We start from the raw sequence: 55,308 nt of genomic DNA, 5'->3' as shown, positions 1-55,308 counted from the left end.
GCCGCCGCGGCGCCTTCGAGGAGGCGCATCCGCTCCTCGAACATGAAGACGGTCGGATTGGAGAAGCGCGAATAGATGAAGCCGGGGGATTCACCCTTGAACCGCGCCTCGGCCGCCTCGGCGTCGTCATAGGCGAAGCCCTGCGTCAGGAACATCGCCTCCGACATCTCGCCGAACTGCGAGCGGAGCGTTCCGCCATGCACGAGTTCGGTGGCGGGGCGGCGGCGGGGCTTGGGCGTGTCCGACATGAGAAGATCCCGATACGATAAACCCGACCTCACGGCCGGGCGCAAAAGATCGGGTGCGGGGGCGACCCGCGTCCGACCTTTTAGCGACCTTGTTTAACGTGGCGGCAAGCCGGTCGGCTCAAAGGACCACGTGGATGAGCCTTGATAGAACCCGCCGGGCGGCCCGTCAATGGAACTTGGCGCGCGGCGGCTCGTCCGCTAAGGAACGGGCAGCGCCCGCTTGGGCCGCAGGCGGGACGGGCATGACGGTGGACATCGAACGCGGCATCCTTTCGGACAGGCAGATCCGCGCCGCCTATGACGGCGGCTGGATCCGCGCGGAGACGCCCTTCGATCACGACCAGGTCCAGCCGGCGAGCCTCGACCTGCGCCTCGGCACCGTCGCCTACCGCGTCCGCGCCAGCTTCCTGCCGGGTCCCGCCACCACCGTTGCCGAGCGCATCGGCGCGCTGCGGCTGCACGAGATCGACCTCACCCAGGGCGCGGTGCTGGAGACGGGCTGCGTCTATATCGTGCCGCTGCTCGAAGCCCTCGATCTGCCGCCGACCATCGAGGCCTCGGCCAATCCGAAATCCTCGACCGGCCGGCTCGACATCTTCACCCGCCTCATCACCGACCGGGCGCGCGCCTTCGACACCATCCCGGCCGGCTATCGCGGACCGCTCTACCTCGAAGTCTCGCCGCGCACCTTCCCGATCCTCGCCCGCACCGGCTCGCGCCTGTCGCAGATCCGCTTCCGTCGTGGCGACACGCGGCTGTCCGACGAGCTCCTGCGCGAGCTTCATCGCAGCGCGCCGCTCGCCGACGACGAGGCGGCGATCGCCAACGGCCTGCTGCTGTCGATCGATCTCGAAGGCCGCGACGCCATCGTCGGCTACCGTGCGAAGCGCCATACCGACGTCATCGATGTCGACCAGCGCGCAGCGCTCGACGTGCTCGATTTCTGGGAGCCGATCGCCCGGCGCGGCCGTGCCGAGCTGATCCTCGACCCGGACCAGTTCTACATCCTCGTCTCGCGCGAGGCGGTGCATGTGCCGCCGGATCACGCCGCCGAGATGGTCGCCTTCGATCCGCTCGTCGGCGAATTCCGCGTCCACTATGCCGGCTTCTTCGATCCCGGTTTCGGCCACTCGGCCGCCGGCGGCGCCGGCAGCCGCGCGGTGCTCGAGGTGCGCAGCCACGAGGTTCCCTTCATCCTCGAGCATGGCCAGACCGTTGGCCGTCTCGTCTACGAGACGATGTCGGAGCGCCCGGCAGTGCTCTACGGCGCCGGCCTCGGCTCCAACTACCAGGCGCAGGGCCTGAAGCTCTCCAAGCATTTCCGCGCGCCCTGAGGCCTCAAGCCTCCACCCGCAAGGTCACTTCGCCCAATCCCTCGATGGCGATCCGCGCGTGGTCACCGGCTTTCAGCCAGCGCGTCTCGACAAGGCTTCCGGTGAGCACGGTCTCGCCGGCCTCGAGCCGGCGGTCCAGCGTCGCGAGATGGCTCGCCAGCCAGCGGACGGCTTCGAAGGGGTGGCCAAGGACGTCGGCGCCGCTGCCGCGGCCGACCTCGCCGCCGTTGACGAACGTGACGCCGGTGCTCGCGGCGAGGTCTCCGAGTTCGGCCGCCGCGACCTCGGGGCCAATCACATGGCCGGCGGCAAAGAAATCGTCGGCGACCAGCGTCGGCGCGCCAAGGCTGCGCCAGTCGTCATAGCGGTCGTCGACGATCTCGATCGCCGCCGCCGCTCCTCCCACGGCCGCAGCGACGTCGTCCCGCGAGAGCGGAGCGCCGCGCGCATCGAGCGGCGCCGCGAGGCGGATCGCGATCTCGCATTCGACGCCGATGCGGCGGAAGTCGCCCGCGCGCAGCACCGCCGGCGACCGGTGGCGCGTCCCCTCGAAAAGACCGGCGGCGCAGGGTTCGCCGATACCGAGATAGGCCTGCATCACTGCCGTGGTGCAGCCGATCTTCCAGCCGACACGGCGGCCGAAGCGCGAGGAGGCGAGCAGCCCGTGGACGCTGTCGCGGATCGCCGCCGCGTCGGCGGTGTCCCGGGGGCGCAAGGCTGCCGGCAGCGCAGTCACGACCGCGCCGGCGATCCGACGATCCGCGAGAACAGCGGCCGCCCGCTCCCGATCCATGGCCGCGCGCCCTTTCCCTTTCCGGCTCCGCCGGCTTGCTCTTGCCGGATCGCGTGGTCCATGCTCCTAAGGCGGACGAAGCGATCCGGGGAGGGTGATCTTCATGTATGTCGGCGTCGAGGGGAAGGTGCTGCTGGTGACGGGCGGCACGCAGGGCGTCGGTCGCGCGATCGCGATGGAAGCGGCGCGATCCGGCGCGGAAGGCGTCATGATCACCGGCCGCAATATCAGGCGCGGCGCGGAGGCCGCGGAAGAACTTGAGGCGCTCGGCGTCGAGGCCGGTTTCGTCGACGCGGCGCTCGACGATCCGGATGCGCCCGCCTCGATCGTCCAGGCGACGCTCGATCGCTTCGGCCGGCTCGATTCGCTGGTCAACGCCGCAGCGCTCACCGATCGCGGCTCCGTCGCCGAGGCGGATATCGATTTCTTCGACCGCATGTTCGCGGTGAACACGCGCGCGCCGGCGATGCTGATGCAGGAGCTGATCCGGCATCTCAAGGGCCGCCGCGCCCATGGCTCGATCGTGAACATCCTCTCGGTCAATGTGCATGGCGGCACGCCGGATCTCGGGATCTATGCCGCCAGCAAGTCGGCGCTGGCGACGCTGACCAAGAACGCCGCCTATACTCATCGCTTCGACCGGGTGCGGATCAACGGCATCCTGCTCGGCTGGGCCGATACGCCCGGCGAGCGCGAGATGCAGGCGGTCCGGCTCGGCAAGGGCGAAGGCTGGCTCGCCGAGGCCGAGGCAGGGCAGCCCTGGGGCCGCCTCATCAAGCCGGAGGATGTCGCCCGCCTGGCGCTGTTCCTCTTGAGCGACATGTCGATCCCCATGACCGGATCGCTGATCGACCAGGAACAGAGCTACGTGCTCGGCGTCCGCGACTGAGCCCTTCCGCCATGCCGCATCATTCCGAACTCGACGATCACGGCGTCCTCGCCGCGCTGTTCAATGCCGCGCTCGGCGCGGCGCTGCCGGACGGCCGCTTCGACGCCCACCTGCCGGAGCCGCCGAAGGGCAGGACCATCGTGCTCGGCGGCGGCAAGGGCGCGGCGCGCATGGCCGCCGCCTTCGAGCGTGCCTGGATCGCGGCGGGCCATGCCCCTCCGGAAGGGCTCGTCGTCACGCGCTACGGCCACCTGGAGCCGACCCGCTTCGTCGAGGTCGTCGAGGCGTCGCATCCGGTGCCGGACGCGGCCGGTGTCGTGGCTTCGGAGCGGATCCTCGCAATGGCCCGCGAGGCGGGCCCGGACGATCTCGTCGTGTTCCTGATGTCTGGCGGCGCCTCGGCGTTGATGGCGTTGCCGGCTGCCGGGGTCACGCTGGCCGACAAGCAGGCGATCAACCGCGCGCTGTTGAAGAGCGGCGCGCCGATCGGCGCCATGAACCGCGTGCGCAAGTCGCTCTCCGCCATCAAGGGCGGCCGCCTTGCGGCCGCGGCGGCGCCGGCGCGCACGATCACTTTTCTCATCTCCGACGTGCCGGGCGACGATCCGGGCGCCATCGGCTCCGGGCCGACCATTCCCGAGACCTCCGACGCCGAGGGCGCGCTGGCGATCCTCGCCGAATACGGGATCGCGATCGAGCCGCGCATCGCCGACGCCATCCGGGCGAACCAGGTTTCGGCAGGCGCCGGCGGACCGGTCGTCATGCTTGCGACGCCGAAAATGGCGCTGGATGCGGCGGCCGACGCGGCACGCGGCATGGGCCTCGTGCCGCTGGTGCTCGGCGACGCGATCGAGGGCGAGGCGCGCGAGGTGGCGCGGGTGCTCGGCGCCATGGCGCTCTATGCGGCGGCGCATGGCGAGCCCGTGGCGCGGCCGGGCGTGATCCTTTCCGGCGGCGAGACCACGGTGACGGTGCGCGGCAAGGGTCGTGGCGGCCGCAATGCCGAGTTCCTGCTGGCGCTGGCGACGGTGATCGGCGGGGTGGCGGGCGTTGCCGCCATCGCCTGCGACACGGACGGCATCGACGGCTCGGAGGACAATGCAGGGGCGTGGTTCTCGTCTTCCATTATCGCCGAGGCGCGGGCCGCCGGCCTCGATCCGGCCGCTCATCTCGCCGACAATGACGGCTATGGGTTCTTCTCGCGCCTCGGCAGCCTCGTGGTGACCGGCCCGACGCGGACGAATGTCAACGATTTCCGGGCTATCTTGGTCCGCTGACGCCAATCCCGGCGACAGGCCTTGCTGCTGAAAGACTTGGCGATCCGCGCCGCGGGTCGTATGACAGGGAAAGTTTCCCGGACTTCCGGTCCATGACCGAACTTCTCACCCATCGCGACGGCCGCCGCTTCGGCCGAAGCTACCGCCATGCAGTGCGCCGGATCGTCGCCGCCGAACGCGACGGCACGACCGATGCGCAGCTCGGCCTCGTGCTGACCTTCGTCGCCGGAGCGGTGAACGCGGGCGGTTTCTTCTATGTCGGGCAGTACACGTCGCACATGTCGGGCATCGTCGCGGCGATCGCCGATCACGTCGTGCTCGGCCTCGGCTCCCTCGTGATGATCGGCATCGGCGCGCTCGCCGCCTTCACCTTCGGCGCCGCGGTTTCGGCGATCCTGATCAACTGGGGGCGCCGCCATTACGTCAGCACGCAATATGTGCTGCCGATCGCGCTCGAGTCCGCTCTGCTGCTGGTGTTCGGCGTGCTGGTGGGGCCGACACTGCCGACGGCACTGATCCAGCCGCTCGCCATCCCTCTGCTCTGCTTCATCATGGGCCTGCAGAACGCGACGGTGACCAAGATCTCCGGCGCGCGCATCCGCACCACGCATGTCACGGGCATGGTCACCGATTTCGGCATCGAGATCGGCAAGTTCGCCTATGAGCTGGTGCTGCGCTTCCGGCCCGCTTCCGATGGGCCTGCCATAGCAGCCGATCGCCCGAAGCTCGCGCTGCTCGGCTCGCTGCTCGGCGCTTTCGTCGCCGGCGGCATCACGGGAGCGCTCGGCTTCAGCCGCATCGGCCCCGTTTTCGCCGTCGTCATGGCGCTGGTGCTGGCGGCGCTCGTTGCGCCGTCGCTCGGCGATATCATGCGCCACCGCCGGCTGCTCGCCCGCAGGCGGCAGCGGCGGCTGCACCGCGATTGAACGTTCGTCAGCGCTCGTCCTCGTCTTCGTCGTCGTCCATGCCCTCGCGCTCGATGACGGGCCTCGCCTCGCTCATCGGGCGTCCGTCGGTGTCGACCAGCGAATCGAGGAATTTCGCATTAGCGCGTTCGTCGACCGGCGGCACGACAGGATAGCGCGGCGGCTCGCCAGCCTGCTTTTCGGTGACATCGTAGCGGGCGGCGTTCATCAGCGGCCCCTTCGCGGGGATGGTGTCGTCTCGAGCCATGCTGGCCTCCTTGGCTGGAATCGGTACTCCGCCTGAAAACGCACCGCGCCGGGAGCCGTTCCCGCCCGATTGACGCCGCGCCCGCGCGGCGCTCTCATCGGCCGATCCTCGGGGGGACGCGACATGACCATCGGCCGAACCATCCTCGCCCTCGCGGCGGCTGCGCTGAGCGCCTTGCCCGGCCTCGCCGCGGCGGAGCCGTTCGACAAGACGCTGCTCGGCGCGCCGCAGAGCGCGTCCAAGGGCGACATCACGGTCAGCGTCGCCGTTCCCGGCGCGAAGGAAGTGGAAGGCATCTTCGGCCTGCCGATGATCGAGAAGGGTATCCAGCCCGTCCATATCGAGATCGCCAACAAGGGGTCGACGCCGCTCTGGTACATGCCCATCACCACCGACGAGACCTACTTCTCGCCGGCCGAGGTCGCCTATCGCTTCCATGACCGGCTCGAGCCCGACAGGAGCGTCGAGAACGCCAAGCGGGTCGAGGACATGGCGATCCGCATGAGCGTCGCGCCCGGGGCAACGGTGTCGGGCTTCGTCTTCACCCATCTCGAGACCGGGCTGAAATTCGTCACGGTCGGCATGCTGAACGGGGGCAACGAGGTCGACTTCCGCTTCATCGTGCCGGTACCCGGCCCCGCCTATGCGGCGCCGCCGCTCGATACGGTCGGCTTCCTCGCGCGGCAGACGCCCGAGGAGGTCGATCTGCCCACCCTCAGGGCGCGGATCGAGGCGCTGCCCTGCTGCACCACCGACGCTTCCGGCAGCCGCAACGGCGATCCGCTCAACCTCGTCGTCATCGGTCCCGGCATCGACACGATCTTTCCATTTGTCGATCGCGGCTGGCACCTGACCGAGCCGCTCGACATCCACAGCGCCGTCGACACCGCCAAGTCGTTCCTCGTCGGCACGCAGTACGAAACCTCGCCGGTGAGCCCGCTCTATCTGTTCGGCCGCCAGCAGGACATCGCGCTCCAGAAGGCGCGCGGTTCGATCAACGAGCGCAACCATATGCGCTTCTGGCTGACGCCGCTCACCTATCAGGGGCTCAAGGTCTGGGTGGGCCAGATCAGCCGCGACATCGGCGTCGAGCTCACCGACAAGTCCTGGTACCTCACGACCCACAAGATCGGGCCCGAGGTCGATTTCGACCGCGACTATGTGCTCCAGGACATGCTGAAGGCCGGCGCGGTCGCGCATTTCGGCTATGCGAAGGGCGTCGGCGTCTCGACCGACGCTGATCCGCGCGTCAATCTCACCAACGATCCCTATGTCACCGACGGCCTCAGGCTGGTGCTGATGCTGACCGACGATGGCGGCCTCGTCACCGGGGCGGATTCCCTCGAATGGGAGAAGCTGCCGCTGCCGGCCGAGTGAGGCGAGAGCCTAGAGGATGTCGTCTTCGACGGGGTCCTTCTGCTGCGTGATGAGCCGGGCGCCACGCTGGTTGCGAAGATAGATCCACAGCCAGCTGAGCGCGACCATCACGCGGTTGCGGACGCCGATCAGGAAATAGACATGCGCGAGGCCCCAGATCCACCAGGCCAGCGCACCCTTCAGCGCGATCCAGCCGAAATCGACCACCGCGAGCCGCTTGCCGATCGTCGCGAGGCTGCCGTCATGGCGGTAGCGGAAGGGCGGCGGCGCCGCTCGCCCCTTGAGGCGGGCCCGGATGACCGAGGCGACATAGCGCCCCTGTTGCTTCGCCGCCGGCGCGATACCGGGGACCGGCGACCCGTCCGGTCCGGCGATCGTCACCGTGTCGCCGATCGCGAAGATGTTGGCGTGGCCCGGCACCGTCAGGTCGGGTTCGACACGGACCCGGCCCGCCTTGTCGGCCGGCGCGCCCAGCCATGATGCGGCGGGCGAGGCCTGAACGCCGGCCGCCCAGATGATATTGCCCGCAGCGAGCCGCTCGCCGCCATAGACGACGCCGTCGGAATCGCACAGCGTCACCGCCTCGCCGAGGACGAGCTCGACGCCGAGCTTCTCGAGGGCCGCGCGCGCATAGTCGGAGAGCGCAGGACGAAACGCGGGGAGGAGGCGCGGCCCTGCCTCGATGAGGACGATCCGCGTCTCGGTGGTGTCGATATGACGGAAGTCGTGCTTGAGCGTGTCCCGCGCCAACTCGGCGACCGCGCCGGCGATCTCCACGCCCGTCGGACCGCCGCCGACGATGGCGAAGGTGAGCAGCGCCCGCTGGCGGATCGGATCGGGCTCGGCCTCGGCGCGCTCGAAGGCGGTGAGGATGCGTCGACGGAGCGTTGTGGCGTCCTCGAGCGTCTTCAGCGCCGGCGCATAGGGCTCCCATTCGTCATGGCCGAAATAGGAGTGCCGTGCTCCGGTCGCGACGACCAGGATGTCATAGGGCACCGGCTCGCAGTCCTCGGCGATGACGCAGCGCCGCTCGGTGTCGATGCCGGTGACGCGGCCCATCAGCACCGTGACCTCGGGGCGACGTCGGAAGAGGTAGCGGATCGGCCAGGCGATGTCGGACGTCGTGAGCGAAGCGGTCGCCACCTGGTAGAGCAGGGGCTGGAAGAGATGATGGTTGCGCGTGTCGATGATCGTGATGTCGACGCCGTCCTGAGGCAGCGAGCGGACCACTTCCAGCCCGCCGAAGCCGCCACCGGTCACGACGATGCGCGTCCGTCCTTCCCCCACCATCCAGTTCGTCCCTTCGTCCTACGGCGCGCCGCCCGCTTGCAGCATCGCATGTCGCCAAAGACAATGGGGGCATTTCCATGTTCCGCGAAAGCGGATTTGCGGAACAAACATCCTCGCGGCGACGCGGCGTCTGGCTTATTGAGAATTGTATCCCCGCATGGACGGCCTGCCCGTCCGAGAGAGACGCCGCCGTGCCTCCCGCAGCGAACCCCGCCGTCGCCCTCGACGCCGTGAGCAAGAGCTATGACGGACGTCGTGTCGTCTCGGATGTCTCCCTATCCGTCGCGCGCGGCGATTTCCTCGCCATTCTCGGGCCATCCGGCAGCGGCAAGACGACGGTGATGCGCCTCATCGGCGGTTTCGAGACGCCGGACTCGGGGCGCATCCTCATTGACGGCGAGGACGTGACCTCGCTGCCGCCGGAGCGTCGGCGGGTCAACACCGTGTTCCAGAGCTATGCGCTGTTCCCGCATCTCTCCGTGCTCGACAATGTCGCGTATGGCCCGCGCATGCAGGGCCTCTCGCGCGCTGAGCGGCGCAACAAGGCTGGCGCCATGCTCGATCTCGTGCGCCTTTCCGATGCCGCGGCGCTGAAGCCGCACCAGCTTTCGGGCGGCATGCAGCAGCGCGTCGCGCTCGCCCGCGCGCTCGCCGCCGATCCGGCGGTGCTGCTGCTCGACGAGCCGCTCGCCGCGCTCGACCGCAAGCTTCGCGACGAGATGCAGCGCGAGCTCCGCCGCGTGCAGAGCGAGCTTGGCGCCACCTTCATCTATGTAACGCATGACCAGGAGGAGGCCTTCGGCATGGCCGATCGCCTCGCGGTCATGCGCGAGGGGCGCTTCGTGCAGGAAGGGCCGCCCGCCGAGGTCTATGACCGGCCGGCCGATGCCTGGGTGGCGCTCTTCGTCGGCAGCGCCAATACGGTCCCGGCGCGCTTCGTCCGGTCCGGGCAGCCGGGTGCCTTCGACTCGGCGCATGGTCCGATCGCCGCCGGCTTCGCCGATGCCGCGCTGAAGCCGGGCGATGCGGCTCTCGTCGTCGTGCGGCCGGAGGCGACACGCTTCCTGCCGGCAGGCGAGGGCGCAGCCGGGCCGAACCGCATCGCGGCGCGTCTCGTCGACAGCGTCGCCATCGGCCCGTCGCTGCGCCTGCGCGCCGTCGCCGAGGGCGGCGGCGATTTTGAATCGATCATCGCGCGGTCGACCGCCGCGACGCCGGCCCTGGTGCCGGGCGATCCCGTTCTCGTGACCTTCGATGCCGAAGCCGCCCGTGCCTATCGGGACGAAAACCGGGTGTCGAGACCCATGGCTGAACCAGACGTGAAAGGACTGAGAGGATGACAGTCGATCCGAAGTTCCGCGGCCGTCCAAGCCGGCGCTCCGTTCTCGCGCTGCTCGGCGCGGCGCCGGCAGGGCTCGCCCTCGCCACGACCCTGCCGGGCGGCAGCGCCCGTGCGGCCGGCGGCGAGCTCAACATCTATTCCTGGCCCGACTATTTCTCGACAGCCAATCTCGAGGGCTATGCCAGGAAGTCGGGCGTCACGCCGAACATCGCCACCTACGATTCCAACGAGACGATGTTCGCGAAGCTGAACAGCCCGGCCGGGGCCGGCTTCGACCTCGTGATCCCCTCGTCGAGCTGGATCAGGCAACTGGCCGACAAGGGGCTGTTGCAGGAGCTCGACCATTCGAAGCTGAACCTTGCCTCGCTCGACCAGGACCTGCTGAACCGCGACTACGACCCCGGCAACAAATACTCCATTCCGAAGGACTGGGGCCTGCTCGGCGTCGTCTACGACCCGGAGGCGGTCGGCGGCGAGATCGTCACCTGGGACGATTTCTTCAAGGCCTTCGACAAGCCCGGCGTTACCGGCAAGATCCGCCTCTCCGATACCGGCTGGGAGACGATCGGCCCGCAGCTCTGGCTGGAAGGCAAGGACTGGAACACGGCGACCAATGACGAGATTCGCGCCGCCGGCGAGAAGGTCAAGGCGCTGGCGAAGCATGTGAAGTCGTTCTCCGGCCTCGACCCGAACGCGGTTGCGAATGGCGCAATCACGCTGGCGCAGACCAACAACGGCACCGCGCGCGCCATCATCGGGCTCAATCCGAAGCTGAAATGGGTGGTGCCGGGTCCGTTCAGCGAGCTCTGGGTCGACAACTACGCGATCCCCAAGGACGCGCCGAACCTCGATCAGGCCTATGACTTCCTCGCCTATCAGCTTCAGCCGGAAGTCCAGCTCGCCGAGACGCAATATGTCGGCTTCCCGGCGGCGCTGGCCGGCCTCAAGGAGAAGCTCCCCGCCGACACCAAGAACATCGACCTGATCTTCGGCGGCAAGGACCTCGACTTCAAGAAGCTGACCTCGTTCGTCGTCAATCCGGAGACGATCGGCACCTATCTCCAGGTGCAGACCGAGATCCAGGCGGCGGCCGGCGGCTGAGCGTGGCGACGCGTGCACCAGAGCACTCGGGATCTCCCGGCGGCCGCGCCGCCGGGGGGCTGCCGGCATCCGCCGCCGACCACGTGCTGGCGGCGGTGCCGACCCTCTGGCTCGCGGTGTTCTTCCTCGCGCCGCTCGGCTTCACCGTCGTCTTCTCGTTCGGCCGCTCGACCTTCGGCGGTGTCGAACTCGCGTTCACGCTCGACAACTACCGCACGGCGCTCAGCGGATTCTACGGCGCCACATTCCTGCGCACGGTTGTCTTCGCCGTGACGGCCTCTGCGCTCTGCCTCGCCGCGGCCTATCCGGTCGCCTATTTCATCGCGCGGCATACGGCGAAGCGGCGCCTGCTCGCCGTGCTGCTCATCCTCATTCCCTATTTCTCGAGCTTCCTCATCCGCGTGATGGCGCTGCACATGCTGATGTCGCGCGGGGGCGCGACGGAGATCGTGCTCAACGCGCTGCATCTGCATGAAGGGCCGCTCGACCTTCTCGATACGCAGACCGCCGTCTTCATCGGCATGGTCTATGCCTATCTGCCCATCGCCATCGTGCCGCTCTTCGTCGTGCTCGACCGCATCCCGCGACCGCTGATCGAGGCGAGCCGCGATCTCGGCGCCTCGCGCTTCTCGACCTTCCTCCATGTGACGCTGCCGCTCTCGCGCCCCGGCATCGCCACGGCGGTGCTGCTGACGGCGGTGCCGATGCTGGGCGAGATGGTGATTCCCAGGCTGCTCGGCGGCAGCCGCGGCGTCCTGATGGGGCAGGCGATCTCCTCGCAATATCTGCAATCGCAGAACTATCCGCTCGGATCGGCCATGGCGGTGCTGGTGCTTGTCGCGGTGGCGATCATGGTCGTGGCGCTCGCCCGCCTCACCAAGGGCTTCGACGAGGTCGGCGTATGAGCGCCGCCCTGCGCCGGCGCCTGCCGGAGACAGCGCTCGCCGCGTGGTATGTCGTGGCCGTGATCTTCCTGTTCGCGCCGATCCTCGCCGCGCTGGTCTATTCCTTCAATGTCGGCGTCGTGAACAAGCAGACGGCCACCTGGACCGGCTTCACGCTCGACTGGTTTCCGGCCGCCTGGAACGATCGCTCGCTGCGCCGCGCGGTCGGGCAGAGCTTCGTCGTCGCCTTCTGGACCGCGCTCGTCTCGGTCGGCGTCGGCGGCGCGCTCGGCTATGCGATGGTGCGCCATCCCGCGCGCGGTGTCCGCCGGCTTCTCGCCGGCGTCACCTATGTGCTGCTGATCGTGCCGGAATCGGTGATCGGCGTTTCGCTGCTGCTCTTCTATGCCGTGACGCGCATCCCGCTCTCGACCGCGACGCTCGTCGCTGGCATCACGCCGCTGACGATCGCCGTCGTCGCGCTCATTATCCGCGCCCGCGTGCTGACGCTCGACCGCCGGGTGGAGGAGGCGGCCGCCGATCTCGGTTCCTCGCGCTGGCAGACGCTTCGCTTCGTGATCCTGCCTCAGGTCGCCCCCGCGCTCGCTGCAGGCGCGGTGATGGCCTACACCTTCGCCTTCGACAATCTCGTCGTCTCAGCCTTCCTGACGACGCCGCGCGTCAACACGCTGCCGGTCTATCTCTATGGCAGCCTGCAATACGGCCCCTCGCCGGCGGTCTATGCTGCGGCTTCGGTCGTCTTCGTCTTCACGCTCCTGATGCTCGGCATCGCCGGGCTGATTGTCCGCTCCAGCCGGCGGCCTCCCCGCGCCGGCGCGCGATGAGGTTCGCCGCACGTGACCAATCCCTCCGCCAGCCACGACATCTTCGATCCGCTGCTCGACGTTCCGCCCGTCGCCGCGAACGCCTATGGGCGGCTCGCCGACTGCGTGAAGCGCCTGTTCGATACGACGTCCGACATCCTCTTCGTGCAGGCCGAGGCGCTGCTTGCACTGGAGGCGGCGGCGGCGAGCCTCGCGCGGCCCGGCCTCGCGGCGGTCAATGTCGTCACCAGCCCCTATGGCGCCTATTTCGGCGCCTGGCTGAGGCGCGGGGGCGCGGCGGTCACCGATGTCGTCGCGGAGCCGGGCCAGCCGGCCGAGGCTGCGGCCGTCGCGGCCGCGATCACTGAGCTGGGCAAGGTCGACCTCGTCGCTGTCGTCCATGCCGAGGCCGCGAACGGGTCTCTCAATCCTCTGGACGAGGTGGCATCGCTTGCCCGCGAGGCCGGCGCCCTGCTGGTGGTCGATGCGGTCGCCTCGGCGGGCGGCCATCCGCTCGATATCGACGCGCTCGGCATCGATCTCTGCGTGCTGGGGCCGCAAAAGGCGCTTGGCGGTCCGACGGGCCTGTCGATGGTCGCCGTCAGCCAGCGCGCCTTCTCGGCGATGGCGGATGCGGCGAGGCCGGCGCCCTCGCTGCTGTCGCTGCTCGATATCAAGGAAGCCTGGCTCGATCGCGGGCGCGGCGCACTGCCCGGCACGCCGCCGCCGCTCGAGTTCCGTGCACTCGGCGCGGCGCTCGACCGTCTCGAGGCGGAGGGCCTGCCGGCCCGCATCGCCCGGCACCAGAGGGCGGCGCGCGCCAGCCGCGCCGGCCTGAGGGCCCTCGGCGTCGCGCCCTGGATCGCCGACGACGGGCGCGCCTCGGCCCTCGTCACCGCTGCCCCGGTCCCGGAGGGCATCGCCGCCGACGACCTCATCGACGCCGCCGCGCGGTTTGGCGTTTCGCTCGGCCGCGGCTTCGGCGATATCGAGCATCGGCTGGTGCGCTTCGACCATACCGGCGTCCGCGCCGCCTTCCCGCCGGTGCTCGCCAATGTCGTCGCCTATGGCGCGGCGCTCGAAGAGCTCGGGCAAAGGGTCGATCTCGGCGCGGCCGCAGCTGCCGTCACGGCTGCCTGGCAGAAGGAGGGCTGACGCGATGTTCTCACTCGCCGAAGCGCAGCGCTTCATGGCCGCCGAGGGCATCGACGGCTGGCTGATGCATGACTATCGCGGCTCTAACCTCTTCTTCTGGCAGGTGCTGGGCGTCTCGCGCACGCCAACGCGCCGCGCGATGCTGGTGGTGCCGCGCTCCGGCGCGCCGGTGCTGCTGATCCACACCGTCGACCAGTTCTTCTTCCACGATGTCGCGATCGAGAAGCGGATCTATCGCGGCTGGGAGGAGATGCGGGCGCTGCTCCGCCAACTGCTCGTCGGGGCGAAGCGGCTCGCGACCGAGTATTCGGACGAGGGCGCCGTGCCGAACGCCGCCTTCGTCGATGCCGGCACGATCGAGCTGCTGCGGAGCTGGGGCCACGTGATCGTAACCTCGGCCGATCTCTTCCAGGTCTCGGCAGCGGCCTGGGACGATCATGCGATCGCGAGCCACAAGGACGCCTGCCTGCTGGTCTCCGGCATCAAGGACGCGGCCTTCGACCAGGTGCGCAGCGCCGTCCGCGCCGGACGAACGATCAGCGAATATGCGTTGCAGCGCTTCATCCTTTCCGAGTTCGAACGGCTCGGGCTCGAGACCGAAGGGCAGCCGGTTGTCCAGGCCAACGCACATTCGGGCATCGTCAGCTACGAGCCGAAGGCGGAAGGATCAGCCGCGATCGGGGCCGGCGACTGGCTGCTGATCGATTTCTGGGCGCGCCATCCCGGCGAGCCCAACGTCTATGCCGACATCGCCTGGGGCGGCTTCGCGGGGAGCGTGGTGCCACAGAAGCTGCAGGATGTGTTCGATCTCGTCCGCCGCGCCCGCGACGCGGCGCTGGACGCCATCCGCCTCGCCTTCGAGCGCGGCGAGACATTGATGGGCTACGAGGTCGACGACATAGCGCGCGGCATCATCGCCGCAGCCGGCCATCGCGACGCATTCCATCACCGTACCGGCCACAGCATGGGCCCGGGCAAGAGGCTGCATGCGCTCGGCGTCAATCTCGACAATCTGGAAACGCACGACACGCGCCGCATCCTGCCGCGCACCGGCTTCTCGATCGAGCCGGGCGTCTACCTGCCGGAATTCGGGGTGAGGCTGGAGATCAACGTCTTCGTCCATCCAACCGACGGACCAACCGTGACGACCCCGATTCAGGACCAGATCGTCGATCTTTCTTAACACTCCGTTCACCATCCCATGGTGAATCTGTCCGTGACGCGAGAGGGCACGGACGCATCCCATGCTTCGGAAGATCTATCTCACATCGGCGCTCGAACAACTGATGGCGCTCGGCGCCGTGCAGCGGCCGTCGCGGGCCCATTCGGTCCTGCGCGTGGTGATCAGCGACGGTGCAGCGGCACTGTCGGACGCCGACCGTCGCTTCTACGATCTCGAACTGGTGCCGCTCATCGAGCGAGCGACCGCGGCTTACTGACCGGGTTCGATCGTCGCCTTTCGCCCGCCTGCTCCGGCCATGCCGCGAGTGAGCGATGGTCCAGCTGCACTTCCCTCAGGCGTTCAGCTCGTCCGCGGCGGCAATCACTTCGACAATGATCTCGTCGACGTCCTCTCGCGTCGTCCGATGATTGACGAAGCAGGCGCGCAACGCGAAGCGGCCATTGATTGTGGCGTTGGAGAGATAGACCCGACCCCGAGCAATGACGCGCCTTAGGATCGCCTCGTTGTCCCTTGCGCGATGGCGGAAGCACACCGCGCTGAGCGGCACCGGCGCAAGCAACTCAAGCGCTGGATGCGACTGGACAGCTCTGGCGAGCAGCTGTGCATGCTGGAGGTCACGCGTGATCGCCTCCCGAAATGCATCGCGGCCGTGATACTGCAGCGACATCCAGAGCTTCAACGCTCGGAAGCGCCGCGTGAGCTCGATCGATTCATCGAAGAAGGCGAAGGACTCTTCCGGATCCTGATTGAGAATCCTGACGTAGTCGCCGCTGTACGAAAAGGCCTTCCGAGCAGCAGTACGCTCCCGGTGGAGCAGGCAACTGCAATCGATCGGCTGATAGAGCCACTTGTGCGCGTCGAGCGAGATCGAGTCGGCCAATGAAAGCCCCTCGAACTTCTCCGGCGCTGCAAGCGCGGCCAACACCCCGAACGCACCGTCGACATGCAGCCAGATTCCTTCCGCCCTGGCAATCTCGGCGAGATGCGGCAGTGGGTCGATCGCACCGGTGGCAACCGTTCCCACGCTCGCAACGATCGCCAGCGGCGTCCTCCCTTGGCGGCGGTCGAGAGCAATCGCATCCCGCAGCGCGTCGGTGCGCAATCGGAAATCTTCATCGACGGGAAGGAGCCGAAGGTTGTTTCGGCCCAGGCCCAGCAGCGAGACGGCCTTTGCGATCGACATGTGCGCCTGTTCGGACGCATAGACGACGCCGGGTCGTGCGCCGTCGTCATTGGCGGGCAACAGGCTCTCTCGCGCCATCGCGAGTCCCATCAGGTTGGCCGTGGAGCCGCCACCGCAGAGACTTCCCGCAAAGCCAGCGCATCCGACCGCCTCCGCGAGCCAGCCGACCACGACCCGCTCGATAGTGGCCGCGGCCGGTGCGGAACGCCATGACGTGCAGTTTTGGTTGAGGACGGAGGCGAGAAGATCGCCGATGGCGCCGACGGGCTCGCCGGACCCCGCAACATAGCCGAAGAAGCGGCCCGTGCACGGCCGGACATGCTCCGCTATGGCCGCGAACTCGTCCAGTATCGCAGGGCCCCTTCCTGCGCGCGCCCAAGGTCGATCGAAGAGGCGCGACGTTTGCGTGCCGCTTGTCGCTGGATAGGCCGGACGCCCATCCAACGAGGACCAATAGTTGGCGGCGAGCTTGGCCGCCTCGATCGCCAGCTTGGACAGGTCGCGATCAGAGATTTCCAGCGCGCGCATGTCGTCGCTCCACAGAGGCCCGGGAGTGAGCTTGTCGAGACAAGATAACGCAACGACGCGATCAGATCATCCGACGAGCTATGGCCCGTCACGCATCGTGATCAGCGAATGCGCAGCAGAGCTGACCGGCGCCGACTGTCGCTTCTACGATCTCGAGCTGGTGCCGCTCATCGAGAGAGCGACCGCGGCCTACTGACCCTTTTCCAGCCGGTCGCGCTTCTCGGTGAGGCGCTTCAGCTGCGCTTCCTGCTCGGCGATCCGGCGCGAGGAAAGGTCGTCGTCGGCCGCGCCGGAATAGGCCGCGGCCTGTTCCGTCAGTTCGATGATGTTGGCGCGGACATCGGCGATCTCGCGCTCGAGCGCCGCGATGTCGTCCGCGTTCGGGTTGGTCGTCTCTCGCTTGGGCGCCATGCGATCCTCCATGCCTCTGTTGCCGCGATGAGAGCACGGCAGGGCCTCCCCGTCCATCATACGGAAGTCAGTGTGAATTTCGGGCAGGCCGCGAAAGTTTGGGGCATCCGGATGGGCGCGGAATGAGGCTAGTCTTCCGCGTCCCGAAGCGGAGCCGCCGATGCCGTTCGATCTCATACTCGCCAATGCCCTCCTGCCCGATCTCGGCGACAAGCCGCTCGCCATCGCTGTTGCCGACGGACGCATCGCGGCGATCGGGCGCGAGGTGCCTGTCGCGGCGGTGGTCGAGGACGCCGGAGGGCGGCTCGTCCTCCCAGGCTTCGTAGAGAGCCACATCCATCTCGACAAGGCCTGTATCCTGGAGCGTTGCCGGGCCGAGGGCTCGCTCGCCGAGGCGATCGCGGAAGTCTCGCGGCTGAAGCACGATTTCAGCCAGGCCGACATCGCGGCGCGGGCCGAGCGGGTGCTGAGGATGGCGATCATGCAGGGCACCACGCGCATGCGCACCCACGCCGAAATCGACACGCGCATCGGGCTGCGCGGCTTCCATGCCTTGCAGCGACTGAAGCGCGACTATGCCTTTGCGATCGATCTCGAAATCTGTGTCTTCCCTCAGGAAGGGCTTACCAACGATCCCGGCGCCGAGGACCTTCTCGTCGCCGCCTGCGAGGCCGGCGCCGACCTCGTCGGCGGCTGTCCCTATACGGACAAGGACCCCGACGAGCAGATCGCGCGCATCTTCGCCATCGCCCGGCGCTTCGATCTCGATGTCGATTTCCATCTCGATTTCGACCTCGATCCCGGCTGGACGCATCTCGATGCCGTCATTGCCGCAACCGAGGCGAATGGCTGGCAGGGACGGGTTGCCGTCGGCCATGTGACGAAGCTCTCAGCCATGCCGCGCGAGCGCGTGATGGACTATGCGGCGAAGATGGCACGGGCCGGCGTCGCGCTCACCGTGCTGCCGGCGACCGATCTCTTCCTCATGGGGCGCGGGCAGGACCATCTGGTTCCGCGCGGCGTGGCGCCGGCCCATGTCCTCGCCGGCGCGGGCGTGACCTGCTCGCTCGCCACCAACAACGTCATGAACCCGTTCACGCCTTTCGGCGACGCCTCGCTGATGCGCATGGCCAATCTCTACGCCAATGCCGCGCAACTCGGCCGCCGCGCCGAACTCGCGCTCTGCCTCGACATGGTGACGTCGCAGCCGGCCCGGCTGATGCGGTGCGAGGGCTACGGCATCGCCGTCGGCAACGAGGCCGATCTCATCGTCGTCGATGCGCACGACCCGGCCGGCGCCGTGTCGGGGATCGCGCCGGTCGTGATGGGTTTCAAGCGCGGCGTGAAGACCTTCGAGCGCCCGCTGCCGAGGCTGCTGACGCCGGCGATCTGACCCCCGGCCTTCGTTGACAAGCGGCTTCGCCTCCTGTCCGATCCCCGGCATGCCGGTGGAGAGAACAGCTGACGGGACGGACGGGCGAGGCGGCAACGCGGGCGTCGTCGTGCTGGCGGTCGTCCTCGCCGCGGCCGGGATCGTCGCGGCGATCGACCGTTTCGGGACGCCGCTGCCACTTCCGGCCATTCTCGCCGCAGTTCCCGTGGTGGCGGGTGTCGTCGCGGCGCTCGGGGCCGCAACGCTGTCGCCGCGGCCGGTGCTGTCGCCGCCGGGCGACCCGGTGGCCGGCCTGCTGCTGAGCCCGCTCCTCCTCGTTGCCGCGCCGCTCGGCATCGCGCTCGGCGGCCTCTCGGGCCTCGCACTCGTCGCCGCGGCGATCGCGGGCGGCGTTCTCGCCCGCCGCGTGGTTGCGCCGGCGCTCGGCCGGACGGGCGCGCCGACCCTGCCGGGCGCCGTCCGCGAACATTTCGGCGCCGCGGCGGGCCTCCCCGCCGCAGTCGCCGCCGCTGCCGCGCTGCTGCTGCTCGTGGCGGCGGAGGCGCGTTTCCTCGCGGAGATCATCCGCCAGACGGTCGGGCTCGCGCCCGGAACCTCGGCGGCGATGGTGCTCGCGCTCGTCGCGATCACGGTGCTTTCGGGCGGTGGCCGCGCGGTCGCCTTGCTCGTGGTGGCGCTCGTCCCGACCATCGCGCTCGGTTATCTCATCGGGCCGGCTGCCGCGGCATGGCAGGCCGGCGCGCTGCCGCTGCCATGGCTGCCGCTTTTCGGCAGCGATGCCTTTGCCGGGCCGTCCCGCATGGCGGCGCCCGCCACGATCGTGCTGGCCGTGCTGCTCGTGGCGGGCCTCGCCGCCCTGCCGAGCCTCGCCGCTCCCAGCGCGTCCTCCGGCACCACCCGTGCGCGCCGCTGGATCGTGCTCGTCGCTGCGGTGCTGCTCGTCGCGCCGGCCTATGCCCTTTATGGCCGGGCAGCGGGCATCGATCCCGCCGCGTCGCCCGCGGCGTTGGTCCTGAACTTCGCGGCCTATGCCGGTCTCGGCGCGGTGCCCGCCCTGCTGCTCGCAGGCGCTCTCGTCGCTGCCTCGGCGCTTGCTCTCGCGCTCGCCCTCGCGGCGCTCGGCAGCATCGTCGCCGAGGACTTCTATGCACGACTCATCGAGAGGCAGGCGCCGCTCGGCCGCCGCGCCGTTGTCGGCCGGGCCGCCATGCTGCTCGCGGCAATCCTCGCGGTTGCCGTTCCGGGAGATCCCGCCTTGCTCGCGGCGCTCGGCCTCTCGGTCGCGGCGGCGACGGCGCCCGTCGTGGTCGTCGGCTGGGCGGCCGGGATCGGGCGACGGGCCGCGACGGCCGGTCTTCTCGCCGGGACGCTGGTTGTCGCGCTCGACGCGGGCATCGCGCTCGGCGCACCCGGCCTCGGCACGATGCTCGGCATGACGCTTCAGCCGACCGTGCTCGGGCCGACCGGCTGGATGGGCCTTCCCGTCGGCGCCAGCGGCGCCCCGGCCGTCCTCGTCGCGCTGCTCGCCATGGGCGCCATGACGCTTCACGAGCGCCGGCCGAGGCGGTCTTCGCCGGCCGCCGCCACGCCTTCACCCGATCCCTCCTGACCATCACCGGAGCCTGACCTTGCCCACCGACGCCGCCGCGCGCGCGACCCTTTTTCCGCCGATCGAACCCTTCGCCGTCCATCGGCTGAAGGTTTCCGACCTTCACGAGATCTATGTCGAGGAGTGCGGCAACCCGGCCGGCAAGCCCGTGCTGATGATCCATGGCGGGCCCGGCGCCGGCTGCGGCCCCAACATGCGCCGCTACCACGACCCGGCGGCCTATCGCATCATCCTGTTCGACCAGCGCGGCTGCGGCCGTTCGACCCCGCACGCTGAGCTCCGGGAGAACACCACCTGGGATCTCGTGGCCGACATGGAGCGCATCCGTACGCATCTCGGCATCGATCGCTGGCAGCTCTTCGGCGGGTCCTGGGGCTCGTGCCTGGCGCTTGCCTATGCCGAGACCCATCCGAAGCGGGTGAGCGAGATGCTGCTGCGCGGCATCTTCATGCTGCGGCGGGCCGAACTGCTCTGGTTCTATCAGGATGGCGCATCCTGGCTGCTGCCCGAGGCCTTCGCGAGCTTCCGCGACGAGATACCCGAGGCGGAGCGGGGCGACATGATCGCCGCCTATTACCGCCGCCTCACCGGCGATGATCCGGCCGCGCAGCTCTCCGCCGCGCGGGCCTGGAGCATGTGGGAGGGCGGGGCGCTGTCGCTGCTCCCCGATCCCGGCCGGGTCGCCGCCTTCGGCACGCCGCATTATGCCATCGCCTTCGCGCGCATCGAGGCGCATTACTTCGTCAATGCCGGCTTTTTAGAGCGCGACGACCAGCTCCTCGCCAATGCCGGGCGGCTGAAGGGCATTCCCGGCGTGATCGTGCACGGCCGCTACGATCTCTGCACACCCGCGGCCAACGCGATCGACCTCCATCGCGTCTGGCCGGAGGCGGATCTCCAGATCATCCCCGACGCCGGCCATGCGATGTCGGAGCCGGGCATCCTCGATGCTCTGGTCAGGGCCGGCGAGCGCTTCAAGGCATAGGAGGCGTCTCGGCGGGCGGCGCGCCTTTCCAGCGGCGGACGAGGCTGAACAGTCTTTCGATCGCTTCGCCGCCGACGTTGCGCGCGGCGGCCGTCTCACCGTTCGTGGCCTGGTCGGTCGTCGCCTGCGGCGGATGCAGCAGTCTGGCGAGAGCCTCCACCTCGGAGGCGAGACGGGCCACCTCGGCCTCGAGCGCGTCCAGCCGCTCGGCGAAGGGGCTGGGTGGCGCGGCCGCGCCCGAGTCCGGCGTCGAGACGGGAAGGCAGCGCCAGGCCGAGGCGTCGGCATCCCCCTCGCGCAGGCATTGCGTCACGAGGCCCGTCTCGGTGTCGAGCCTGACGAAACCACCCTCCGAGGGCAGCATGGTGTAGCGGCCGGCGCGCGGCGGCGCTTCGGCGGCGAGCCCCGGATGGGCGACGCCGACGGCGAGGATCAGCGCTGGAACCAGCCGTCGCCTCATTCAAGCCTCCACGGACCCCGGCGCGGGCCGATCATCGGGCGGTCCTTGCGTCCGCCCCTGGCGCGCCGCCTCAGCCGCTCGCCTCCTTCTGCCGGATCAGGCCGTTGACGACGCTGACCGTGCGGCGGAGCTCCTCCAGCGCCTGCTCGATGTCGATCTTCTGGCGCTCGAGGATCTCGATCTGCTCGTTGAACTTGGAGAGCGCGAGCCGCATCTGCCCGACCTGACCGTCCTTCAGGTCGTAGAGGTCGAGCATCGCCTTGATCTCGGTGAGCGAGAAGCCGACCTTCTTGCCCATCAGCACCAGCTTGAGCCGGCCGCGGTCGCGCCGCGAATAGATGCGGTTCGGCCCGTCGCGGCGCGGGCTGAGCAGGCCCTTGTCCTCGTAGAAGCGCAGCGTCCTCAGCGTCACGTCGAACTCGCGCGCGAGATCGCCGATGGTGAAGCTGGTCTGCCGGTTGTTGTCGGGCAGGCCGGATCCGTCCACATCGTCCCGCGAGAGGTCGGCGACCCGCGTCACGCTCATCGATTCGTCGTTCCCTGTTGAAGTTCGGCGCATGCGGCGCAGTCCCAATCTCGTCATCCGTGGCCATCGTGGCAAGTGGAGGCCGGCAACCGCGGCGAGCGGCCGTCCGCCATGCCGGCTCCGGCGGGCCGCGCCACGGGATTGTTACCCGCTTCCGACGGCGCAAAGGGCAGGTTAACTCGGTGTTTACCATGATTTGCCAAAGCTCGGGGAGGCGAGCCGCAGCACCACGCTGCAGACGACGCAACGGGCGAGGGGAGCCTGTCAGCGGCGGAAGGGCAGTGCCGATGAAGGGGTCGGGGATCGAGCGGCGATGATCACGGGAACGAAGACCGATTTCGGTGCGGCGCGTCCGTCGGCGGGGCAGGCCGCCTATCCGCCGGCTGATCCCGCCGTGACCCGCCGTCCCCCCGGAGCCGATCGGATCGCCGCCCTTTCGGCGCTGGTCGAGAGCATTACCGAACAGATCGACGCCATCGAAGGCGCCCGGCGCGGCGCGGCGCAGCGCTCGCCGCAGGCGCAGCCGGCCGCTCCGCAGGCCGCTTTCGCGAGCCAGCCGGCCTACGCCGCCCGCCCCGAGCCGCAGCGCCCCCTGGAGAATGATCGCCTTGGCGAGATCGAGGCCCGCCTCGCCGCCATCGCAGGCCAGATGGCCGCGCGGGAGGCTACGCCGCGCACGGCCGTTCCCGCTCCCGCTCCCGCTGAGCCGGCGCCCGCTCCCCGCATGGAACAGCCGGCGCGGCTGCAATCGGCGATCGCCGAGATCGCCGCGCGGCAGCAGGCGATCGACAACGAGGCGGGTCGCCTCGCCGCTGTCGATTCGATCGCCATCGAGGATGCGATCACCGCGCTCAGGAGCGACATCGCGACGCTCGGCCGCCGCATCGGCAGCGAGGCACGGCGCAGCGAGGACATGGACAAGGCGCTGCGGGCCGATATCGCCGCCCGCCTCGACCAAGGCCCGCGCGACGATGGCGGCCGCTTCGACGAGCTGCGCCACCATCTCGACGAGATCCGTCAGGCGATCGCCGCCTCGGCCCGGGAGACGACGCTCGCCTCCATCGAGGCGGGCTACAGCCATGTGATCGAGCGGCTGGACGATATCGTCCGCCGCGTTCCCGAGCGCGCCCGCGTCGAGACCCTGGCCGACGAGGTCGGACGCCTCGGTTCGCTCATCGATCGCGCGCAGCCCTTCCGCTCCATGGAGGGCGAGCTCGAGGATATCCGCAACGCCATCGCCTCGCTGGCGGCGACCCGCATCGATACCGGCATCGAGCGGCAGATCGCCGAGCTGCGGCAGGTGGTCGAGCATTTCGTCGCCACGCCGCGCGAGCGCGTCGATCTCGGCCCGCTGCAGAGCGAGCTCGCCGCGATCCGCCGCGAGGTCGACGGCTTCGCCAAGGGTACCGACCCGGTCCTGATGCTGCGGCTCGAGCAGCAGGTCGCCGCCGTGCATGCCATGCTGGAGCAGATCGCGACGCGCGGCTCGACCGCCGGCGAAGCGGCGATCAGCCGGCTCGAAGAGCGGATCGACGCCCTCTCCGGCCGCTTCGACGCGATCGTCGATCTGCCGGCGCTGCAGGGCGGTGCGTCTGCGTCCTTCCCTGATCTCGAAGGGCTTCGCGGCGACATCTCCGATATCCGCCGCCATGTCGTCGAGCGCGAGCCGGCCCGTTTCGACTCGATCGACCGCCAGATGCAGGCGCTGATGGAGCGGCTCGACGCCGCGACCCAGCGCGACGACAACCAGACGCTTGCCCAGCTCGAGGCGCAGGTGGCGAGCCTCGCCGACCGCTTCGCCGAGGCCTCGCCCGGCACCGATGCGCTGACCAAGGTCGAAGAGAATATCGGCAAGCTGCAGGAGCTCATCGGCGACAGCCGCCGAGAGACGATCGAGGCGGCGCGCGACGCCGCCCGCTCGACGCTCAGCGAATTCGCTGGCCAGATTCCTGCCTATCCCGACGAGGCGCTGATCCGCGCGCTGCGCGAGGACCTGCGCACGCTCCAGACCGCGGCGCTCACCTCCGATCGTCACAATCACGAGACGCTTGAGGCCGTGCACGACACGCTGGCCAAAGTGGTCGATCGCATCGCGCAGCTCGAGGCCGGCGACCGCGACTGGTCGCAGCCGCTTGCCGCCGGGCCGCTCGAACTGCCGCAGCGCCGCCAGAGCGATATTCCCGAAGACCACCGCCCGCTGGCGCCCGGATCGGGCAAGCCCGACCTGTCGCTCAGGAGCGAGTTCTTCCCGGCCGAGGAGCGCGACGGCGAGGCGCAGCAGCGCACCGGCGACCGCAAGGCCGATTTCATCGCCGCCGCCCGCCGCGCCGCGCAGGCCGCCCAGGCCGAAACCGCCCGCGCCGTGAAGGCGGAGCGCAAGGCGGCCGCCGCCGCGCCGTCGACGGACGAGGGCGAGGGCGAAGACGCCGAGGAGCGTCCCGGCGCGCTCGCCCGGCTCGGCAACGTCTTCCGCCGGCGCCGTCGTCCTCTGTTGCTCGCCATCGCCGCCGTCGTCCTCGCGATCGGCGCCGCCAAATACGGCCCGGCCATCGGCCAGCGTGTCATGACGCTCTCCGGCGCCGGATCGGAATACGACATCTCGGCCACGGCGTCGGTACCGGCCAGGAAGACGCCGTCGATGGCTTCGTCGCAGCCGGCGGCGCCCGCCATGCCCGCGCCTGCCAAGGCTGCCTCGGCGCCGCAGGCGGAGGCCGCGCCCGTCCGCCAGGCCACGCCGTCGGCGTTGCCGCCGGTCGCCGCCGAGGCCGCGACACCGGCCATGGTGGCCCCGTCCGCCGACGCGGCGCTCGCCTTCGAGCCGGCCAGCGCGCTCGCGAGCCCAATGACCGCCATGCCCGCCGCGGCCGTCATGACGGCGCCGGCCACTCCGTCCGAGCCCGCGCTCGACGTCGCCCTCGTCAAGCGCGACGCGGCGAAGGGCGACCTCGTCGCCGCCTTCGCGCTCGGCAAACAGTATGCCGAGGGGATCGGCGTCCGTCCCGACCTGCAGCTGGCCGCCGAATGGTACCAGCGCGCCGCCAAGGGTGGGCTGGCGATCGCGCAGTATCGCATCGGCAGCCTCTATGAGCGCGGCGAGGGCGTGAAGCGCGACCCGGCCGCCGCAGAATCGTGGTATCGCAAGGCGAGCGCGGCCGGAAACGCCCGCGCGACCCACAACCTCGCCGTCATGGTCAGCGAAGGCGCCAATGGCGATGCCGACTATGTCGCCGCGGCGCATCTCTTCATCGAGGCGGCGGATATGGGCGTCGCGGACAGCCAGTACAATCTTGGCGTCCTCTATGCCCGCGGTCTCGGCATGAAGGTCGACCTGATCCAGTCCTACAAGTGGTTTGCGCTCGCCGCGCAGCAGGGCGACGCCGATGCCGGCAACCGCCGCGACGAGGTCGCCAAGGTGCTGAGCCCGGCGGAGCTCGCCAGCGCGCGCGCCGCGGTGCAGGCCTTTGCGCCCAAGCCGCTCGACCCTGCCGTCAACCAGGAGCCCGCGCCCAAGGCCGAGTGGATGGTGACGGCGAGCCGTTCCCCGCTGGCGGGCGCCAGCCTCGACGCGAAGGGCTGAGCGGGCAGGAGAAACGGCTCGTCGGGGCGGATCGGCGATCCCGCACCCGGAGCCCGGCACGACCGCCGGGGATCGCCAGCGGTCGTGCGTCGTGCTGATCTATCTTCCCATCGCCGAACTGCCGGTGAACATGTTCCTCATCTTCGGGATGGGGGCAGCCGTCGGCTTTCTTTCGGGACTGTTCGGCGTCGGCGGCGGGTTCCTGCTGACACCGCTGCTGATCTTCTCCGGCATTCCGCCCGCCGTCGCCGTGGCGAGCACGACGGCGCAGGTCGTCGCCTCGTCCTTCTCGGCGGCGCTGACCTACTGGCGGCGCCGGCTGATCGATTTCAAGCTGGCCGGCATGCTGGTGGTCGCCGGCGTGATCGGCTCCTCGATCGGCGTCACGATCTTCACGCTGCTGCGCCGCTCCGGCCAGCTCGATCTCATCATCTCGGTCTGCTACGTCACCTTTCTCGGGCTGGTCGGCGGGCTGATGCTGACCGAATCGCTCCGGGCCATCATCGATGCGCGCCGCGGCCGCCCGGCGCCGCTGCGGCGGCCCGGCCAACATGGCTGGATGCACCGGCTCCCCTTCAAGATGCGCTTCAAGCGCTCGCGACTCTATGTCAGCGTCGTGCCGATCCTGGTGATCGGCATCGGCATCGGCATTCTCGGCTCGCTGCTCGGCATCGGCGGCGGCTTCATCCTCGTGCCGGCGCTGATCTACATCCTGCGCGTCCCGACCAGCGTGGTGGTGGGCACCTCGCTGATCCAGATGATCGGCACCATGGCGGTCGCGACGGTGCTCCAGGCCGCGAACAACCACTCGGTCGACGGCGTTCTCGCGCTGATCCTGATGGTCGGCGGCGTCATCGGCGCGCAGTTCGGCGCGCGGCTCGGGGCGAGACTCGGTGGCGAGCAGCTGCGCGCCATGCTGGCGCTGCTGGTGCTCGCGGTCGGCATCCGCTTCCTCGTCAATCTGGTGACGACGCCGGACGAGCTCTTTTCGCTTGCGACGCTGGCGGGAGACGCCAGGTGAGGCCGTTCACCCGCCACGCCGTCGCCGCAGCCGTCCTGCTGGCGGCCTTGCTCGCCCTCCCGGCCCGGGCGGAGCGGCTGGTCGTCGCCGCCTCCACCGACCATGTCCGCATCTCGTCGAGCTTCACGGGCACCAGCCTCGCCGTCTTCGGCGCTATCGAAGCCGAAGAGGGAAGCGCCGAGCGGGCTCCCTACGAGGTGGTTGTCGTCGTGCGCGGCCCGGACGAGACGCTGGTGACGCGGCGCAAGGACCGCGTCGCCGGCATCTGGCTCAACCGGGCGTCGCGCGTCTTCGCCGACATGCCGTCCTTCTATGCCGTCAGCGCCTCGCGGCCACTCGACGAGATCGCCGACACGGCAACGCTCCGCCGCTACGAGATCGGGCTCGATCATCTCGATTTCGGCCCCGCCGATCGCGGCGACGACAGCCCCGAAGAGGCGGCGTTCCGCGCGGCCTTCGTGCGGCTCAAGGAGGATGCCGGCCTCTATCGCCAGACGCCGTTCGGTGTCACCTTCCCGGGAGTCGCCGTCTTCCAGTCGAGTATCGAGCTTCCCGCCAATGTGCCGGTCGGCACCTACCGGGTCTCGGTCTTCCTCTTCCGCGACGGCGCCATGCTGACCACGAACGGCGCCGATTTCTCGATCGCGAAATCCGGCTTCGAGCAGTTCACCTTCACGCTGGCGAACACCAACGGCCTCGTCTACGGCCTCATCTGCGTGATGCTCGCGCTTCTGACAGGGTGGCTCGCCGGCGTTCTCTTCCGCCGCGACTGATGGTCGGTCAGCTCCTGCCGCGGCCGATATTGAGCAGGCGGATCACCAGCCAGACGGGCACCACGATCACTGCGCCGAGCAGGAAATAGTTCCAGATCGAGCCGATCGCCCCGAAGCCCATCGCTGAGATGCGCCGCACGAAGCCGACGGCGCGATCCACGATATCCGCCGGCGAGACGCCGAGCGCGGAAAGAACGATGCCGACGACGAAGGAGAGGACGACGAGGCGCAGCAGCACCTGTGCCGGCGATCCGCCCATGAAGCGCTGCAAACCGTTCATCCTGCCGTTCCCCGTCCGAATCTGAACGCCGCCATCATAGCTGAAGTCGGTAGAACTTCGTGTCCACCGCCATGCGCGGGAACGACGCGGGCAGCTCTTCGGTAGCGATCTCGACGAAGCCGTTCTTCTCGTAGAAGCGATGCGCCGCCAGGAAGCGGGCGGTGGTGCCGAGGAGCACGGTGCGGAGGCCGGCTGCTTTGGCATGGGCGACGAGCGTGTCGAGCAGGCGGCGCGCGGTGCCGTCGCCGCGGTGCCCGGATGCGACGAACATCTTGCGCAGCGCCGCCATGCCCCCGCCGATGTCCCTCAGCCCGATCGTGCCGACGATGCTGCCATCCGCCGCCTCCGCCACCCAGAAGCCGCCGGCGCCCGACTGGTAGAAGTCGGGAATGGCGAGAAGGTCCGGCTGGTCCTCGTAGCGGATCGGGATGCCGAATTCCGACTGCTGGATCGGCACGATGACGGCTGCGACGCCTTCGGTATCGGCGGGACGGAACGGGCGGACGATGGGCGGGGCGGAGGGGTCCATGCCGCCCTCCTGCGCCCGAGCGGCGTTCCTTGTCAATCGCCGGAGGCGAGCAGCGCCTCCAGCGTCTCGATCCTGTCGGCCTCGCGCGGCGGCTTGTCCCAGCGGAGGCGCGAGACACGCGGAAAGCGCATTGCGACGCCGCTCTTGTGCCGCGTCGAACGCTGCAAGCCCTCGAAGGCGACCTCGAGCACAAGTCCCTTCTCCGCCTCGTGCACCACCTCGCGCACCGGTCCGAAACGGTTGACGGTGTTGCGGCGCACGAAGCGGTCGATCTGCGCCAGTTCCTCGTCGGTGAAGCCGAAATAGGCCTTGCCCACCGGCACCAGTTCCGCGCCGCCCTCCGTCTCTTTCCAGACGCCGAAGGTGTAGTCCGAATAGAAGGACGAGCGCTTGCCGTGGCCGCGCTGGGCATACATGAGCACGGCGTCGACCGTGTGCGGATCGCGCTTCCACTTGAACCACGGCCCCTTGGGTCGGCCCGGCTCATAGACCGAGTCCCAGCGCTTCAGCATCAGCCCCTCGATGATCGGCGCCGGCGGCATGCCGCGCTTCCCGGCGAGCTCGTCGAGGCTGTCGTAAGGGACGAGCGGCGAGAGGTCGATGCGCTTTGCCAGCGAGGTCGCGACAAGGTCCTCCAGACGCCTGCGCCGCTCGCGAAAGGGCAGGGTGCGAAGATCCTCGCCGCGATCGACGAGACAGTCATAGGCGCGGATGAAGGCAGGATGGCTGGCGATCAGCTTGCCCGACACGGCCTTGCGGTTCAGCCGCTGCTGAAGCTCGGAAAAGCTCCCGGGCGCGATCGCCTCGCCCTCGCGTCGCCCGACGAGCAGCTCGCCATCGATCGCGCCCTCGATGTCGAGCGCCTCGATCATGTCGGGAAAGGCGTCGCCGATATCCTCGCCGGTGCGGGTGTACAGCCGCCGCACCCCGCCCTCCGAAACCGCCTGGACGCGGATGCCGTCCCATTTCCATTCGGCGGCATAGGCGTCCTGCGTGATACGCGCGAGATCATTCTCCTCGAGTGGCTGCGCCAGCATCATGGGCCGGAACGGCGCCAGCGCGGCGGAGGAGGGTTTCTCGCCCCGCCCCTCCAGCCAGGCGAAGAGATCGGCATAGGGCGGCACCAGTCCATGCCACAGCTCCTCGATCTCGTTGACTTCCTTGCCGCCGATATCGGCGAGCGCCTGCTTGGTGAGACGCGCCGAGACGCCGATCCTGAGCCCGCCGGTGACGAGCTTCAGCAGCGCCCACCGTCCGGTCGCGTCGAGCGCATCGAGGAATTCCGCCACGCAGCGCGGCCCTTCGCTGCGCGAGGAGGCCGCGATCGTCTCCACGACGGCGGAGAGGGAAGGGGTGTTGTGGCGCAGTGGGGTGGGGGGAGCGCCGGCGGTTCCGCCCCGCTCGTGCCACACCAGGGCGATCGTCTCCGCGAGGTCGCCGACATAGTCGTAGGAATAGGCGAACAGGACCTCGTCCATCTGCTCGGCGACGAGCGCGCGCAGCATGGCCGGTTTCACGGCCGGCAGATCGAGATCGCCGGTCAGCGCCGCCAGCGCCCAGCCGCGATCGGGATCCGGCGTCGTGCGGAAATAGTTCGCGAGCAGCGTCAGCTTGGCGTTGCGCGATGGCGTCAGGATCAGGCGGTCGAGGAGATCGGCGAAGCGTTCCATGCTTCATAGGTATAGCTTTGCGCCGCCGAGTGAAGACGGCGAACGGCATCGCTTGCCGGCGCCGCCCGCGCAGCTTACGTAAGGGGAGCCCGATCTTCGTCGGGCCTCGTTCTCAGGGCGGGGTGAAACTCCCCACCGGCGGTAGGCAGGTTTCCTGCAAGCCCGCGAGCGCCTTGCGGCTCACGCCGGAAGGGTCAGCAGATTCGGTCGAAATCCGAAGCCGACGGTCACAGTCCGGATGGAAGAGAACAGCATGAAGGATCGCCTCGCGCCCATGGCGCGGCGCGGTCCGTCGTCGCTATTGCCCTGATTTCGTGTTGTCCAACTTCGAGGGACCAACATGAGTCAGACCTTGACCTCCCCCATGCCCGCGGCGCGGGCGCCTCTGTCCGGCGCGGTCTTCATGATCCTCGCCGGCGTCGCCTTTGCCGGCGTCAACACGCTGGAACAGGTGGCGACGACCCGGCTCGGCATGCCGGCGCCCACCGCCGCCTTCCTGCAATACTCCGTCGCGCTCCTCGCCGTGCTGCCATGGGCGCTGAGGCGAGGCTTGCCCTCGCTCAGGACGCGCCGGCCATGGCTGCAGGCGGCGCGCGTGTTTCTGGCCGCGCTCGGCGTTCAGGCCTGGGTCGCAGGCCTCGCCCATGGCGTGCCGATCGGCCAGGCCGTGGCGCTGGTCATGACCTCGCCCTTCGTGGTGACGATCGGCGCCGGCCTCTTCCTCGGCGAGCGCGTCTCGGCCGAACGCTGGCTGGCGGTCACCGTCGGCTTCGCCGGCGGCCTCGTCATCCTCGACCCGTTCTCGGAGAGCTTCAGCGCCGCCAGCCTCTACCCGCTCGCCGCCGCGATCCTCTGGGCCGGCGTGTCGCTGATCCAGAAGCGGCTGCTGGCCGAGGACCGGCCGGAAGCCGTCGCCGCATGGCTGCTGCTCATGCTGGCGCCGGTCAATTTCGTGATGGCGCTGCCGGCCGGCATCGTGCTGCCGGACGTGCATGGCTGGCTGGTGATCGTCGCGGTCGGCGTGCTCACGGCGCTCGCACAGGGCTTCCTGACGCTTGCCTATGCCCGGGCCGACGCAGCCTATGTCCAGCCCTTCGACCATGTGAAGCTGCCGCTCAACGTGCTGGCCGGCTGGCTGGTCTTCGGCTGGCTGCCGCCGAGCGGTCTCTGGCTCGGCGCGGCGCTCATCGTCGGCGCCTCGATGTTCCTGCTCTGGCGCGAGAGCCGGCCGGCGGCGGCATGAGGGCTCAGTCGCCCTCGTCCTCGTAGCCGACGAGATGCAGCGGCCGCGCGCGGATGCCTGACAGCGCACACCAGCGCACCAGCGCCTCCTCGCGGCCATGCGTCACCCAGACCTCGCCGGGCGAAAGCTCGGCGATGGTCGCGGTCAGCTCGTCCCAGTCGCAATGGTCGGAGATGACCAGCGGCAGCTCGACGCCGCGCTGCTTGGCGCGCTGGCGGATCATCATCCAGCCCGAGGCGAAGGCTGGCACCGGATCGGGGAAGCGCCGCGCCCAGCGATCGGCAAAGGCCGAGGGCGGTCCCACGACGACGGCGCCGGCAAAGGCGGCTGCCTCGCCGCGGCGGCCGTTGCCCAGCGTCGCCGGCGCCAGCGGGCCGAGCGTGATGCCCTCGGCCTCGTAGAGTGCACAGAGCCGCTCCAGCGCGCCGTGGATGTAGATCGTCTCGTCATAGCCTGCCTCGCGCAGCCGCTTGATGACCCGCTGCGCCTTGCCGAGCGCATAGGCGCCGACGAGATGGGCGCGTTCGGGAAAGGCGGCGAGCGAGGTGAGCAGCTTGGCGATCTCGTCGCCATCGTCGGGATGGCGGAAGACGGGCAGGCCGAAGGTCGCCTCGGTGATGAAGACGTCGCAGGGCACCGGCTCGAAGGGCAGGCAGGTCGGGTCGCGGCGCCGCTTGTAGTCGCCGGAAACAACGATGCGGCAGCCGCCGCCCTCGACTGCGATCTGCGCCGAGCCGAGCACATGGCCGGCCGGATGGAACGAGACGGAGACGTCGCCGATGCGCATGACGTCGCCGAGCGTCGCCGCCTGCGTCGTTCCAGCGAAGTCCTCGCCATAGCGCACGGCCATGATGGCGAGCGTCTCGGCGGTCGCGAGCACCGCGCCATGGCCCGAACGGGCATGGTCGGCATGGCCATGGGTGATGAGCGCGCGCTCCACGGGCCGCACCGGATCGATATGGAAGCCGCCGAGCGGGCAATAGAGCCCGTTCTCATCGGGCGCGAGCAGGGCTTCGGGTCGGATCATGGAGGAAAGATAGGGCGCCGGCGGAAGATCGGAAGCGGAAACCGTCCGCTCCAAAGGCCCACCTCTCCAACTCTTCCCCGCTTCGCGGGAGAGAGGGCCAGATCCCTTCTTCATCAGCGCTGAAGCGAACTCGGCAGCGGGACTCCCTCTCCCGCGAAGCGGGGGAGGGGTCGAGAGGGGTCTTTGCGGGCGGCTGAGCCAGGAAGCGGCCACCCTCGACTTGGCCGCAGCTGCGTCCTACTTCTGTTCTCGTGTCCGACCCGACCGCCGCATCCCCTGCCGAACTCCTTCCCGCGCCGTTTCGCGACTGGTTCGCGCGACGGGGCTGGGCGCCGCGCGCCCATCAGCTCGAACTGCTGCAACGGGCGGAGGAGGGGCGCTCGGTGCTGCTCATCGCGCCGACCGGCGCCGGCAAGACGCTGGCCGGCTTCCTGCCAAGCCTCGTGGCGCTGGCAGGTCGGCCGAGGCGGTCCCGCCGGCCCGGCATCCACACGCTCTACATCTCGCCGCTGAAGGCCCTCGCTGTCGACATCGCCCGCAATCTCGAGGAGCCGCTCGACGGCATGGCACTCGACATCACGGTCGAAACGCGCACCGGCGACACCCCGGCGCACAAGCGGCAGCGGCAGAAGCACGCCCCGCCCGATATCCTGCTGACGACGCCCGAGCAGCTCGCGCTGCTGCTCTCGGCCCCGGATGCCGAGCGCTTCTTCGACAGCCTCGAGACGGTGGTGCTCGACGAACTGCACTCGCTCGTCACGGCGAAGCGCGGCGATCTGCTGGCGCTCGGCCTGGCGAGGCTCCGCAAGCTGCGGCCTCGTCTTCGTGCCGTCGGGCTTTCGGCCACCGTCGCCGAGCCCGACGATCTGCGCCGCTGGCTGATGCCGCAGTCCGCTGGTGAGCCGGCAAACCTTGCCGATCTCGTGACGGTGAAGGGCGGCGCGGCGCCGCAGGTGACCATCCTGCCCGCCGAAACCCGCATCCCGTGGGCCGGGCATTCGGCCGTGCATGCGATGGAAGCGATCTACGCCCAGATCCGTGCCAGCCGCATGGTGCTCGTCTTCGTCAACACCCGAAGCCAGGCCGAGCGCATCTTTCAGGAACTCTGGCGCGTCAACGAGGACGGGCTTCCGATCGCGCTGCATCACGGCTCGCTCGATGTCGGACAGCGCCGGCGCGTCGAGGCGGCGATGGCGGCCTCGGAGCTGCGCTGCGTCGTCTGCACCTCGACGCTCGATCTCGGCATCGACTGGGGCGATGTCGACCTCGTCATCAATGTCGGCGCACCGAAGGGGGCGAGCCGGCTCGCCCAGCGCATCGGCCGTGCCAATCACCGCATGGACGAGCCCTCGCGTGCGCTCCTTGTGCCGGCCAATCGCTTCGAGGTCATGGAATGCACGGTCGCGCTGGAGGCGAGCCTCGCAGGCGCGCAGGATACGCCGCGCGTCAGGGCCGGCGCGCTCGACGTGCTCGCCCAGCATGTGCTCGGCATGGCCTGCTCGGCGCCGTTCGACGCCGACGCGCTCCATGCCGAGGTCGCGTCCGCGGCTCCCTATCGCGATCTTGATACCGAGACCTTTGCGCGCGTGGTCGATTTCGTGGCGACCGGCGGCTATGCGCTGCGGGCCTATGAGCGGTTTGCCAAGATCAGGCGCGGCGAGGACGGCCTCTGGCGCATCACGCATCCCGCCGTGGCGCAGCAATACCGCCTGAATGTCGGCACGATCATCGAGGCGCCGCTGCTGAAAGTGCGCCTCGCCTCGCGCAGGACCGGCGGTCCGGTGGGAATGGGCGGCCGCGTTCTCGGCGAGATCGAGGAGTTCTTCGTCGAGCAGCTGGCGCCCGGCGACAGCTTTCTCTTCGCCGGCCTCGTCGTGAAGCTCGAAGGCATTCGCGACAATGTCGCCGTCGTCTCGCGCACCCATGACGAGGCGCCGAAGGTGCCGATGTATGCCGGCGGCAAGTTTCCGCTCTCGACCTATCTCGCCGACGGCGTGCGCGGGCTGCTCGCCGACGAGAGCGCCTGGTCGCGGCTGCCGGATCAGGTTGCCGACTGGCTGCGCATCCAGAAGGAGGTTTCCGTGCTGCCGCGCCGCGACCAGCTTCTGGTCGAGACCTTTCCGCGCGGCGGCCGCTTCTACATGGTCGCCTACCCTTTCGAGGGCCGGCTGGCGCACCAGACGCTCGGCATGCTGCTGACGCGGCGGCTGGAGCGGGCGAAGCTGCGCCCGCTCGGCTTCGTCGCCTCCGACTATTCGCTCGCCGTCTGGGGCCTCGGCGACATGGGCGCGGCTTTTGCCAAGGGCAAGCCCGAGCTCGGCGATCTCTTCGCGCCGGACATGCTCGGCGACGATCTCGATGCCTGGCTCGCGGAGAGCTATCTCCTGAAACGCAGCTTCCGCACCTGCGCGCTCATCTCCGGCCTGATCGAGCGCCGCCATCCCGGCAAGGAGAAGACCGGCCGTCAGGTGACGATGTCGACCGATCTCATCTACGACGTGCTGCGCAGCCACGAGCCCGACCATATCCTGCTGCGCGCCACCTGGGCCGACGCCGCGACCGGCCTCCTCGATGTTGCGCGGCTGTCCGACATGCTGATGCGTGTCGAGGGCGCGATCCTGCACCAGCCGCTTGAGCGCATCTCGCCGCTCGCCGTGCCGGTGATGCTCGATATCGGAAAGGAAACGGTCGCCGGCGCGGCTGCCGAGGACATCCTCCGCGAGAATGTCGACGATCTCGTCCGCGAGGCGATGGGCGAGGCGTTCCTCGAGGCGGAGCACGGCGCCGGCTTGCCGGCAGGACTCGTCGTCTCCTAAGGTGGGGCGAGAACGAAACGCGAATCGACGCATGAACCCGCCCGCGACAGCCCAGCCCGCCCCCCGTCCCGAGCCATCCTCGACACAGTGCATGATCGCCGATGTCGCGGTTGCACTGACCGTGGAAGGCGCGCTGCATATCGCGGAGGAAGCGACGCTCGTCGTGGCTGACCTGCATCTCGAAAAGGGCTCGGCCTTCGCGGCGCGCGGCCAGATGCTGCCGCCCTACGACACCGTAGCGACGCTGCGCCGCCTAGCGGCCCTCGTCGGACGGCTCGCTCCCCGCCGCGTCGTCGCGCTCGGCGACAGCTTCCACGACAGGCGCGCCGCGGAGCGGCTCGGCGAGGCCGACCGCGCCTTGCTCGGCCAACTCGTGGCCGGTTGCGAGTGGATATGGATCGCCGGCAACCATGATCCGCTGCCGCCCGCCGCGCTCGGCGGGCATGCGGAGCGCGAACTCGTCGTCGGGTCGCTGACGTTCCGCCACGAGCCGCGCGCCGGCCGGGCGCCGGGTGAGGTGGCGGGTCATCTCCATCCGTCCGCGCGCGTCGTCGGTCGCGGCGGCTCGGTGCGCCGCCGCTGCTTCATCGCCAATCGCGAGCGTCTCGTCATGCCAGCCTTCGGCGCGCTCGCCGGCGGCCTCGACGTGCTCGATGACGCCTTCCGCCCGCTGTTCCACGGTGCGCCGTTTCACGCCTTCATGCTGGGCGAGGCGGTGCACAAGGTGGCGGGCCATCGTCTCGCCGGCGAGGCGCGCGGCGGCTATCTGCAGGTCGCGCGACGGGTCGTCAGACGTCCAGCAGCACGCTGAATCCGCCGAAGATCATCCGCTTCCCGTCGGCCGGCATCTCCTCCATCATCGCCTTGATGCGCTCGTCGGCCATCACCTTGGCGTTGACGGCGTCGCGATGGGCCCGGTCGCGATACTTGATCCAGGAGAAGATCACGACCTCGTCGTCCTTCAACTGGACGGAACGGGGAAACGAGGTCAGTTCGCCATAAGGGACATCGTCGCCGACATATTCGGCATAGGAGAGGGCGCCATGCTCGCGCCAGACCTCCGACGCCGTCGTCGCGATCCGGCGATAGTCGTCGAGGCGGGCCTTCGGCACCGGCAATATGAATCCGTCGACATAGGACATCGCTGCTTCCTCCTTGCGGTCTGTTGCGCTCAAAGGACGAGTGGCCAGGCTCTCAGCCGACAGGCTGGGCCAGTTTTTCGGTCGCCTCGGCGCGCTGGACGGCAGGCTGCACCCGGCGCCCCACATGTCGGGTCTTCGACCAGTGGTGCGGGGCGATGATCAGTTCGCCGATGGCGCGATAGCAAGCGATCGACAGCAGCAGCCAGTAGGCCGGCAGGTAGACGAGCGCGGAGGCGGGCCAGGGCAGGTGGCGCAGGTGGAAGGTCTCTCGCGACAGCAGCACGAAGACGCCATAGGCGGAGACGAGGTTGAAGAGGCTCAGCATGGTCATCGCCGCGAAGAGCGGGCTGTCGGCCCGCCAGAGCCGCGCGGGGTCGAAGATGAGCGCCAGCGCCGTCGCCAGATAGACGGGATGGATGGCTGCGGCGACCAGCGAGCCGAAGAGCACGAGCAGGCAATAGGCGAAGCGCCGCGGTCCAATCTCCCTGAGCAGCCGGCGTGGCGACCGCAGATGGACCAGCAGCGTCTGCATCCATCCTTTCAGCCAGCGCGTCCTCTGGCCGAGCCAGACGCTCACCGTGCGCGGCGCCTCTTCCAGCGTGGGCCGCTCTATGACCCCGGTCCGGTATCCGAAGCGGGCGAGGCGGAGACCGAGATCGGCGTCCTCGGTGACATTGTAGGGATCCCAGCCGCCGACATCCTCCAGAACGGCGCGGCGGAAATGGTTGGACGTCCCGCCGAGCGGCAGCGGCAGGTCGAGATCGGCGAGAAGCGGCAGCACGCCGTCGAACTGAACCGAGTATTCGAGAGCGAACAGCGCGGTCAGCCCGTTTGTTGCCGTGTTGTCGACGAGAAGCGGCGCCTGCACGCAGGCGAGGTCGGGCCCGCCGCGCTGGAAGGCGAGATAGGCCTCGATGAGCTGCAGCGGATCGGGCCGGTCCTCGGCATCGAAGACCGTCACGAGTTCGCCCCGCGCCAGAGGCAGCGCGAAGGCCAGTGCCTTGGGCTTGGTGCGTGGACCGAAGGCCGGGACGGCAAGGACCTCGAAGGGCGCTTGCAGCCTGAGCACCCTGGCGGCCGCGAGCGTCGCCTTGTCGTCGGCCTCGACGATGAGCTTGATGTCGAGCTTCTCGCGCGGCCACACCAGCCGCTCCATGCAGCCGACGAGTTCGGCGAGCATATGTGGTTCGCGATAGACCGGCAGCAGGATGCTGTAGACGGGAAGGCTTTCCGGCTCGACCTGCGGCAGCTCGGTCCGGCGGTGGCGACGCCTGTGCGTCACGACGCTGATCGCCTGCATGCGCAGGAGGATCGTGGCGAGAAAGACGAGGCCGGCAAGGATCTCGATGGCAGCGATGGCCGGCGCTCCCAGAAGGAAGATTGCCGCTGCGATGCCGAAAAGCACGGTGGCGAGGACGGCTCCCTCGGCCCGGGTCACGAGACGCCGCGCCGAAAGGTCCGGCCGCCGCGTCGCGAGCCGCTCCGTCGCGTCGCGGACGAGTGCCATGCGGTATCGCGCGAGCAGAAGGCGCCGGACAGCGGCAGGGGTCGTGACCATGACGAGCCCGGCGATCGCCGGATCGGCCCGGACCCGTGCCGACAGCGAGCGAAGGTCACCCCTTTCAGGTGCGATGAATATCGCTCTCTCGCCGTCGCGTTCGGCGGCCGCCAGCGAGCCCCTCCGGATGGTGGCCGCGATCGCGGCGACATCGTCTGCCATGTCCGGCCGGGCGCGATATCCCTCGCCGGTCGGGCTTGCGATGAAGCGAAGCCCGAGTTCGGCCGCGCGCGTCCGGTAGGCGCCCGGCACATCGGTACCGGGGCCGTCGGCGCCTGGCACCGATGACCATTCCCTGCGGCTGTCCACGTCCGCCCCCGTTCGACGTTCCGCAACCGGCGGGCCATCGCTATGCTTGCCGCAGACGCTCCGGTGCCCCACCGGCGGCTGCAACCATAAGTGAGACAGATGACGCGCCGCTTGGCAATTCCCTTGCGCGGCCTGATGGTGGCAATCGCGATTGTGCTCGCCGCGGTGGCGTCGGCCGATGAGGTCGTGATCCCGAATTTCTTCGATCCGGGCCGGCGCATCGACCTGCCGCCCGCCGCCGCGCTGACGCCGCTCCGCTTCGCGACGGTCGGCGATTTCCCGCCCTTCAGCTTCACCGGGAGCGACGGAACGCTGACCGGCTTCAATGTTGAGCTGGCGCGGGCGATCTGCCGCGAACTCGCCGTCGCCTGCACGATGCAGACGAGGCCTTTCGACAGCCTCGGTCCATCCATTGTCGAAGGGCGTATCGACGCCGCGATCGCCGGCATCGCGATCACCGCGACCGCGCGGGAGTCGCTCGGCTTCTCGGACGTCTATCTGAGGCCGGCCGCCCGCTTCATCGGGCCGGTCGACGAGCGGTCGACCGATATCGGTGCCGCCGCCCTGAGGGGGCGGACCGTCGCTGTCGCCGCCGGCAGCGCGCACGAGGCCTATCTCGCGAGCTTCTTTCCGGAGGCGCGTCGACTGGCGGTGTCGACACCGGTCGCCGCGGCGGAGGCGGTCAGGGAGGGCGAGGCGGATTTCGCCTTCGGGGACGGAACTGCGCTCGCCTTCTGGCAGCAATCGCCGGCGGCGCGGGACTGCTGCGCATTCGTCGGCGGCCCCTATCTCGAGAGCCGCTTCTTCGGCGAAGGTTATGCCGTCGCCTTGCCGAAGGACCGGCCCGAGCTACGTCAGGCGGTCAACTGGGCGCTGGACAGCCTCTACGACAAGGGCGTCTTCGCCGAGCTCTATCTCCGCTATTTCCCGGTCAGCTACTTCTAGGACGAACCGCCGCGACCGGATGTCAAAGCGGCGTGTAGTGGGGATCGCTGGCGCGGATGTCGTCGATCCAGGCGCGGTCTGTCTCGCCGAGCAGGTTGATCCCGATGCCGAGATCGACGGCGTCGCGATAGTCGAGCCAATTGACGCTCTTCGGATCGGCCGAAGTGATGAAGATGATCGACCTGCGCGGCAGTCCCATGGTCGTCAGGTAGGATCCGATCAGCGCATTGCCGACGCCGGTTTCCCGAGCGACGTCGCCGTCCATCACATAGGCGGCGTGAAAGCCGATCCGCGAGGACGGAAAGATGTTGCGCTTGACGCCCCCGAGCCAGATGAGCGCACAGGCCGACGCGCAGCGCGCATCATAGGCGACGGCCGTTTCCAGCCCCCGTTGCCGGATCAGTTCTCCGATGTGCAAGGCCGGCTCGACCAGCCCGCCATTGCTTTCGAGAAGAACGCCGCCGCTGGTGCAGTCCGCGGTAACGGCCTCGAAGAAATTCGCATTCGCCAGCGTGATGGAGCCGGTCAGCGAAACGATGCAGCTGTTGTTCTCGCCATAGCGGATATGGACCCAGCCAGCCCGTGCCTCGCCTGCGAGCATCGCCGCGATGACGAGCGACACAAGGAAGACGGCGAGGCGCATCGGCATCAAGGGTGAATGGGGGGCGCTCAGAGCGTCCGGTAACGGGCCCGGGCGCCGCGCTCGATGGCCGCGGCGGTCAGCGTGTCGACATCGAGAACGTCGCGGAGCAGTTCGAGGAAGCGCAGTTCCTCCTGCTCGACATGGAGGTCGGCCGCGGCGACCTCGACGGCGAGGGCATAGGCCGTCTCGTGCAGTTTCTTCGGCAGAGCCGTCGCGATCACGGCCAGCACCTCGTGCAGCCCGTCGGCCTCGCGGGTGATGGCGGCGCAGTCTTCCGCCACCTGGACGAGACGATCGGTGTCGAAGCCGCCGAAGATCGGCAGCGTGTTCACGATGTCACCGATCTTGCGCATCTCGCGATCGGTCATCTCGCGGTCGACGGCCGACAGCGTCACCATGACATAGATGAGCGCCTCCTGCGGGGATACGGCACTCTTCGTGGCGGCGGCCTTGTCCATCGTCTGAAACTCCGTCGTCTCTCCGCCCGGGCGGCGGCGCGCACGAAACTAGGATGTCGGCCTCGCTTGTTCAACGCCTCCCGCGCGTGATGCCTCGGGGCTTCGCCATTGACGCCGCCGCGCGCGCTCCCTATGGCTCTCGCGCCCGCGCGGCGGGTTTGCCCGCGGAATGATCCTCCCGAGGTTTCCGATGTCGTCAGCCAGGCCACCCGTCCTCGATCTTTCGCCCGCCCTCGTCGCAGCGGCGAAAGAGTCGAAAGCCTGGCCCTTCGAGGAGGCGCGGCGCATCATCGCCCGGCTCGAGACGCACGGGCCGAAGTCGCCGGTGCTGTTCGAGACCGGCTACGGGCCGTCGGGGCTTCCCCATATCGGCACCTTCGGCGAAGTGGCGCGCACGACGATGGTCCGCACGGCCTTCCGCCTCTTGACCGAGGATCGCATCGAGACGCGCCTCCTCTCCTTCTCCGACGACATGGATGGCCTCAGGAAGGTGCCGTCCAACGTTCCGAACCAGGAGATGATGGCCGCGCATCTCGGCATGCCGCTGACGCGGGTGCCGGATCCGTTCTCGAACGAGTATCCTTCCTTCGGCGCGGCCAACAACGCCCGGCTGCGCGCCTTCCTCGATTCCTTCGGCTTCGCCTACGAATTCGCGAGCGCGACGGACTATTACGCCTCGGGCCGTTTCGACGGCGCGCTGCGGCGGATGCTCGAGGTCTATGACGAGGTAATGGAGATCATCCTGCCGACGCTCGGCGCCGAGCGGCAGGCGACCTATTCGCCCTTCCTGCCGATCTCGAGGAAGACCGGCCGGGTGCTCCAGGTGCCGATGATCGACCGCGACGTCGCGGCCGGCACGATCACCTATGTCGATCCCGAGGACGGCGAGACGGTGACGACGACCGTCACAGGCGGCGCCGTGAAGTGCCAGTGGAAGGCCGATTGGGCCATGCGCTGGTATGCACTCGGCGTCGACTATGAGATGAGCGGAAAGGACCTCATCGACAGCGTCAAGCTCTCGACCCGCATCTGCCGCGCGCTCGGCGCCGAGCCGCCGGAGTGCTTTACCTACGAGCATTTCCTCGACGAGAACGGCGAGAAGATCTCGAAGTCGAAGGGCAACGGGCTGACGATCGAGCAGTGGCTCACCTATGCCTCGCCCGAGAGCCTGTCGCTGCTGATGTACAACAAGCCGAAGACGGCCAAGCGGCTCGGCTTCGAGGTGATCCCCCGCCATGTCGACGACTATGCGGGCTTCATCGAGGCCTTCTCGCGCCAGGCGACCGAGCAGCAGCTCGGCAATCCGGCCTGGCACATCCATTCGGGAAATCCGCCGCAGATCGTCTCGCCGATCAGCTTCGCGATGCTGCTCAACCTCGTGTCGGTTTCCGATGCGACCGACAAGGCCGTGCTCTGGGCCTATGTCTCGCGCTATCTGCCGGAGATCGAGCCGGCCGCCCGGGAGAAGCTCGACGCGCTCGCGGGCTTCGCGATCCGCTACTACAACGACGTCCTCAAGGCGCATAAGCACTATATCCGCCCCGAGGGCGCGCTCGCCGAGGCGCTTGCCGCGCTGGACGCCGCGCTTGCCGCGCTGCCGGCGCAGTCGACCGCCGACGAAATCCAGGCGGTGGTGTTCGATGTCGGTCGTGCCTTCTTCCCCGATCCGGCCAAGAAGGGGCCGGACGGCAATCCGCCCGGCGTCTCGCTGGACTGGTTCCGCGGCCTCTACCAGGCCCTGCTCGGTCAGGACCAGGGCCCGCGCTTCGGCTCCTTCGTGGCGATCTACGGCATCGCGGAAACCAGAGACCGCATCGCAAGGGCGCTCGCGGGGACGCTGGCTCCGGCCTGAGGCGGCAGGAAGGCGGCAGGAAGGCGGCGCCTTGCGCGCTGCCTCCCGTTGTGGATGGATCGGCGGCATGTTCTCATGGGAGTGCCGCCGATGACTTTCGAACACTGGCTCGCTTTCGCCGCCGCGTCCGCCGTCATGCTGGCCATTCCCGGCCCGACTGTCCTGCTCGTCATCAGCTATGCGCTCGGCCATGGCCGCCGGGCCGGCCGTGCCACCGTCGCCGGGGTTGCGCTCGGCGATTTCACCGCGATGACGGCCTCGATGCTGGGCCTCGGCGCGCTGCTGGCCGCCTCGGCGACGCTGTTCACGGTGCTGAAATGGGTCGGCGCCGCCTATCTCGTCTATCTCGGCGTCAAGCTCTGGCGCGCGAAGCCGACCGTCGGAGCCCCGGGCGAAGCTGCCGAAACGAAGCCGGTCCGCATCTTCCTGCACGCCTATGTCGTGACGGCGCTGAACCCGAAGAGCATCGTGTTCTTTGTCGCGTTCCTGCCGCAATTTCTCGTGGCCGACGCACCACTTCTGCCGCAGATGATCCTGTTCGAGGCGACGTTCCTCGTGCTGGCGAGCCTCAACGCTGCTCTCTACGGGCTGCTCGCCAGCGGCGCACGCACCACCATCCGCAAGCCGTCGGTTCAGACGGCGGTCAACCGGGTCGGCGGGTCGCTGCTGATCGGCGCAGGGGTTCTCTCGCTCGGGCTGCGCCGGGCCGGTGCCTGACGGCTACTGCGCCGGGCAGTTGTCCGGCCGGGCGGCTCCCGCCCATATCCCGGCGCCCGCGCAACGCGCCTGCTGTTCAGCCGCGCGATATTCGTCGGGTGCGTCTTCCGCCGGCGCTGCCCAGCCCTGCTCCACCAGCCATGCTGCGAGGTCCGTCTGGCCGATGCGGCAGGACGCCGGCTCGGCGCCGACGTATTCGACCGTGTCGAGCCGGCACTCGATTCCTCGCGCGCGGATCCGCTGGCGCAGTGCCTGCATCGACAGAAAGGCGCAGTCGAAGCCGGGCTCGTCCGGAGCGGTCCGGCAGGTGCTCCCGCTCGCCGGCACGATGATCCCGTCGAGCTGGACCTTGCGCCCGCCGAGATTGATGATGCCGGCGCCGATCACGACGACCTGGTTGAAGGTCTTCCATTGAGGGCCGCTTGGGGCCGCCTCGGGTTCGGCGGCTTGCGGCGCTTCTCGCTCCAGGACGCCGGTCACGAGCGGGCCCGGGCTGATGCCCGGTCCGCCCACCATGCGCGGCAGGCTTCCCGGCGCCGCATCCGGCGCCTCGGGAACGGGGCTCGTGACGACCGGTCCGAAATCGGGGCGCGCCCGTGCGACCTTCGGGGACGGCGTTATCGTCTCCGGCGGCGAGGGTCGGCTTGCGGAAGCCGCCGGCGGCACCGGCGCGGGGGCACCCACGCCGAGACGCACGCTCTCCCCGCCGTCCATGACGAGGGTGACGACACCCGCCAGGATGACGGCGACGAGCAGAAGGGCGGCGATCTGAAGCGTTCGGGTCATTGGCTGGCCCAGATGATCCTCGCGATCCAGTCGATCTCGTGCGTCGCGAGACTGCGCGGCGCATGATCGGGATTGAGCGAGGCGAGCTCGACCCGGCTGGCGTCGCGGCGGGCGAGCACCTTGGCCATGACCTCTCCCTGCTGGGTGCGGACGACCACGCGGTCTCCGACATGGCAGGGCGCCGTCGGCGACACGATGATGACGTCGCCATGGCGATAGAGCGGCATCATGGAATCGCCGGACACCTCGAGCGCATACACGCCCTCCGTGTTGCGACTCTGCGGAAACGAGACCTCGTACCAGCCCTGTCCTGCGGGAAAGCCGCCATCGTCGAAGAAGCCGCCGGCACCGGCCTGCGCGAAGCCGATCAGCGGTACCTGGCGGAACGGACGGTCGATCTCGGCCAGCGCCGCGCTCGTGCCGGCCGCGATGCCGAGAAAGCGCTCGACCGATTCGCCGGTCGCCTCGAGGATCTTGGAAATGCTCTCGGTCGACGGCCAGCGCGGGCGCCCGTCGCTGCCGACGCGCTTCGACCGGTTGAAGGTCGTCGGATCGAGGCCCGCACGCTTGGCGAGGCCCGAGACGCTGAGCGCATGACGCTCGGCGAGAACGTCGATGGCCGTCCAGATCCGTTCGTGTGACAGCATGGCCGGACCTTCCGGATGAACGGGCCGGACCGGAGCGCATGCTCCCGGCGTGGCCCTGCCTTCTCTCCCCCGAGACGCGGCACAACGAAGTGCAGGAACAGGAATAAAATCCCTGCAAGCACCATGTATCCCCGCGAACGAACCGTGTCCAGCGCGCACCGCGCGCCTTGCCCCAGATCGTTCGCGCGCCTTGCCGAGGGGAGGGCGAGCCGCTAGTTTTCTCGACGAAAACGGGACATTCCATGACAGAAATCTACAAGATCGCGCCTGCGGCGCTCTGGCGCGAGGCGGAGGCGCTCGGCCGCTTCGAAGGCGCGCCGGTCGACCACACGGACGGCTTCATCCATTTCTCGGCGGCGGAGCAGTTGCGCGAGACGGCCGCCCGTCATTTCGCCGGCATCGACGACCTGCTGCTCGTCGCGGTCGACGCCGAGGCGCTGGGACCGGCGCTGAAATGGGAGCCTTCGCGCGGCGGGGCGCTGTTCCCACATCTCCATGCGCCGCTCGACCTCGCCCATGTCCGTTCGGTCGTGCCGCTGCCGCGCGGTGCCGACGGCGCGCATGTCTTCCCGGCCGCGATCCCGTGAGCCTCTATCGCATCGCCCGCCCCGCCATCTTCCGGATCGATCCGGAGACGGCGCATGGCCTTTCGCTGAAGCTGATCGGCTCCGGGCTGACCCGGGCCGTCGATCCGGCGCGCGATCCGCGCCTCGCCCGCAGGCTGTTCGGTCTCGACTTCCCCAATGCGCTCGGCCTCGCCGCCGGCCTCGACAAGAATGCCGAGGTCGCGGACGGGCTGCTGTCGCTCGGCTTCGGCTTCATCGAGATCGGTTCGGTGACGCCGCGTCCGCAGGCCGGCAATCCCCGGCCGCGCATCTTTCGCCTCGCCGAGGACGGCGCGATCATCAACCGCCTCGGCTTCAACAATGCCGGCAAGGCGGCGGCGCGCGACAATCTCGCCCGCCGGAGACGCAAGGGCATCGTCGGCGTGAACATCGGCGCCAACAAGGACAGCGCCGATCGGGCTGCCGACTATGTCGCCCTCATCGAGGCCTTTTCCGATCTCGCCAGCTATTTCACGGTCAATGTCTCCTCGCCCAACACGCCGGGCCTGCGCGACCTGCAGGGCAGGGCGGCGCTCGATGCGCTGCTTGCCCGCGTCGTCGAGGCCCGCGATGCGCAGCCGCGACGGGTGCCGATGCTGGTCAAGATCGCGCCGGACATGGATGAATCGGGCCTTGCCGACGTCGCCGAGGTGGTGCTGGCGCGCCGGCTCGACGGCGTGATCATCTCCAACACGACGGTCTCGCGCCCGCCGCTCGCCACCGCGGCGCTGGCGAAGGAGACGGGCGGTCTCTCCGGCCGTCCGCTCTTCCGCATGTCGACGGTCATGCTGGCCCGCTTCCGCGGCCTCGTCGGACCCCAGATGCCGCTCATCGGCGTCGGCGGCGTCGACTCGGCCGAGACGGCCTTCCAGAAGATCGCGGCCGGCGCCGATCTCGTGCAGCTCTATACCGGCCTCGTCTATCAGGGTCCGGGACTGCCCGGCGAGATCCTCGCCGGCCTCTCGCGTATCCTCGACCGCCGCGGCCTCGGCTCGATCGCCGACGCTGTCGGAATCGAGCGCGAGCGCTGGGCCGCCGGCGGCTGACAAACGGATACAATCGGATACCGCCTGGAGAGGATCGCCGCCGCCTTCCTCGTGTATCGCTCTTGCCGTGGATGGCCGGCCGCATGGTGCCGCCGGCGCCAGGAGAGACAGGGCATGCGCGGCGTGCGGGATTTCTTCTTTCGGTATGGGACGCCGCTGACGGCGGGTCTCTTCATCGTCTCGGCGGTGTCGGGCGTCGCGCTCTATTTCGGCTGGTCGCCGGGGCTGTTCCACGAGATGCACGAGGTGCTCTCGCTGGTCCTGCTCCTGCCCTTCGTGCTGCATCTGTGGCGCAACTGGCGGCCGTTCCTCAACTATTTCCGCCACGCGGCCATGCCGATCGCGCTGGTCGCGAGCCTCGCCGCCGCGGCCGTCTTCGCCTATGGCGCCAGCGCGAGCGGGAGGGGCGGCGGCAACCCGGCGATGGCGCTGGTCGCAGCGGCGCAGCAGGCGCCGCTCGAGACGCTGGCCCCGGTGCTGAAGCTCGATAGCGCGGCGGCCGTGAAACGGCTCGACGATGCCGGCTTCGGCCCGGTCGCGCCCACCGACACTCTGGCGGCGATCGCCGCGCGCAGCGGCCACAGCCCGTTCGAGCTCATCGGCAGTCTGACCGCCCCGGCCCCGGCGCCTGGCGGCTGAGGCTCAGTCCTCCGCCCCCTCCGGGCCGAAGGTGGAGGCGATGCGGCTGCGGCAGCGCCAGGCGAGCGTCAGCCCGCGCGCCGAAAGGAAGACGATCAGCGCCAGCCACAGACCGTCCGTTCCGAGCGCCGGTTCGGCCCACCACCAGACGGCGAGGAAAAGGACGAGCGAGGCCAGCATCATGTTGCGCATGTCGCGCGACCAGGTGGCGCCGATGAAGACGCCGTCCATCTGGAAGGCGAGCACGCCGGCGATAGGTGTCGCCACCGCCCAGGGCAGGTATCGCCGCGCCGTCTCGCGCACCTCTTCATTGGCGGTCATGAGATCAATGATCGCCGGCCCGGCAAGCGCGAAGACCAGCGCGGCGGCGAACGCGAGGCCGTAGCCCCAGAGGAGCGTCAGCCAGACAGAGCGCACGAAGGCGGCGCGGTAGCGCGCGCCGACCGCGCGTCCGGCATATTGCTCCGCCGCCGCCGCGAACCCGTCGAGGAAATAGCCGCCGACGAGGAAGAGGTTCATCAGCACGGCATTGGCGGCGAGCGTGACATCGCCGAAGGCGGCGCCGCGCGAGGCGAAGAAGCCGAAGGCGAAGAGGAGGGCGAAGGAGCGGATCATGATGTCGCGGTTGACCGCGATCATGCGGACGATCGCCGTCCGGTCGAGAACCTTGGCCCGCGCCGGGCGGTCGCGGCGATCGAGCGATGGCAGCACGACGAGGAGCCCGAGACAGGCGGTGATCGCCTCGCCGAGCGTCGTGCCGAGCGCCGCTCCGGCGATGCCCCAGCCGAAGCCGAGCACGAAGAGGATGCTGAGCGCGATGTTGAGCCCGTTCAGCACCGTCTGGAGGACGAGGCCGGCCGTGGCGCGGCCGAGCCCGACCAGCCAGCCGAGCATGGCGTAGTTGGCGAGCGCGAAGGGCGTCGAGAGGAGGCGGATGTCGAAATAGGTCGTCGTCGCCGCCTGCACCGCCGGGCTGCCGCCGAGTCCGGCCAGCGCGAGCGCGAGGATCGGCCGGCCGAGCAGGATGACCACGATGCCGATCGCCACGGCGAGCAGCAGCGCGCGGAACAGCACGGCCTGCATCTCGGTGCGGTCGCCGGCGCCATAGGCCTGCGCGGTGAGGCCCGTCGTGCCGCTGCGGAGAAAATTGAAGGTCGAGAAGATGAAGTCGAAGACGACGGCACCGAGCGCGACGCCGCCGATCAGCGCCGCATCGCCGATACGGCCGATCACTGCCATGTCGGTGATCCCGAGCAGCGGCGTCGAGAGATAGGCGAGCGTCATCGGCACGGCGATCGCGAGGATGCCGCGATGGGTGACGGCAAAGGCGCGGCGAGGCGCTGCGGCGGAAACGTCGTTCATGGAGGAATCGTGGTGCTGGCGGCCATTGCCGCGGCGGAATCGAAGGGGTCGAGGGATAGCCGCTTCCCGCTCTTTCGTCGATGCGGATCTGGACGAGGGCTCGCAACCCACCCGTTCCGCGCTATCCTCGGCGCATGCCGCTGCCGATCGTCCACCACGAGGCCTACACCGCCGAGATCCCGGCCGATCATCGCTTCCCGATGCGGAAATACGAGCGGCTGGCGGCGCTCCTGCACGCCGACGGCCTTGCGGATAGCGGCTTTGCCCGGCCGGAGGCGGCGAGCGCGGCCGAACTCGCGCTCGCGCATGACCCCGCCTATGTCGACGCGGTCCTGACGTTCTGTCTTCCGCCTGCGATCGAGCGCGAAATCGGCCTGCCGATGAACGAGACCGTCGTGCGCCGCGCTGCGACAGCGGCGGGTGGGACGATCCTTGCCGCGCGGCTGGCGTTGGAGACGGGGCTCGCCTGCAACACCGCCGGCGGCAGCCATCACGCCCGCGCGGAGCAGGGCGCCGGGTTCTGCACCTTCAACGATGTCGCGGTCGCCCTCGGCGTGCTCCTCGCCGAGCGGCGCATCGAGACGGCGCTGGTGGTCGATTGCGACGTGCATCAGGGCGACGGCACGGCCGCCATCTTCGCTGGCGATGCGCGGGTGACGACGCTGTCGCTGCATGGCGAGCGCAACTATCCGGTGCGCAAGCGCGCCTCGACCATCGATATCGGATTTGCCGACGGAACGGAGGACGCGGCCTATCTGGAGGCGCTCGGCGCGATCCTGGCGCCGCTGCTCGACCGGTTGCAGCCGGACATCGTCTTCTACAATGCCGGGGTCGACCCGCACCGCGACGATCGGCTCGGCCGGCTGGCGATGACCGATGCGGGGCTGGCGCAGCGTGATGCGCTCGTGCTGCAGGCGGTGCGCTCGCGCGATCTGCCGCTGGCGGGTGTCATCGGCGGCGGCTACGGCACCGATGTGGAGGCGGTGGCGCGGCGGCACCTCTCGCTCTTCAGAGCGGCAGCCGCCTTCGCGGACTAGGCGTCAGAGGAGCCGGCGGATCGTCCGGCTCTCGCCCTGCGAGGCCGAGAGACATTCCGGCGCGATATAGGGCCAGGACTGGACTTCACAGCCCTTGCGCCCGCCGACTCCGGCGCGTTCGAAGCTGACCGCGGCCGTCGGGTCGGCACTGCCGTTGCCATGGCCGGTGGCCTGCGTTCCCCAGGCGGTCACGGCCGTGGCGACGAGCGTCGCGGTTGCGAGAATGCCGATCACCCGGCTACGATCGATGCTGATCATGATCCCCCGCCGCCCTGCGGCGTCCCAGTCTGAAATTGTTCCGCTCAAGAACGGTTCGCTGGTCCAACGCGCGACCCTCGCGGCGGTTTCAAGCAGAAGCGCGGCCGCAGCGATGTGATGTGCTTCACGGCCGGTGGCTGGCCTCGAGGCGAGGTGCATTGCGTCGCCGGATCGTCTATTGGACGCCCGAACGAGACGGGGACCTGACATGACGGCAGACGACAATCGCGGGCGGATCCGCCTGCTGCTCGATACGGCGGACAGCAAGGCCTGGCGGGAGTGGCTGCCGACCGGCCTCTTCCACGGCGTCACGACCAATCCGACGCTGCTTGCCGCGGCCGGCATCCCCTGCGCGCTGCCCGATCTTCGGCGTCTCGCCGACACCGCCTTCGCACTCGGCACCGGCGAGCTGCAGATGCAGACCTTCGGCCGAAGCGCCGAGGCGCTGGAAGCGAACGGCCGCGCGATCGCGGCGATCGACCATCGCATCGTCGTCAAGGTGCCGATCACCCGCGAAGGCGCCATCGCCGCCGCGCGGCTCAAGGCGGACGGCATCCGCATCACCATGACCGCCGTCTATGCATCGCATCAGGCGCTCAGCGCCGCCGCGCTCGGCGCCGACTATGCCGCGCCCTATCTCGGCCGCATGAACGATGCCGGCCGCGACGGCGCCGGCGAGATCGCCGCCATGCAGGCCATGGTGCGGTCGGCCGGCAGCGCGATGCGCATTCTCGTCGCGAGCCTGCGTTCCGCCGAGGACCTCGCCCGCCTCGCGGCGCTCGGCCTCGATACCTTCACCTTCAGCCCCAAGGTCGCCGCCGCGCTGTTCGCCGATCCGCTGACGACCGCCGCGGCCGAGGCCTTCGAGGTCGCCGCCGAGACCCCCTGACCAGCCTTTCGTGACGAGCGCCCTTGATCATGGTCAAGGCCGGGCGCAGTCTGTCGCCCTCTATTGGCGGCCGGCTGCGCCTCGCCCCGGGAGCGCGGCCCCCGCATGACGGAGGCGACGATGACGCTGGACGGCCCCCTCGGCAAGGACGAGCTCGATCTCATCCATCGATATTGGAAGGCGGCTAACTTTCTTTCCGTCGGCCAGATCTATCTGCTCGACAACCCGCTGCTCCGCCAGCCGCTGACGCGCGATCATATCAAGCCGCGCCTGCTCGGCCATTGGGGCACCACACCCGGCCTCAACTTCATCTATGCGCATCTGAACCGCGTCATCCGGGCGCGCGACGCCAATGTCATCTATATCTGCGGCCCCGGGCATGGCGGCCCCGGCATGGTCGCCAACACCTATCTGGAAGGGTCCTACAGCGAGATCTATCCGGATGTCGCTCAGGATGCCGACGGTCTCGCCAAGCTCGTGCGCCAGTTCTCCTTCCCCGGCGGCATTCCGAGCCACGCCTCGGCCGACACGCCCGGCTCCATCCATGAGGGCGGCGAGCTCGGCTATGCGCTGGTTCACGCCTATGGCGCCGCCTTCGACAATCCCTCGCTCGTCGTCGCCTGCGTCATCGGCGACGGCGAGGCAGAGACCGGGCCGCTCGCCGCCTCCTGGCATTCCAACAAGTTCCTCTCGCCGGTCCATGACGGAGCGGTGCTGCCGATCCTGCATCTGAACGGCTACAAGATCGCCAATCCGACCGTTCTCGGCCGCATGAGCGACGCCGAGCTCGAGCAGCTCTTCTCGGGTTTCGGCTACGAGCCGTTCTTCGTCGAGGGCAGCGATCCCGAGCCCATGCACCAGGCCATGGCGGCGACGCTCGACACCGCCTTCGGCCGCATCGCGGCCATCCAGGCCGAGGCGCGCGCCGCCGGCCATGCGCATGCGCGTCCGCGCTGGCCGATGATCATCCTGCGTTCGCCCAAGGGCTGGACCGGGCCGAAGGAGGTCGACGGCAAGAAGGTCGAGGGCTTCTGGCGCGCCCATCAGGTGCCGATCGCCAATGTGCGCGACAATGCGGGACATCTGGCGCTGCTCGATGCCTGGCTGCGCTCCTACGAGCCCGATACGCTGTTCGACGAGAAGGGCCGGCTGATGCCCGAGCTGGCGGCGCTCGCGCCCTCCGGCAACCGCCGCATGGGCGCCAATCCGCATGCCAATGGCGGGCTGCTGAAGCGCGAGCTGAAGCTGCCCGACTTCCACGACTATGCGGTCGCCGTGCCCTCGCCGGGCGCGACGACGGCCGAGGCGACGCGCGTCATGGGCTCGTTCCTGCGCGACGTGATGGCGATGAGCGCCGAGACGCGCAATTTCCGCATCATGGGGCCGGACGAGACGGCCTCGAACCGGCTCGATGCGGTGTTCGAGACGACCGACCGCGTCTGGATGGAGGGGATCGAGAGCTATGACGACCATCTCTCGCAGGATGGCCGCGTCATGGAGGTGCTCTCCGAGCATCTCTGCCAGGGCTGGCTGGAGGGCTATCTCCTCACCGGCCGCCACGGCTTCTTCTCCTGCTACGAAGCCTTCATCCACATCATCGATTCGATGTTCAACCAGCACGCCAAGTGGCTGAAGGTCTCGCGCGACCTCGCCTGGCGGCGGCCGATCGCCTCACTCAACTATCTGCTGACCTCGCATGTCTGGCGGCAGGACCATAACGGCTTCAGCCATCAGGATCCCGGCTTCGTCGATCTCGTCGCCAACAAGAAGGCCGACATCGTCCGCATCTATCTGCCGCCGGACGCCAACACGCTGCTCTGGACGACCGATCACGTGCTGCGCACCTATGACCGCATCAACGTCATCGTCGCGGGCAAGCAGCCGGCGCCGCAATGGCTGACCATGGACGAGGCGGTCCTGCATTGCGAGGCCGGCATCGGCATCTGGACCTTCGCCGGCAACGAGGACGACCATGGCGAGCCCGATGTCGTCATGGCCTGCGCCGGCGACGTGCCGACGCTGGAGACGCTCGCCGCCGTCGACATCCTGCGCAAGGCGCTGCCGCAGCTGAAGGTGCGCGTCGTCAATGTCGTCGATCTGATGACGCTGCAGGCCAAGGAGCAGCATCCGCACGGCCTCACCGAGCGCGAGTTCGAGTCGCTGTTCACGCGGGACAAGCCGGTGATCTTCGCCTATCACGGCTATCCCTATCTCATTCACCGCCTCACCTATCGCCGCACCAACCACCAGCGGCTGCATGTGCGCGGCTTCGTGGAGGAGGGGACGACGACGACGCCCTTCGACATGACGGTGATGAACGGCCTCGACCGCTACCATCTCGCGATGTCGGCCATCGAGCGGGTGCCGGGTCTCGCCGTCAGCGCGGCGGCCGTGATGCAGAAGCTGCGCGACAAGCTGATCGAGCACCACCGCTATGTCCGCGCCCATGGCGAGGACATGCCGGAGATCCGCGACTGGGTCTGGCCGGGCCGCGGCTAGCGGGCTGCCGGCCCCCGGCATCGGGGTGCCGACGGAAGAGGCTCGTGGCCGGGGCTGCCCCGGCCATCCACGTCGTCTGCGTCTGGTCTCCTGCGCCGCTACTTGGCGAAGATCTGGCTCATGTCGGCGAAGGACTTGAATTCGAGCGCGTTGCCGGCGGGATCGAGGAAGAACATCGTCGCCTGCTCGCCGACCTCGCCCTTGAAGCGGATATAGGGCTCGATGATGAAGCTGACGCCGGCTTCCTTGAGCCGCGCGGCGAGGCGCTCCCAATCCGCCATTTCCAGCACCACGCCGAAATGCGGCACCGGCACGTCATGGCCGTCGACCGGATTGTGATGCGCGCCGGCATCGGCCGGGTCCTTCGGCTTCAGATGCGCGACGATCTGGTGGCCATAGAGGCTGAAATCGATCCAGCGGTCCGAGCTGCGCCCCTCTTCGCAGCCGAGCAGCCCGCCATAGAAGGCGCGCGCGGCGGCGAGATCGTCGACGGGAAAGGCGATGTGGAAAGGCGTGAGCGTCGTCATGATGAGATTCCGGCAGCAGGCGGCCGCGAGGCCATGCCGCGAGTGTCGCATGCCCCGCGCGTCGCCGGAACCCTCGGGGCCGGCTTTGACCGTGGTGAGGCCGCCATTCGGCCGTGACGCCTCGCAATCAGTCGTTCCCGCCGCTCCGCCGCGAGCCCCGCTTGATCAAGCCCCGGCAAAGAGGCTAGATAGGCGCGCTTCCGCCAGCCGGCCCGCCCGGCTCCGGAATGCGGGTGTAGTTCAATGGTAGACTGCATAATTCCCGCATTATCAAAGCCTTAGTTGCCAATTGGACCGTCGACCCGGCCATTGATCGGCAACAGCTTTTTCGCCATTAGTCCAACCGCGGTGGCCCGATGATCTGGTCGAGCCAGGCATGCAGCTCCTCGAGCGATCCGGCATTGCCGAGCTCGACATCGGCGTCGAAGGCCTGGGCCTCCGAGGCGTGAGTCCCGGCGATGCCGCCGCGTCCGCTGAGACGCACGACGAGCCCGCCCATGCGCCGCACGACATCGGCCTCGTCGGGGAAGCGACAGTCGTCCACGACGACGCGGCCGCCGAGGTCGAGGCAGTCGCCGGCGCGAGCCGACCAGAGAGTTGTCCAGAGATCCTGCGCGATGCACTGCCGCCCCCATTCGGTGCCGAGCGTCTGCATCGCATGGCGCGGCGTGCGGCCGCAGAGGAAGGGGCTCGGCCGTTCCTTCAGCGTTCCGTCGATCTCCTCGACTCCAAGGCCGATCGCGCGCAGCATCGCCTTGAGCGGATCGGCGAAGCGGGTTCGCACGAAGCCGTGACGCTCGACCAGGTGCAGGGCGGCCGTCGTCTTGCCGGAGCCGGCGAGGCCGGTGAATGCGACGAGGTTCATGCTCATGCCGCCGCGCTCCTCCAGCTGACCCAGTCGGCCACGGCCGGCCCGGCCGGTTCCTCGACCTTCACATCCCAGCGGCTGGTGATGCCGCGGCGCGGATGGACGAAGAAGAGCGGCTGCGAGGGCTCGCTCGGCGGCGCGCGCAGGGCGTTCTTCGCGTACTCGTCGAAGCCCTTGAGGCTGTTGGCGACGATCGCGCGCGGCAGCCAGAGCGGCTGATGCCAGTGCCCCATCAGGAGCACGTCATAGTCGCGGCCGCTCGAGGTCGCCTGGCCGCGCGTCTTCACCTCGCCGCGCATGATCGGGCCGATCGAGCCGATGATGCCGTCGCCGCCTTTGACGCCGAGCATGTCGCCATGCATCGCGAGGAAGCGCAGGCCATAGACCCGGTAATGCACCTCGTTGCTCTCGGGGATGTCGAAGACGATGTCGCTGCGGCCCTCATAGTGGCGGGCGAGCAGCTGGTAGATCAGCCAGTCGAAATTCTTGAAGACGTAGCGCTTGTGCTCCGGCTTCGGCGTCGAGCGGCCATGATTGCCCGAGGTGCAGGGCACATAGAGCCGGCCGAAGGTCTCGATCATCCGGTCGAGCGACCAGATGAGCAGGTCGCGGGCGCGCAACGCGGCCGGGATCTGCTCGAATTCGTCCGTCTTCGCCAGCTCGGGATGCAGGCCGCCGGAGACGAAGTCGCCGAGCAGGTTGACGACGGCGCCGGGATAGGCGCCCGGCCCGTGCTTGCGGCAGAGATGGATCGTCGCCGTCACGAGCCGCTTCACGCGCGCGTCGGCGATGGCCGGGTCATAGGCGTTGAGCCCGTTCGTCTCGGCGGAGGAAACGACCTCGCCGAGATGCCAGTCCGACCAGATGACGGACGGGACCTCCGGCGTGCGGCCCGTCATGGTGCGCGCCGGCGGATCGGCCATCCAGTCGGGCGGATCGGCCGGCGCTGCGGCGACGCGGCCGAGCAGGATCTTGATCGCATCCTCGCTCAGCGTCTCGCGGTGCGATTCGGTGAGCGCGCGCTTGAGGCTCGCGACCTCGTCGCGCAGCCGCACGATCTCGCGATCGGCCGCCGAGCCGCCGAGCCCGTTCGGCTTCCTGGCCGCCTTGCCGAGCAGCTCGCGGCGGATGCGCTCGCAGGTCCGGGCGCCCACGCCGGTCTCGCGCGCGGCGTCGGAGGCATGCTTGCCCTGCCGCAGGATGGCCTCGACCGCGGCGCGCTGCGCCTCCGAAATGTGGTGACCGCGCTGCCTTTGCATCGCCGCTCCTTGAACCGGACTGAATGAGAACAAATAAGAAACAGAGGCGATAGGAGGCGCAGCCATGACCGGGACGATCGAGAGCCTGATCAGCGGGCGATACAGGCTCACGGCCCACTGCCACGGCTGCAATCACAGCGCGGAAGTCGACCTCGAAACGATGGCGCGGATCTATGGCGGGGCCGCCTCGGTGCGCGGCTCGGCCGATCGCGGCCCGGCGAGGATTGGCGGCCGGGCGCTGGTCTGTCAGGAATGCGCCGGCCGCAACACCTCATTCCGGGTCTCGCCCGGCGACCTGCCGAGTGGGCGGTTGTGACCGCCTAGCCGGGCATCTTTGGTTCCCGCGCCCATCTCCTGATCC

General features: G+C 69.1%; 56 protein-coding genes and 2 riboswitches (2 of these 58 running past the window's edge). Of the genes, 32 read left to right on the top strand and 24 right to left on the bottom strand.

Annotated elements, in window-relative coordinates:
- Positions 1–248, bottom strand: partial view of an O-succinylhomoserine sulfhydrylase gene (locus tag QO015_RS10160; RefSeq protein WP_266279650.1) — the beginning only. Its footprint begins 946 nt before the window's first position; only the first 248 of its 1,194 coding nucleotides appear in the window; it begins with the start codon at positions 246–248; its stop codon lies beyond the left edge, outside the window.
- 60 nt (positions 249–308) lie between these two features.
- A riboswitch (SAM riboswitch) is annotated at positions 309–388 on the bottom strand.
- Positions 389–490: 102 nt separating this feature from the next.
- Here QO015_RS10160 and QO015_RS10155 point away from each other — a divergent pair.
- Positions 491–1,582 carry a 2'-deoxycytidine 5'-triphosphate deaminase gene (locus tag QO015_RS10155; RefSeq protein WP_266279652.1) on the top strand — a complete coding sequence of 364 codons (1,092 nt, stop codon included), beginning with the start codon at positions 491–493 and terminating at the stop codon, positions 1,580–1,582.
- Positions 1,583–1,586: 4 nt separating this feature from the next.
- On the opposite strand, the gene QO015_RS10150 is transcribed toward QO015_RS10155, so the two are convergent.
- Positions 1,587–2,375 (bottom strand): 2-keto-4-pentenoate hydratase, encoded by a 789-nt coding sequence (locus QO015_RS10150; RefSeq protein WP_266279653.1) that lies wholly within the window; start codon positions 2,373–2,375, stop codon positions 1,587–1,589.
- A gap of 103 nt (positions 2,376–2,478) precedes the next feature.
- Here QO015_RS10150 and QO015_RS10145 point away from each other — a divergent pair, with 103 nt between their 5' ends.
- The 3 genes from QO015_RS10145 (at position 2,479) to QO015_RS10135 (ending at position 5,467) form a co-directional block, all read left to right on the top strand.
- A complete protein-coding gene (locus tag QO015_RS10145; protein WP_266279654.1) occupies positions 2,479–3,264 on the top strand; it encodes an SDR family oxidoreductase in 786 nt (261 codons plus the stop codon).
- Positions 3,265–3,275: 11 nt separating this feature from the next.
- A complete protein-coding gene (locus QO015_RS10140; protein WP_266279655.1) occupies positions 3,276–4,541 on the top strand; it encodes a glycerate kinase type-2 family protein in 1,266 nt (421 codons plus the stop codon).
- A 92-nt stretch (positions 4,542–4,633) separates the two neighbouring features.
- Entirely contained in the window at positions 4,634–5,467 is an 834-nt protein-coding gene (locus QO015_RS10135; protein ID WP_266279657.1) for a YoaK family protein, read from the top strand.
- 7 nt (positions 5,468–5,474) lie between these two features.
- On the opposite strand, the gene QO015_RS10130 is transcribed toward QO015_RS10135, so the two are convergent.
- Complete coding sequence (locus QO015_RS10130) at positions 5,475–5,714, bottom strand: hypothetical protein (protein WP_266279659.1); 240 nt, start codon at positions 5,712–5,714, stop codon at positions 5,475–5,477.
- A 123-nt stretch (positions 5,715–5,837) separates the two neighbouring features.
- Between QO015_RS10130 and QO015_RS10125 the strand changes: the two genes are divergently transcribed.
- A complete protein-coding gene (locus QO015_RS10125) occupies positions 5,838–7,091 on the top strand; it encodes an LssY C-terminal domain-containing protein (RefSeq protein ID WP_266279660.1) in 1,254 nt (417 codons plus the stop codon).
- 9 nt (positions 7,092–7,100) lie between these two features.
- Here QO015_RS10125 and QO015_RS10120 read toward each other — a convergent pair whose 3' ends face one another.
- Positions 7,101–8,381, bottom strand: a complete 1,281-nt coding sequence (locus QO015_RS10120) for an NAD(P)/FAD-dependent oxidoreductase (protein ID WP_266279661.1) — start codon at positions 8,379–8,381, stop codon at positions 7,101–7,103.
- Positions 8,382–8,572: 191 nt separating this feature from the next.
- Between QO015_RS10120 and QO015_RS21785 the strand changes: the two genes are divergently transcribed.
- From QO015_RS21785 to QO015_RS10080, 7 genes are all read left to right on the top strand, one after another.
- Positions 8,573–9,721, top strand: a complete 1,149-nt coding sequence (locus QO015_RS21785) for an ABC transporter ATP-binding protein (RefSeq protein ID WP_370877411.1) — start codon at positions 8,573–8,575, stop codon at positions 9,719–9,721.
- Positions 9,718–10,824 (top strand): ABC transporter substrate-binding protein, encoded by a 1,107-nt coding sequence (locus QO015_RS10105; RefSeq protein ID WP_266279663.1) that lies wholly within the window; start codon positions 9,718–9,720, stop codon positions 10,822–10,824. Before QO015_RS21785 ends, QO015_RS10105 begins: the two co-directional genes overlap by 4 nt.
- A 2-nt stretch (positions 10,825–10,826) precedes the next feature.
- Complete coding sequence (locus tag QO015_RS10100) at positions 10,827–11,729, top strand: ABC transporter permease (protein WP_266279664.1); 903 nt, start codon at positions 10,827–10,829, stop codon at positions 11,727–11,729.
- Positions 11,726–12,553 (top strand): ABC transporter permease, encoded by an 828-nt coding sequence (locus QO015_RS10095; protein ID WP_266279665.1) that lies wholly within the window; start codon positions 11,726–11,728, stop codon positions 12,551–12,553. Before QO015_RS10100 ends, QO015_RS10095 begins: the two co-directional genes overlap by 4 nt.
- Positions 12,554–12,565: 12 nt before the next feature.
- A complete protein-coding gene (locus QO015_RS10090; protein ID WP_266279667.1) occupies positions 12,566–13,687 on the top strand; it encodes a pyridoxal-phosphate-dependent aminotransferase family protein in 1,122 nt (373 codons plus the stop codon).
- Between the two features lie 4 nt (positions 13,688–13,691).
- On the top strand, positions 13,692–14,870 hold the full coding sequence (locus QO015_RS10085; protein WP_266279668.1) for a M24 family metallopeptidase: 1,179 nt from the start codon (positions 13,692–13,694) through the stop codon (positions 14,868–14,870).
- 61 nt (positions 14,871–14,931) lie between these two features.
- Complete coding sequence (locus QO015_RS10080; RefSeq protein ID WP_266279670.1) at positions 14,932–15,126, top strand: hypothetical protein; 195 nt, start codon at positions 14,932–14,934, stop codon at positions 15,124–15,126.
- Between the two features lie 75 nt (positions 15,127–15,201).
- Here the strand turns inward: QO015_RS10080 and QO015_RS10075 are convergent, their stop codons facing one another.
- Complete coding sequence (locus tag QO015_RS10075; RefSeq protein WP_266279672.1) at positions 15,202–16,581, bottom strand: pyridoxal phosphate-dependent decarboxylase family protein; 1,380 nt, start codon at positions 16,579–16,581, stop codon at positions 15,202–15,204.
- Positions 16,582–16,612: 31 nt separating this feature from the next.
- On the opposite strand from QO015_RS10075, the gene QO015_RS10070 reads away from it, so the two are divergent.
- Positions 16,613–16,777, top strand: a complete 165-nt coding sequence (locus tag QO015_RS10070) for a hypothetical protein (RefSeq protein ID WP_266279673.1) — start codon at positions 16,613–16,615, stop codon at positions 16,775–16,777.
- On the opposite strand, the gene QO015_RS10065 is transcribed toward QO015_RS10070, so the two are convergent.
- Positions 16,771–16,992, bottom strand: a complete 222-nt coding sequence (locus tag QO015_RS10065) for a hypothetical protein (RefSeq protein WP_266279675.1) — start codon at positions 16,990–16,992, stop codon at positions 16,771–16,773. The genes QO015_RS10070 and QO015_RS10065 overlap by 7 nt on opposite strands.
- Positions 16,993–17,152: 160 nt before the next feature.
- Here QO015_RS10065 and QO015_RS10060 point away from each other — a divergent pair, with 160 nt between their 5' ends.
- The 3 genes from QO015_RS10060 to pip are packed head-to-tail and all read left to right on the top strand — an operon-like array spanning position 17,153 to position 20,979.
- The gene (locus QO015_RS10060; RefSeq protein WP_266279676.1) at positions 17,153–18,385 is read left to right on the top strand and encodes an amidohydrolase family protein; all 1,233 of its coding nucleotides are present in this window, start codon (positions 17,153–17,155) and stop codon (positions 18,383–18,385) included.
- Between the two features lie 55 nt (positions 18,386–18,440).
- A complete protein-coding gene (locus QO015_RS10055) occupies positions 18,441–19,994 on the top strand; it encodes a hypothetical protein (RefSeq protein ID WP_266279677.1) in 1,554 nt (517 codons plus the stop codon).
- A 19-nt stretch (positions 19,995–20,013) separates the two neighbouring features.
- Positions 20,014–20,979 (top strand): prolyl aminopeptidase, encoded by a 966-nt coding sequence (gene pip / locus QO015_RS10050; RefSeq protein WP_266279678.1) that lies wholly within the window; start codon positions 20,014–20,016, stop codon positions 20,977–20,979.
- Here pip and QO015_RS10045 read toward each other — a convergent pair.
- Positions 20,969–21,439, bottom strand: a complete 471-nt coding sequence (locus QO015_RS10045) for a hypothetical protein (protein ID WP_266279679.1) — start codon at positions 21,437–21,439, stop codon at positions 20,969–20,971. The two genes, pip and QO015_RS10045, sit on opposite strands and share 11 nt — an antisense overlap.
- 70 nt (positions 21,440–21,509) lie before the next feature.
- The gene (locus QO015_RS10040; RefSeq protein WP_266279680.1) at positions 21,510–21,965 is read right to left on the bottom strand and encodes a MerR family transcriptional regulator; all 456 of its coding nucleotides are present in this window, start codon (positions 21,963–21,965) and stop codon (positions 21,510–21,512) included.
- A gap of 313 nt (positions 21,966–22,278) precedes the next feature.
- On the opposite strand from QO015_RS10040, the gene QO015_RS10035 reads away from it, so the two are divergent.
- The 3 genes from QO015_RS10035 (at position 22,279) to QO015_RS10025 (ending at position 27,336) form a co-directional block, all read left to right on the top strand.
- Complete coding sequence (locus QO015_RS10035) at positions 22,279–25,542, top strand: hypothetical protein (RefSeq protein ID WP_266279681.1); 3,264 nt, start codon at positions 22,279–22,281, stop codon at positions 25,540–25,542.
- A gap of 91 nt (positions 25,543–25,633) precedes the next feature.
- On the top strand, positions 25,634–26,563 hold the full coding sequence (locus QO015_RS10030) for a sulfite exporter TauE/SafE family protein (protein ID WP_266279682.1): 930 nt from the start codon (positions 25,634–25,636) through the stop codon (positions 26,561–26,563).
- Positions 26,560–27,336: a TIGR02186 family protein gene (locus QO015_RS10025; protein ID WP_266279683.1), complete on the top strand. Its 777-nt coding sequence runs from the start codon at positions 26,560–26,562 to the stop codon at positions 27,334–27,336. Before QO015_RS10030 ends, QO015_RS10025 begins: the two co-directional genes overlap by 4 nt.
- A 7-nt stretch (positions 27,337–27,343) precedes the next feature.
- On the opposite strand, the gene QO015_RS10020 is transcribed toward QO015_RS10025, so the two are convergent.
- The 3 genes from QO015_RS10020 to QO015_RS10010 are packed head-to-tail and all read right to left on the bottom strand — an operon-like array spanning position 27,344 to position 29,815.
- Positions 27,344–27,616 (bottom strand): DUF6460 domain-containing protein, encoded by a 273-nt coding sequence (locus QO015_RS10020; protein ID WP_266279684.1) that lies wholly within the window; start codon positions 27,614–27,616, stop codon positions 27,344–27,346.
- A gap of 34 nt (positions 27,617–27,650) precedes the next feature.
- Entirely contained in the window at positions 27,651–28,145 is a 495-nt protein-coding gene (locus tag QO015_RS10015; RefSeq protein ID WP_266279685.1) for a GNAT family N-acetyltransferase, read from the bottom strand.
- 32 nt (positions 28,146–28,177) lie between these two features.
- Positions 28,178–29,815, bottom strand: a complete 1,638-nt coding sequence (locus QO015_RS10010; RefSeq protein WP_266279686.1) for a cisplatin damage response ATP-dependent DNA ligase — start codon at positions 29,813–29,815, stop codon at positions 28,178–28,180.
- Positions 29,816–29,919: 104 nt separating this feature from the next.
- A riboswitch (FMN riboswitch) is annotated at positions 29,920–30,069 on the top strand.
- A 98-nt stretch (positions 30,070–30,167) separates the two neighbouring features.
- Between QO015_RS10010 and QO015_RS10005 the strand changes: the two genes are divergently transcribed.
- The gene (locus QO015_RS10005; RefSeq protein WP_370877410.1) at positions 30,168–31,058 is read left to right on the top strand and encodes a DMT family transporter; all 891 of its coding nucleotides are present in this window, start codon (positions 30,168–30,170) and stop codon (positions 31,056–31,058) included.
- Positions 31,059–31,062: 4 nt separating this feature from the next.
- Here the strand turns inward: QO015_RS10005 and QO015_RS10000 are convergent, their stop codons facing one another.
- Positions 31,063–32,085, bottom strand: a complete 1,023-nt coding sequence (locus QO015_RS10000; protein WP_266279688.1) for a ligase-associated DNA damage response exonuclease — start codon at positions 32,083–32,085, stop codon at positions 31,063–31,065.
- Between the two features lie 251 nt (positions 32,086–32,336).
- Here QO015_RS10000 and QO015_RS09995 point away from each other — a divergent pair, with 251 nt between their 5' ends.
- Together QO015_RS09995 and pdeM are read left to right on the top strand one after the other, a co-directional pair.
- Positions 32,337–34,901: a ligase-associated DNA damage response DEXH box helicase gene (locus QO015_RS09995; protein ID WP_266279690.1), complete on the top strand. Its 2,565-nt coding sequence runs from the start codon at positions 32,337–32,339 to the stop codon at positions 34,899–34,901.
- 91 nt (positions 34,902–34,992) lie between these two features.
- Entirely contained in the window at positions 34,993–35,712 is a 720-nt protein-coding gene (pdeM, locus tag QO015_RS09990) for a ligase-associated DNA damage response endonuclease PdeM (RefSeq protein WP_266279691.1), read from the top strand.
- On the opposite strand, the gene QO015_RS09985 is transcribed toward pdeM, so the two are convergent.
- Together QO015_RS09985 and QO015_RS09980 are read right to left on the bottom strand one after the other, a co-directional pair.
- Positions 35,690–36,043, bottom strand: coding sequence for a DUF1428 domain-containing protein (locus QO015_RS09985; RefSeq protein WP_266279693.1), 354 nt, complete (start codon positions 36,041–36,043; stop codon positions 35,690–35,692). The genes pdeM and QO015_RS09985 overlap by 23 nt on opposite strands.
- A gap of 52 nt (positions 36,044–36,095) precedes the next feature.
- Positions 36,096–37,883, bottom strand: a complete 1,788-nt coding sequence (locus QO015_RS09980) for a glycosyltransferase family 2 protein (protein WP_266279694.1) — start codon at positions 37,881–37,883, stop codon at positions 36,096–36,098.
- A gap of 126 nt (positions 37,884–38,009) precedes the next feature.
- On the opposite strand from QO015_RS09980, the gene QO015_RS09975 reads away from it, so the two are divergent.
- A complete protein-coding gene (locus tag QO015_RS09975; RefSeq protein WP_266279696.1) occupies positions 38,010–38,855 on the top strand; it encodes a transporter substrate-binding domain-containing protein in 846 nt (281 codons plus the stop codon).
- Between the two features lie 22 nt (positions 38,856–38,877).
- On the opposite strand, the gene QO015_RS09970 is transcribed toward QO015_RS09975, so the two are convergent.
- Both QO015_RS09970 and QO015_RS09965 read right to left on the bottom strand, forming a co-directional pair.
- Positions 38,878–39,498, bottom strand: a complete 621-nt coding sequence (locus tag QO015_RS09970) for a COG3904 family protein (protein WP_266279697.1) — start codon at positions 39,496–39,498, stop codon at positions 38,878–38,880.
- A 26-nt stretch (positions 39,499–39,524) separates the two neighbouring features.
- Positions 39,525–39,956, bottom strand: coding sequence for a tellurite resistance TerB family protein (locus QO015_RS09965; RefSeq protein ID WP_266279699.1), 432 nt, complete (start codon positions 39,954–39,956; stop codon positions 39,525–39,527).
- A gap of 190 nt (positions 39,957–40,146) precedes the next feature.
- On the opposite strand from QO015_RS09965, the gene QO015_RS09960 reads away from it, so the two are divergent.
- Together QO015_RS09960 and QO015_RS09955 are read left to right on the top strand one after the other, a co-directional pair.
- A complete protein-coding gene (locus QO015_RS09960) occupies positions 40,147–41,808 on the top strand; it encodes a lysine--tRNA ligase (RefSeq protein WP_266279700.1) in 1,662 nt (553 codons plus the stop codon).
- Between the two features lie 90 nt (positions 41,809–41,898).
- Entirely contained in the window at positions 41,899–42,525 is a 627-nt protein-coding gene (locus tag QO015_RS09955; protein WP_266279702.1) for a LysE family translocator, read from the top strand.
- A 3-nt stretch (positions 42,526–42,528) separates the two neighbouring features.
- Here QO015_RS09955 and QO015_RS09950 read toward each other — a convergent pair whose 3' ends face one another.
- Positions 42,529–43,311: a thermonuclease family protein gene (locus tag QO015_RS09950; RefSeq protein WP_266279703.1), complete on the bottom strand. Its 783-nt coding sequence runs from the start codon at positions 43,309–43,311 to the stop codon at positions 42,529–42,531.
- Positions 43,308–43,958, bottom strand: a complete 651-nt coding sequence (locus QO015_RS09945; RefSeq protein WP_266279705.1) for a S24 family peptidase — start codon at positions 43,956–43,958, stop codon at positions 43,308–43,310. The genes QO015_RS09950 and QO015_RS09945 overlap by 4 nt, the downstream gene beginning before the upstream one ends.
- 242 nt (positions 43,959–44,200) lie before the next feature.
- Between QO015_RS09945 and QO015_RS09940 the strand changes: the two genes are divergently transcribed.
- The 3 genes from QO015_RS09940 (at position 44,201) to QO015_RS09930 (ending at position 46,248) form a co-directional block, all read left to right on the top strand.
- A complete protein-coding gene (locus QO015_RS09940) occupies positions 44,201–44,545 on the top strand; it encodes a DUF952 domain-containing protein (protein WP_266279706.1) in 345 nt (114 codons plus the stop codon).
- A complete protein-coding gene (locus QO015_RS09935) occupies positions 44,542–45,609 on the top strand; it encodes a quinone-dependent dihydroorotate dehydrogenase (protein WP_266279708.1) in 1,068 nt (355 codons plus the stop codon). The genes QO015_RS09940 and QO015_RS09935 overlap by 4 nt, the downstream gene beginning before the upstream one ends.
- 114 nt (positions 45,610–45,723) lie before the next feature.
- Positions 45,724–46,248, top strand: coding sequence for a DUF4405 domain-containing protein (locus QO015_RS09930; protein ID WP_266279709.1), 525 nt, complete (start codon positions 45,724–45,726; stop codon positions 46,246–46,248).
- Between the two features lie 3 nt (positions 46,249–46,251).
- Here QO015_RS09930 and QO015_RS09925 read toward each other — a convergent pair whose 3' ends face one another.
- Positions 46,252–47,610, bottom strand: a complete 1,359-nt coding sequence (locus QO015_RS09925; RefSeq protein WP_266279710.1) for an MATE family efflux transporter — start codon at positions 47,608–47,610, stop codon at positions 46,252–46,254.
- A gap of 134 nt (positions 47,611–47,744) precedes the next feature.
- Here QO015_RS09925 and QO015_RS09920 point away from each other — a divergent pair, with 134 nt between their 5' ends.
- Positions 47,745–48,647, top strand: coding sequence for a histone deacetylase family protein (locus QO015_RS09920; RefSeq protein ID WP_266279712.1), 903 nt, complete (start codon positions 47,745–47,747; stop codon positions 48,645–48,647).
- Between the two features lie 3 nt (positions 48,648–48,650).
- On the opposite strand, the gene QO015_RS09915 is transcribed toward QO015_RS09920, so the two are convergent.
- Entirely contained in the window at positions 48,651–48,905 is a 255-nt protein-coding gene (locus QO015_RS09915; RefSeq protein ID WP_266279713.1) for a hypothetical protein, read from the bottom strand.
- A gap of 208 nt (positions 48,906–49,113) precedes the next feature.
- Between QO015_RS09915 and QO015_RS09910 the strand changes: the two genes are divergently transcribed.
- Together QO015_RS09910 and QO015_RS09905 are read left to right on the top strand one after the other, a co-directional pair.
- A complete protein-coding gene (locus QO015_RS09910; protein ID WP_266279714.1) occupies positions 49,114–49,794 on the top strand; it encodes a transaldolase family protein in 681 nt (226 codons plus the stop codon).
- 105 nt (positions 49,795–49,899) lie between these two features.
- Complete coding sequence (locus QO015_RS09905; protein WP_266279715.1) at positions 49,900–52,293, top strand: phosphoketolase family protein; 2,394 nt, start codon at positions 49,900–49,902, stop codon at positions 52,291–52,293.
- A 98-nt stretch (positions 52,294–52,391) separates the two neighbouring features.
- Here the strand turns inward: QO015_RS09905 and QO015_RS09900 are convergent, their stop codons facing one another.
- The 3 genes from QO015_RS09900 to QO015_RS09890 all read right to left on the bottom strand — a co-directional run bounded on the left by QO015_RS09900 (position 52,392) and on the right by QO015_RS09890 (position 54,947).
- Positions 52,392–52,820: a VOC family protein gene (locus QO015_RS09900; protein ID WP_266279716.1), complete on the bottom strand. Its 429-nt coding sequence runs from the start codon at positions 52,818–52,820 to the stop codon at positions 52,392–52,394.
- A 334-nt stretch (positions 52,821–53,154) separates the two neighbouring features.
- The gene (locus tag QO015_RS09895) at positions 53,155–53,691 is read right to left on the bottom strand and encodes a deoxynucleotide monophosphate kinase family protein (RefSeq protein WP_266279718.1); all 537 of its coding nucleotides are present in this window, start codon (positions 53,689–53,691) and stop codon (positions 53,155–53,157) included.
- On the bottom strand, positions 53,688–54,947 hold the full coding sequence (locus QO015_RS09890) for a hypothetical protein (protein WP_266279720.1): 1,260 nt from the start codon (positions 54,945–54,947) through the stop codon (positions 53,688–53,690). Before QO015_RS09890 ends, QO015_RS09895 begins: the two co-directional genes overlap by 4 nt.
- A 64-nt stretch (positions 54,948–55,011) precedes the next feature.
- Here QO015_RS09890 and QO015_RS09885 point away from each other — a divergent pair, with 64 nt between their 5' ends.
- Complete coding sequence (locus QO015_RS09885) at positions 55,012–55,263, top strand: hypothetical protein (RefSeq protein ID WP_266279721.1); 252 nt, start codon at positions 55,012–55,014, stop codon at positions 55,261–55,263.
- A gap of 4 nt (positions 55,264–55,267) precedes the next feature.
- Here the strand turns inward: QO015_RS09885 and QO015_RS09880 are convergent, their stop codons facing one another.
- Positions 55,268–55,308 carry the final stretch of a hypothetical protein gene (locus tag QO015_RS09880; protein WP_266279722.1) on the bottom strand. Its footprint extends 340 nt past the window's final position, so the window shows 41 of its 381 coding nt (coding positions 341–381); its start codon lies off the right edge, out of view — the gene reads right to left on this strand; its stop codon occupies positions 55,268–55,270.

The organism is Kaistia geumhonensis (genome assembly GCF_030815145.1).
In the GTDB taxonomy this organism is placed as follows: Bacteria; Pseudomonadota; Alphaproteobacteria; order Rhizobiales; family Kaistiaceae; genus Kaistia; species Kaistia geumhonensis.
The sequence above is the reverse complement of the archived record's forward strand: the minus strand, read 5'-3'. Positions and strand labels throughout refer to the sequence as shown.

Excerpts from the sequence above, each read along its gene's own strand:
- QO015_RS10155 (WP_266279652.1), top strand. The coding sequence starts at position 491 with ATGACGGTGGACATCGAACGCGGCATCCTTTCGGACAGGCAGATCCGC.
- QO015_RS10150 (WP_266279653.1), bottom strand. The coding sequence starts at position 2,375 with ATGGATCGGGAGCGGGCGGCCGCTGTTCTCGCGGATCGTCGGATCGCC.
- QO015_RS10145 (WP_266279654.1), top strand. The coding sequence starts at position 2,479 with ATGTATGTCGGCGTCGAGGGGAAGGTGCTGCTGGTGACGGGCGGCACG.
- QO015_RS10140 (WP_266279655.1), top strand. The coding sequence starts at position 3,276 with ATGCCGCATCATTCCGAACTCGACGATCACGGCGTCCTCGCCGCGCTG.
- QO015_RS10135 (WP_266279657.1), top strand. The coding sequence starts at position 4,634 with ATGACCGAACTTCTCACCCATCGCGACGGCCGCCGCTTCGGCCGAAGC.
- QO015_RS10130 (WP_266279659.1), bottom strand. The coding sequence starts at position 5,714 with ATGGCTCGAGACGACACCATCCCCGCGAAGGGGCCGCTGATGAACGCC.
- QO015_RS10125 (WP_266279660.1), top strand. The coding sequence starts at position 5,838 with ATGACCATCGGCCGAACCATCCTCGCCCTCGCGGCGGCTGCGCTGAGC.
- QO015_RS10120 (WP_266279661.1), bottom strand. The coding sequence starts at position 8,381 with ATGGTGGGGGAAGGACGGACGCGCATCGTCGTGACCGGTGGCGGCTTC.
- QO015_RS10105 (WP_266279663.1), top strand. The coding sequence starts at position 9,718 with ATGACAGTCGATCCGAAGTTCCGCGGCCGTCCAAGCCGGCGCTCCGTT.
- QO015_RS10095 (WP_266279665.1), top strand. The coding sequence starts at position 11,726 with ATGAGCGCCGCCCTGCGCCGGCGCCTGCCGGAGACAGCGCTCGCCGCG.
- QO015_RS10085 (WP_266279668.1), top strand. The coding sequence starts at position 13,692 with ATGTTCTCACTCGCCGAAGCGCAGCGCTTCATGGCCGCCGAGGGCATC.
- QO015_RS10080 (WP_266279670.1), top strand. The coding sequence starts at position 14,932 with ATGCTTCGGAAGATCTATCTCACATCGGCGCTCGAACAACTGATGGCG.
- QO015_RS10075 (WP_266279672.1), bottom strand. The coding sequence starts at position 16,581 with ATGCGCGCGCTGGAAATCTCTGATCGCGACCTGTCCAAGCTGGCGATC.
- QO015_RS10065 (WP_266279675.1), bottom strand. The coding sequence starts at position 16,992 with ATGGCGCCCAAGCGAGAGACGACCAACCCGAACGCGGACGACATCGCG.
- QO015_RS10060 (WP_266279676.1), top strand. The coding sequence starts at position 17,153 with ATGCCGTTCGATCTCATACTCGCCAATGCCCTCCTGCCCGATCTCGGC.
- QO015_RS10045 (WP_266279679.1), bottom strand. The coding sequence starts at position 21,439 with ATGAGGCGACGGCTGGTTCCAGCGCTGATCCTCGCCGTCGGCGTCGCC.
- QO015_RS10040 (WP_266279680.1), bottom strand. The coding sequence starts at position 21,965 with ATGAGCGTGACGCGGGTCGCCGACCTCTCGCGGGACGATGTGGACGGA.
- QO015_RS10035 (WP_266279681.1), top strand. The coding sequence starts at position 22,279 with ATGATCACGGGAACGAAGACCGATTTCGGTGCGGCGCGTCCGTCGGCG.
- QO015_RS10020 (WP_266279684.1), bottom strand. The coding sequence starts at position 27,616 with ATGAACGGTTTGCAGCGCTTCATGGGCGGATCGCCGGCACAGGTGCTG.
- QO015_RS10015 (WP_266279685.1), bottom strand. The coding sequence starts at position 28,145 with ATGGACCCCTCCGCCCCGCCCATCGTCCGCCCGTTCCGTCCCGCCGAT.
- QO015_RS10010 (WP_266279686.1), bottom strand. The coding sequence starts at position 29,815 with ATGGAACGCTTCGCCGATCTCCTCGACCGCCTGATCCTGACGCCATCG.
- QO015_RS10000 (WP_266279688.1), bottom strand. The coding sequence starts at position 32,085 with ATGATCCGACCCGAAGCCCTGCTCGCGCCCGATGAGAACGGGCTCTAT.
- pdeM (WP_266279691.1), top strand. The coding sequence starts at position 34,993 with ATGATCGCCGATGTCGCGGTTGCACTGACCGTGGAAGGCGCGCTGCAT.
- QO015_RS09985 (WP_266279693.1), bottom strand. The coding sequence starts at position 36,043 with ATGTCCTATGTCGACGGATTCATATTGCCGGTGCCGAAGGCCCGCCTC.
- QO015_RS09975 (WP_266279696.1), top strand. The coding sequence starts at position 38,010 with ATGACGCGCCGCTTGGCAATTCCCTTGCGCGGCCTGATGGTGGCAATC.
- QO015_RS09970 (WP_266279697.1), bottom strand. The coding sequence starts at position 39,498 with ATGCGCCTCGCCGTCTTCCTTGTGTCGCTCGTCATCGCGGCGATGCTC.
- QO015_RS09965 (WP_266279699.1), bottom strand. The coding sequence starts at position 39,956 with ATGGACAAGGCCGCCGCCACGAAGAGTGCCGTATCCCCGCAGGAGGCG.
- QO015_RS09960 (WP_266279700.1), top strand. The coding sequence starts at position 40,147 with ATGTCGTCAGCCAGGCCACCCGTCCTCGATCTTTCGCCCGCCCTCGTC.
- QO015_RS09955 (WP_266279702.1), top strand. The coding sequence starts at position 41,899 with ATGACTTTCGAACACTGGCTCGCTTTCGCCGCCGCGTCCGCCGTCATG.
- QO015_RS09950 (WP_266279703.1), bottom strand. The coding sequence starts at position 43,311 with ATGACCCGAACGCTTCAGATCGCCGCCCTTCTGCTCGTCGCCGTCATC.
- QO015_RS09945 (WP_266279705.1), bottom strand. The coding sequence starts at position 43,958 with ATGCTGTCACACGAACGGATCTGGACGGCCATCGACGTTCTCGCCGAG.
- QO015_RS09940 (WP_266279706.1), top strand. The coding sequence starts at position 44,201 with ATGACAGAAATCTACAAGATCGCGCCTGCGGCGCTCTGGCGCGAGGCG.
- QO015_RS09930 (WP_266279709.1), top strand. The coding sequence starts at position 45,724 with ATGCGCGGCGTGCGGGATTTCTTCTTTCGGTATGGGACGCCGCTGACG.
- QO015_RS09925 (WP_266279710.1), bottom strand. The coding sequence starts at position 47,610 with ATGAACGACGTTTCCGCCGCAGCGCCTCGCCGCGCCTTTGCCGTCACC.
- QO015_RS09920 (WP_266279712.1), top strand. The coding sequence starts at position 47,745 with ATGCCGCTGCCGATCGTCCACCACGAGGCCTACACCGCCGAGATCCCG.
- QO015_RS09915 (WP_266279713.1), bottom strand. The coding sequence starts at position 48,905 with ATGATCAGCATCGATCGTAGCCGGGTGATCGGCATTCTCGCAACCGCG.
- QO015_RS09910 (WP_266279714.1), top strand. The coding sequence starts at position 49,114 with ATGACGGCAGACGACAATCGCGGGCGGATCCGCCTGCTGCTCGATACG.
- QO015_RS09905 (WP_266279715.1), top strand. The coding sequence starts at position 49,900 with ATGACGGAGGCGACGATGACGCTGGACGGCCCCCTCGGCAAGGACGAG.
- QO015_RS09900 (WP_266279716.1), bottom strand. The coding sequence starts at position 52,820 with ATGACGACGCTCACGCCTTTCCACATCGCCTTTCCCGTCGACGATCTC.
- QO015_RS09895 (WP_266279718.1), bottom strand. The coding sequence starts at position 53,691 with ATGAGCATGAACCTCGTCGCATTCACCGGCCTCGCCGGCTCCGGCAAG.
- QO015_RS09890 (WP_266279720.1), bottom strand. The coding sequence starts at position 54,947 with ATGCAAAGGCAGCGCGGTCACCACATTTCGGAGGCGCAGCGCGCCGCG.
- QO015_RS09885 (WP_266279721.1), top strand. The coding sequence starts at position 55,012 with ATGACCGGGACGATCGAGAGCCTGATCAGCGGGCGATACAGGCTCACG.